Origin of the sequence: Lysinibacillus sp. FSL W7-1291 (genome assembly GCF_038593415.1) — a bacterium.
In the GTDB taxonomy this organism is placed as follows: Bacteria; Bacillota; Bacilli; order Bacillales_A; family Planococcaceae; genus Lysinibacillus; species Lysinibacillus fusiformis_D.
On the sequence record NZ_CP151994.1, the window covers coordinates 1,441,787 to 1,499,457 of the forward strand.

Consider the following 57,671-nt stretch of genomic DNA (forward strand, 5'->3'; position numbering starts at 1 on the left):
ATTATAAAAGAATCAACTTAAAATTTTATGAGAATTGCTGGGGAATTGGTCAAGAAATTATTGAATTAGGAAAAAGGGAAGGTGTGTTTAGCCCAAACATTGATTCCTTAGCCTCTGCAAAAATGATGAGAGCAATGATTGATGGTTCGTTAATACAATGGTTAACTTGTGATTTAGAAGAACAGCATAAATTTTATAAAGAAACCTGTTTGAATAGTATTGTGAAATTATTAAAATAGGGATAATAAAGCCTAATTACTATTGTAGTAAGGCTTTTTTTATGTAGAAAAAAAGGGGTTAATTTGAATAAATTAGAAATTATTTATCAATATATTATCTTTTTTGCTAAAATCACCATCTTAATTTTCAAAAAAAACAACGGAAATAGAATATTTTTAATATTCATTTTGGTAATTTATGTAAAACGATAGCTTAAAATAGGAAAAAATTGTTTTAATATTCACTGAAATAGCGTTTATGCAATCGTTTATACAAGCAAATATCTATGTTTTCAATAATTTAAACTGTATAAAAATTTAAAATAATGTCGAGTTGAGTCAGTATATCATTTTCTTTATACTGTGAAAGTAATTATTGGAGAGGAGAAATGATCATGAATAAAGAAGTGACAATTATTGGGGTACCCATGGATTTAGGCCAAACTAGAAGAGGGGTAGACATGGGACCAAGTGCTATTAGATATGCAGGGGTAACGGAACGACTTGAGGGCCTTGGTTATTCCATACATGACGAAGGGGATTTAACCATTGACATCGAACAGGAAGATAAAGAAATAGAAGGAAAGACAAACTTAAAAAATTTAAAAACGGTCACAGAAAGTAATGAAAAACTAGGTCAGAAAGTAGATCATGAAATTTCTTTAAAACGTTTTCCTTTAGTTTTAGGTGGAGATCATAGTATTGCGATTGGCACATTAGCAGGTGTCTCAAAGAATTATGAGAATTTAGGTGTCATTTGGTATGATGCACACGGTGATCTAAACACAGGTGAGACATCTCCTTCAGGAAATATTCACGGTATGTCTTTAGCTGTAAGTTTAGGTCTTGGCCATCCTGCACTAACGAATATCGGAGGTTATGCGCCAAAAGTTAAGCCTGAAAATGTTGTGATTATTGGTGCTCGTGATTTAGATCCAGGTGAGAAAAAGCTTATTAAAGAAATTGGTATTAAAGTGTATACGATGCATGAAATCGATCGTTTAGGGATGACAACTGTAATGTCACAAACAATTGATTATTTAAAGGAGCGTACAGACGGTGTTCATTTATCTTTGGATTTAGATGGACTTGATCCAAACGATGCGCCAGGTGTAGGAACCCCAGTTGCAGGTGGTATTAGTTACCGTGAGAGCCATTTAGCGATGGAAATGCTGTCAGAAGCAAATATCATTACTTCTGCAGAGTTTGTTGAGACAAATCCAGTATTAGATCAATATAATAAAACGGCAATTGCTGCTGTAGCTTTAATCAGCTCTCTATTTGGTGATACATTACTGTAAACAAAGGATAGTGACATCATTTCTCTCGTAAAGGAAGAACTTTTCTTAGGCTATAAGGTCGCCACAACCAAATATAAGAAATTAGCTCTCCCTAAATAAAGTTTACTATAGAAAAAGCAAATGCTCTAGCACATCAATAGCCTTTATTTTGTCAGAAAATTGACAGTTTATAAAATATATTAACTTGAACATCTATCAATTATTTAAATTTCAAATAGTTATCTGTCGTGCACGAAAAAAAGAAAGTGCTTACAAGATAATTAGTGTAAGGAGTTTTTTATGGCAGCAGAACAATATGAATTGAAAAGAAGTATGAAAGCTAGACACTTATTTATGATTTCTCTCGGAGGATGTATTGGAACTGGTTTTTTTCTTGGCTCAGGGTACACCATTAATCAAGCGGGGCCAACCGGTGCCATTCTAGCTTATTTAGTAGGCGGAGCAGTAATGTATTTAACAATGCTATGCTTGGGTGAATTATCTGTTGCTATGCCAGTATCTGGTTCATTCCAAACATATACGACGAAGTTTATCGGTCCTGCCACTGGTTTTGCTGTTGGCTGGCTGTACTGGCTAGGCTGGGCAGTAACTGTTGCACTCGAATTTTTAGGTGCTGGACAACTTATGCAAAGGTGGTTTCCTGATTCTCCAGTATGGATGTGGTGCCTAATATTTGCTGCACTGCTCTTTGTCTTGAATGGTTTATCTGCAAAAGCCTTTGGCGAAGCAGAATTTGTCTTCTCAAGCATTAAAATTTTGGCCATCCTGATGTTCCTTGCGGTTGGGGGAGCAGCTATGTTTGGGCTGATCGATATGAAAAATGGAACAGATGCCCCATTTCTTACTCATTTTTATGAGGGTGGTCTTTTTCCAAATGGTTTAACAGCACTGCTCATTACCATGATTACCGTGAATTTTTCATTTCAAGGTACAGAATTAATCGGTATTGCTGCTGGAGAGAGTGAAAATCCCGAAAAAACAATCCCTAAATCTATTAAACAAACTGTGTGGCGTACGCTGTTCTTCTTTGTGTTATCTGTCTTTGTATTGGCAGCTATGATTCCTATGGATAAAGCGGGTGTTGTTGAAAGTCCATTTGTTGTTGTATTAGATAGTATAGGGATTCCGTATGCAGCGGATATTATGAATTTTGTTATTCTAACAGCTTTATTATCGGTCGCTAACTCGGGTTTATATGCTGCAACACGTATGCTGTTTTCTCTTTCCGTTGAAAAGATGGCAAGTCCATTGTTAGGGAAGGTGAATAGAAGAGGAATTCCAATGAATGCATTATTGATTACCCTTGCTGTTGCTGGTTTGTCATTATTGTCAAGCGTATTTGCCGCTAATACCGTATTTGTGTGGCTTTTATCCCTAGCAGGTTTAGGTGCACAAATTGGGTGGATTGCAATTACTGCTTCTCAAATTGCATTTAGACGCTCCTATTTACGCCAAGGAGGAAAAGTGGAGGATTTAAAATTCAAAGCACCATTCTATCCGGTTATTCCTATTTTAGGATTATTGGCAAACTGCATCGTTATGGCAAGCTTGGCTTTTGATCCCGCTCAACGATTAGCCCTTTACTGTGGTGGAGCTTTCTTCATTGGCTGTTATATTGTTTATTATTTAAAAGTGAAAAAAGTTACAAATTTAGTAATAAAACAACAAGAAGTCCAGTTAAAATTAGATCAAAAAATGTATCTTTAAGTAATAAGAGTAGCTGTATTATGTGGCTACTCTTTTCTTTATTAATAAAGAACAACAAAGACGAAACTACCAAAGAATAGTTCCAAAATAAAACGAAAAAAATTATCGTTTTTCGATAAAAAAATATTGAAATAGGATAATTTATCGTTTATTCTTCATACAAGAATAAATTTAGTTTTGAGCTAATCTGAGGTGGATTCATGTTAAAAAATTTTGTTAAAGATTTAGGAATCTTTACGTATCAACAATCGTTATCCTGTATTTTTCCTGTTGTAATATTTATTACACTTGCATTTTCTAGAGCTGTTCCAATACCAGGTGTAGCAAGATATGATTTCATTCTAGTCATCTGTCTATTGACGCAATACTTGATGTATAGATTTGGATTAGAAACAAAGGATGAAATAAAAGTCATCTGTCTGTTTCATATTATTGGACTTGTGCTAGAACTGTATAAAGTGAATTTTAATTCTTGGTCTTATCCTGAAGAGGCATGGTCAAAAGTAGGAGGTGTGCCATTATATAGTGGATTTATGTATGCTAGTGTGGCGAGTTATATTTGCCAAGCCTGGCGTAGATTCGATTTGAAAATCGTGAGTTGGCCAAAAAGTTATGTAGCCATTCCACTAGGAGCCATGATTTACTTCAATTTCTTCACCCATCATTTTATTTATGATTTTAGATGGCTGTTAATGGCATTACTTTTTGTGGTGTTTTATCGAACAATGGTCAAATTTAAGGTGCGAAATAAAATCTATCAAATGCCCATCGTTGCGTCTTTCTTTTTAATTGGCTTTTTCATTTGGATTGCTGAAAATATCGCTACTTTCTTTGGGGCATGGTCATATCCTAATCAAGAGGTAGCATGGTCGATTGTGCATTTTGGCAAAATAAGCTCTTGGTTTTTACTTGTAGTCATTAGCATTCTGATTGTTGCACAGCTTAAATTATTTTATCGAGATGCAGGTGAATAAAGATAGTGCATAACTAACTTTCATTTCAATATTTGAAAGTTGTACCCATCCCTTTTCATAAAACTGTCCCTTTTTTAGAGGGCAATCCTGCTGTAGACTCCTCTTTAGTAGAGGATAGGGGGATAAAAAGATGAAAACAGACATTCGAATGCTGCAAAGAGCTTGTACAGATGAAAAACAAATTCAACCATTTTTAAAAGACGCACAAACCGCTTTTCTTGGTTTAGTGGATCAACATACACCATATGTTCTGCCACTAAATTATGTCTTCAAAGATGGGAGTTTTTATTTCCACGGTGCCAATGAAGGCAGGAAAATAGACATCCTAACAGCCAACCCAAATGCATGTATTTCTATATGCGAGAATTATGGAACAATGGTAGATCCCATTCCTGCTAACACGGATACAGCTTATATGAGTGTCATCGCAAATGGTTTGGTGGAAATTGTCACAGATTTAGATGAGGCTACTGTGGCAATGCAGGCAATGCTTGATAAATATGTCCCAGGTTATTATCACGCCCCTTTGTCGAAAACACATATCGAAAAGTATCAATCATCACTCGGGAGTAAGACGCTTGTTCTGAAAGTAAGGCCAACCAATTTAACCGTAAAAGAGCATAAATTAAATGAACAAATGCACTATTATTCAGGCAGAGTGGTAACACAGGATTTGAATCGGAAATCTACTACTGTGGCGACCAATTGAACAAATTAAATATCGAATAACGATAAGGCTTGGGATTCAATATGGAAAGTAGAGTTGGAAAGAGGTTTTTTCCATCTCTACTTTATTATTGCGCTTTAAATAACCTATTCTTATTAATAGATATAGCTATTCGTAAGTGCTATAATGCCTGTGAAAAATCATTGGAAATTGTGTAAGTAGAAGGAGAGGACAATTCATTTGAATATTTTAGTTGTTGACGATGAAAAAGAAATTGCAGATTTAATTGAGTTATATTTAAAAAATGAAAACTACCATGTATTTAAGTACTATACAGCTCAAGAGGCTCTGGCGTGTATTATGCGGGAAAATGTGGATTTAGCTGTTCTCGATATTATGATGCCAGAGATAGATGGCTTTACCATTTTACAAAAAATCCGAGAAACATTTAATTTTCCAGTGATTATGCTTACGGCAAAGGAAGAAGAGATTGATAAAATAAATGGATTTTCTTTAGGAGCAGATGATTATATAACAAAGCCATTTCGTCCATTGGAATTGGTTGCTCGTGTCAAGGCACAAATAAGAAGATTTACATTGTACAACCAAGGTTCGAAGCAAACAGAAGATATCATTGATTTCGCTGGTTTGATGATCAATCAGAACACACGGCAGGTCTTTTTAAATGAAAGACAGGTATCCCTAACCCCTACGGAATTCGCAATTCTATGGTATTTGTGTACAAATCGAGGGAAGGTCATTAGTTCAGAGCAATTATTTCAAGAAATTTGGGGGGACAAGTATTTTAACAGCAATAATACCGTAATGGTTCATATACGACATTTAAGGGAAAAAATGAAAGATTCTGCGGAAAACCCAAAATTTATTAAAACTGTTTGGGGAGTGGGGTATACCATTGAAAAATGAGTTTGGCGGATTGAAGAGGAAGATGATTTTACAAATCGTTTTTATTCTTATTATAGCAATCATAATAGGTTTTATAATCAACTTTGCATTCATTGATGGTGTTTTACAAGCTCCCTTTGCAGATGCTTTTATAGCCTTTTGCGAAAATGTCTTGCAGCTCGATTACTTTGCTGCACAAAATGCCTACAATGTGTTATTTCAACAAAATAAACCTCTTTGGCTTACTATAGGATTTATCCTATTATTGTTGATCATTTTTTATATTGCCCTCTCTCGTTTTACTCGTTATTTTCATCAAATTAGTAACAGTATCATTATGCTTGCAGATGAGTCAGAGAAGGAAATTCATCTTCCGACAGAGCTCGATTTTTTAGAGAAGAAATTAAATGATGTGAAATATAAATTAGAAAAGCGTGCGAGGGATGCACAAGAAGCAGAACAACGTAAAAATGATCTGGTTGTTTATTTAGCCCATGATATAAAAACACCCTTAACATCTATCATTGGTTACTTAAGCCTTTTAGATGAGGCAAGGGATATGCCTGTTGAGCAAAAAGAAAAATATGTAACGATTACATTAGAGAAATCCTATAGACTAGAACAATTAATCAATGAGTTTTTTGAAATCACAAGATTTAATTTACAATCCATCGTTTTAGAGAAAGACCTTATTCCTCTTAACTATATGTTAATGCAAGTAGCCGATGAGTTTTACCCATTGTTAGCACCAAAGGGTCAAAAAGCCATCGTCAATATAGATGGAGAGATGACTATCTATGCAGACAGAAATAAATTAGCAAGGGTATTTAATAATATTTTAAAAAATGCAATTGCCTATAGTGAACCCAATAGTACAATCGAAATTAGTGCACAAAATGAAAACAATCAAACGTTTATTTCATTTAAGAATACAGGGAAGACCATACCGCCTGAAAAATTAAAGATGATATTCGAAAAGTTTTACCGTTTAGATAGTGCAAGGTCTACACAAACGGGTGGTGCTGGACTTGGTTTAGCCATTTCAAATGAAATTGTGCAAGCCCATGGAGGGACAATTACAGCTACTTCTCATCACAATCAAACCGTGTTCATAGTTATGATTCCAGCCAATTCTTAAGAAACCTTAAGAATTCACTAATAGTTAATTAAAAATAAGCTCCTTTTTTTATGGTTCAATAAAAGCATAAAGAGAAGGAGTTGTTTTTATGTTCACAAGAAAAGGTATTGTAAGTATATTGTTCCTGTTCATGATCGTATTTGTTTATTTGATATTGAAAGAAACACCTGTAACATTACGTCAGGAGATGGTTGATTCACCAAAAGTAATATCGACGATGAGTAGCGATATGCTCAATATCGATTTATATAGTTCTAATGCCATTTTAGTGAATTTAGATGAAAATCAAGTACTATTAGATAAAAATAGTGAGGAAGTCATTTATCCTGCATCTTTGACGAAAATGATGACTGTTTTAGTCGCGATTGAGCAAATTCCAAGCTTACAAGATGAAATCGTTTTACCTAAAAACATCTTTAATGATTTATACGAGGAAAATGCTTCAGTGGCAGGTTTTCTTCCGAATGAGAGGTTGACGATAGAGGATTTATTGTATGGTTCCATGCTGCCATCAGGTGCAGAGGCATCCATTGGTTTAGCTGAATATGCTGCTGGTTCAGAACGGAAATTTGTAAAGCTTATGAATGATAAGGCGCAGCAACTGGGAATGAAAAATACTCATTTTATGAATACAACAGGACTGCATCATCCAGATCATTATACAACTGTGAAAGATATGTCACTACTCTTACAATATGCCTTAACAAATGATGAGTTTCGAAATGTTTATACAGCAGAAAGATATTCTATTAAGTCAACGAACCTTCATCCGGAGGGTATTACATTTACTAATCGAATGTTTCAGCATATGACATCAAGTGTATTGCCAGGAGGGAAAATCCTAGGTGGCAAGACGGGTTATACAGAGGATGCAGGATTATGTTTAGCAAGTTTAGCAACTGTTAATGGACAAGAATATGTGTTAGTGACAGTAGGAGCTGAAGGAGGTCCTCGGACGGAGCAATATAACATTACGGATGCATTTTCTGTGTATAGTCAATTGTAAAACTGGTGACTATTTTCTATATGTTTTAATTTTCAATCTTTTTGAAGATGCTATATAGTGAATATATTCACCTTGAAGGAGAGGGTACTATGGGAAGATTAGTTCATTTTGAAATCCACGTAAATGATATGGAGCGGGCAAAGCATTTTTACGGGAAAGTATTTGGCTGGTCATTTCAAGACTGGAGTGACTATGCAGGCATGCCGTACTTTGGAGCAGTGACAGGTGAGGAAGATGAACTTGGTATTAATGGTGCGTTAATGCAACGACAAGGCCCACCACCAGAAGTCAATCAAGCGTTGAATGGCTTTGCTTGTACCATGGGTGTCGAAAGTTACGATGGAACAGAAGCCAAAATTCTTGAAAATGGTGGCAAAGTAGCTATATCGAAACATGCTTTACCTGGGATGGCATGGCAAGGCTATTATATCGATACAGAAGGCAATATTTTTGGCATTCACCAACCTGATAAAAATGCAAAGTAGCATTCGCTCCATAGTTGAGGGGTAATGCTCAAAAATGGGGAAGCCGCTTCAGTTGGAGGCTGCGCTGAGAAAGTGAGGGAGTTGCTTAGAAAAGATTGGTCTCGGCTCATTGGAAGAGAGAACTCCTTATAAACATGAAGAAACCACTCCAAAGCTAGAAGACTGCACCTGATCAAAAATGAACTTTTCTCACAACCATCTACAATAGTAAAGACCTATGTTCATTTTTTCTTGAACATAGGTTTTTTTGATCTCACTATAGAATGGTGATATTTGTAAATATATGATGTTTTGTTTTGTAAAATTTGGTATGGTTAAATTATGGAAATATTAAATATCTACATATGATCAAGGAGTATTTGTGATGAAAAAGAGAAAGTGTTTATTTAGTTTAATCGCATCCATAGGGTTATTAGCATCTTGTAGTAGTGGTGAGGTTGAGCCTGATACGACGAATGAAAAAATGTATATTTCATCTATTCAAAAAAAGGAAGCCTATGAAATTCAACAGCCTGCAAAAAGTAATATTGCGCGAGGCTTAATGGTTAACAATATGAATAATGCGTTAAATATAAATGAAATAGAGAGGGGACTCATGGATTTATCTGTGAATCATTTTGCAACTGAAAAGTATTATTTGCAGGAAGGTCAATATTTGGATGAGCAAATGATTAAGCAATGGTTAGGGAGAAAAACAGAGGAAGGTATTGGCTTGAATCCAGCCATTGAAACTAGAACTGGTGATGTTTTAGAGGATGAGAAAAAGTATCCGCTAATTCTCTCTCATGTAGTAGAACATAATTTTATTCATAAGGAAAGTAACAAGCTAGAGGGAATGTCGATTGCGATATCGTTAAATGAATTTTATGATATACGTGTATCGGATGACAAAGGGTTAATTTACACAGGACAAGTGAAAGTAGATCAAAATGATGATGATAGCAATGATGTGAAAAATTACGGCAAAAAAATAGCTGGCAAGATCATTCAGGATATAAGAAACAATAAAAAGATACCGGAAGTCCCTATTTATTTAACTTTATATCAGGAATCCAATATAAATGATATTATTCCTGGCTTATTTTTAGCTGAAACCTTTATTGCAAAAGGAGAAAATACTATAGCAAAGTGGTCTGAGATTGATAAAAAGTATTACTCATTTCCATCAGAGGCATTATATAGCTTAGATCAAAATATGTATAATAAATTATTAATTTTTAAAGAAGATATTCAAGCAGGGTTTAAGCATTTAAACCCTAAAATTATAGGGAGACTTCGCTATGAAGAGGGCAAATTAACAGATATTAAAATGGAAGTACACGCGCCGCTAATCAATGATGCAGAATTAGTAGGCTTGTTACAACTGATTAGTACAAAATTAAATACGATTTTATTTGAGTATATCCCTATTACCGTTCGGATCATTGATCAGAAGAAGGATGTGGGAATTGTTCTATGGGAACCGACAGAAAAACAAATTTTCGCAAATCCTATCTAACTATCATGTAAAAAGTCGTCGCAACTCAAATGAGAGACTCATGATTTTCCATGGGGCATAGTAAACGAAAAGTAATAAATAGCAATCAAAATAACAGGTCCTTATTCATTAGGTACCTGTCTTTTTTTGTATGTAAAGGATTTGGTTGCAATATTTAAAAAGTAAGCCTATTATGAAAATGATAATCATTTTCAATTAAAGAGAGGAGAATATAACAATGAGAAGACATCTTATTATTGGCATGCATATAGCTGTACATGGTAATCATGGTAAGAAGGGTGCGTTACTTGATGAACATATTGCATTTGCACAGCGTGCTGAGGAAGCTAAATTAGATTTTTTATTTAAGGCTGATTATTTAGTAGCACATCCAGAATTAATGGCTAAAACAAAAGGAACGGTTGGCTTAGATCCTAGCTTTTTAATGGCAACGGTGGCACGAGAAACTAAGCAGATTGGTTTAGTGACTACCATCTCGACATCCTTTATACCACCATATTTGATTGCACGTCAATTGCAATCGTTGAATTGGATTAGTGAGGGACGAGTAGGCTGGAATATCGTCACTTCCATTGATGGGGCCAATAATTTCAGTAATGAACCTATGGCTTCATCAGAGGAGAGGTATGCTAAAGCCTCAGAATGTATAGAGGTCGTGAAACAGCTATGGCATAGTCATCCCTATGAAGTATTAGAAACAAATGGTGATTTAGAGAAAATAAATGAGCTTGTCAAGCCGATTGAGCATGAGGGTGAGTTTTTCCATATTAATGGCCCTTTAAATCTACCTATGCATCCAGCAGGAGATATACCATTCTTCCAAGCAGGTGCATCGGATGTAGGTCGTCAATTTGCGGCTACTGTTTCCAATGCGATTTTTGCAGCGACACCTGCTATGGAGGTGGGTGTTGAAATGCGTAATGACTTGCGTAAACGCGCGGTTGAGGTTGGTCGTTCAGCCGATGATATTCGGTTATTACCAGGGCTCTATTTCTTTATAGGCGATACATATGAGGAAGCACTCGAAATGTACCGTCAAGCACATGCACATTTAACACTTGAGCGTCGCTATAGTGCTCTAGAATCAGTGATAGGCATGGATATTCGTCATTTGGCACTGCAAGATCAGATAACGGCTGATATGCTGCCGCCAAAAGATCAAAAAGTACGTAGTAAAACACATGCCGATTTGGTGCGTCGTTATATTATCGACAATGAACCAACTGTTGAGGTATTGCTTGCACGTCCAGAAGTAATTGGCTCAGCTCACCTTGTGGCAATCGGCACGCCACAGGACATTGTCAATCAAATCATTACTTTTTATGAGGAGGGTGCATTGGATGGCTTTATTGCTGTACCAGGTGGACCTCCGAAATCTTTAGATTTATTCTTTAGTGATGTGATCCCTATGCTAGTAGAGCGGGGGCTATTCCGTGCTGAATATGAAGGGAGCACATTACGTTCCCATTTAGGTCTAGATGTACTATTACCCAATTAATAGATGAAAAAGGTGATGTCAACGGCAGAAACAGTCATTTTGAAAGGCGAGGGGTTGATTTCTGTTCCGCCAGCGTCCTTTCCAGGGGCGTCCGATAAGCCGCTGCTCCAATCCACCATGTGGTAAAAGGATAGACTCTTATTTTCAATGTGGAGAAGTGATGAGTGACAACACCAGTAGTGAATACCTTCACTTTATTTGAAAAACTTTGCTAACAAGAAATATTTTTATAGAGTGGAAGGCTACTTGACTCCCGTGGGATAGCAAGACAGGCGAGCCTCTAAACGGAGCGGCTCGGCGCTCGCCCACAGGAAAGCAAGTAGCCTGCAACGGAAATCCTTTTTCACCTTTCACAAAAATTCTATGGATCGTTTTGTTTTTCAACACTATGAAAGGGCAAAGATATAAACTTTGCCCTTTCATGTTGCTAGAAACTCATTCGAATATTTATGGGGTAAAGATATGGTGATTCAGGCTGTTCAATTGTTACCCAATCATCAATATGAATAACGGGTAGGCTTGCACCCTCATAAGTTGTTTGACCGATTGTACCGATTACCTCAATCCATGTATCCTCTTTGATAGTTGGAACCTCAGGAAATTCTGTCAAAAAGCCTACGATACTTGCATCAGCAACACAATGGGTAATAAGGAATCTGGAAACCACTAGTTGCTTTTCTGTAAAGCTATCTTCTTTCAAAACAAAGCCTTTTAACTGGATTTGCTTCCCTAAATAGTTTGCTAGATGTTGATGCATGTCCTCGTAATAAATCGTATAATCCTCATCTGTCATTTTCAGCATAGTTTGTTGAGATAGCTGTTGCTTTAATTGTTCATATTGCTTTTTTGTCATTTCCTGCTTTTCCTCCATTAGTTTAGGGTCAGGATCATGCTCGTCATAGATATTTTCATCAATCGTTTCATTTGAAGTGAGGTAATCCTCAATTTTGGATGGTTGACTTTGCTGAGTGAGAAAGAAGGCCCCACCCTTTTTATCAGCGATTGCAGCATCTAAAATTTTGGCAGGCACGAAGAAGCCCGTCAAAATTGGTGTCATAATAATAAGATAGGCTAGCCATTTTTTGCGTGTAAAGACTGAATGACCATGGTCATGATGTGAACAGCAAGCATGTCCACTGTCGTCACAATGATGGGTCGTCTGAGTAAATGATATGACTCTTGTTAGCTGAACAAGAAACAGTATAAAAAATAAAATGGCAGCTGTTTGGCTAAGACTTTCATATTTGGGGTTAATGAATTTTGTTAGTTCCCCGGTCCAATGCAAGCTCGCAATCATAGCTGAGAAAGCAAGTAGAATAAGGGCTCTTAGCGCTTGCTGAACGTGAAATTTCATGGTTTTCCCCCTTAGAGATACGGTGAAAGAATCCATATACTAATATAGACAATGATAGCCACTAAGGCGGCTAACCAGAAGACAAATTTGAAGCGAAATACGCTCATTAACATAATGGTATTTTTCAAGTCAATCATAGGACCAAAAACAAGAAATGCAAGAATGGATGGGGTTGAGAAAGTAGCACTAAAGGATGCCCCAATAAAGGCATCTGCCTCCGAGCAAAGTGAAAGAATAAAGGCTAAGCCCATCATGACCAAAATAGAGGAGGATACGCCATCTCCAATTTCTACGAGTGTTTTGGTAGATACATAGGTTTGGACAAAAGCAGCTAAAAATGCCCCAATAATTAAGTATTTGCCCATATCAAAAAATTCATCAATGGCATGTTTGAACATATTGAATAGTTTTGTGACAAAGGATGTTGGTTGGTTAGCTGTTGCCAATGAATGAGGTTGTAAGGAGCTTTTAAATTGTGAACCTTTAAAAAACAAGCTAATGAGTAATGCTACGACAATAGCGATAACAAAACCTAGCAGCATTCGTAAGCTGGCTATTTTCAAATCATTTCCAAATGCCATATAGGTAGAGAGAATAACGATTGGATTAATGAGTGGGCCAGTTAACATAAAGCCTATAGCTGCATGTATCGGTACACCTTTGGCAATCAATCTTCTCACAATAGGCACGATTCCACATTCGCAGGCTGGAAATAATGCGCCTACAAGACAGCTCATGACAACGGCCATTACCGCATTTTGAGGAATCCACCTTTGAATATGTTCCTCTGTGATAAAAATCTGAATAAAGCCCGCAATGATGATACCAATTAACACAAACGGTAATGCCTCAATTAAAATACTTAAAAAAATAGTATGCAGACTGAGTAAAGAGGAACTTAAATCACTTAATGCTGAGATATTGAATAACAGGAATGGTAGCAAGCTTACTAATAGCATGAAGATGAACCAAAAATTCAATACATATCTTGAAAGATGGAGACGTTCCACATGTACCTCCTTAAAGTGTAATGATTACGTTTTAAAATATGCAAGTGGTACTGCAAGTATGACTTTTACTATGTAAAAAGAAAGTAAAAGCTGGTCACGAACATTCTTTTACTTTCTTTATTATTGATGGACATCCTTATTTCTATATTGCTTAGGGGTGATACCTGTAAATTTCTTGAAAACTTTTATAAAATAGCTTTGATCTGTGAAATTAAGTAATGAACCAATGTCTAAAATGGGGTAGCTTGTATAGGTTAACAGCTTTTTTGCCTCTTCAATCCTTTGTTGCTGAATATATTCACTAAAGGAAATCCCTACTTCCTTTTTAAACAAGGAAGAAAGATAATTGGGGCTTAAGTGGCAAATTGCTGAAAGTTGATTGAGTGTTATTTCACTATATAGTTGATTTTCGATCGAATGGATGCAGGTTGTAATGGGTGCTGAATATTTGTTTTGCTTAGCTTGTGACACACGACGTGTAAAATCATAAATAGCTTCCTCCATTAACGAAAGAATGTCGATTAAGCTGCTTTGATCCTCAAGTTTTTGAATGTAAAAATCACTTAATGTAAAGGCTGTTTCTTCATTTAATCCACCTTCAATAGCAGCACGACAAATTAGTGCAATTCCTGTAATCATCAAATATTGTACACTTCTTAAATGATTGTGCTTTGAAAGCACTCCAAGTTGTGCTTGTCCGACAATGGAATAGTTCAAGACTTCGTTTAATTTCTCCATCCGCCCATTTTTCACATTGTCTAACAATATTTTTTCATAGTAAAGATTTGTATGCACACTATCTTTTCTTCTTGCATAGGAAAGTTCAAGCGCAGTATGTCCCTCATGACGAATAAGGGGCTTTAACGCGTGGTTGTGGTGAATCACAGCTGTTTTAGATATTTTTTTTTGGTAGATTGAATAATAAACAAATAAACTGATGGCTAAGCATTGCTGATAATGGAGAGTAGGAAACAAATCAGGCTCATGATAAATAGTTGATTTTATAGTGTCTTCTATTACTGGTGAAAGGGACGGTCCAACAACAAGCGCCCCTAAATATTGATTGTCTACTGTTAAGTTAATATAAAAATAATTGCATTCAGCTATAGAGAAAAAAATAGGATAGCTATTTGAAGTCGTATGATATGGGTATGTTTTTAGCTGTTCCTTTAGAGAAATATAGGATGGGTTACTGGTATATTCTGCTGATGAATATTCAAAAACTACTTCTCCCGCTACATTAATATAAGAGACAGGGAGATGATGTATTTCAGAAATTAGTTGACTTATATATTGAAGATCGATAGTGGATATTTTCACATTTCTGCACCCCCGTTCGTAATAATACTATCAAAATGAAAGCAGTTTCAATTTTTATTGTATAGACAATGAGAAAGTACTATTTTGTGTAAAATAATACAATAAAAAAGAGAGAAGTAGCAATAAAATAGACAATGACTTCAAAATATTAGGGAGGAATAGAAGATGGATCTTTTGAATAAAATTGCAGTTGTAACAGGTGCTGGAAGCGGTATTGGAAGAGCCAGCAGTTTGAAGCTTGCTAGCAATGGTGCAAAAGTAGTAGTCGTTGATTTCAACAAAGCAACAGGGGAAGAGACATTAAGCTTGATTAAAAAGCAAGGTGGAGAAGGTATCTTCGTTCAGGCAGATGTTTCGAGAAACGAAGATGTTCAAAAATATGTAAATGTTGCTGTTGATACTTATGGACGCATTGATATATTTTTCAATAATGCAGGAGTTATTCAAAAAATTTCTCCATTAACAGAGATTGAGGATGTAGAGTATGAACGTATTATGGCTATCAATGTGAAAGGTGTATTCCTTGGCTTAAAATATGTTTTAAAGGTAATGGAAGAACAAGGTAGCGGCTCTATTATTAATACGGCTTCAACAGCTGGAATTCGTAGTGAGCATAGTATGGCTGTTTACTCTGCAAGTAAGCATGCAGTAGTAGGTTTAACAAAAGCAGCTTCTTTAGAGTATGTAAAAAAGGGGATTCGAATCAACGGAATTTGTCCAGGAGGCGTAGAGACAGCATTAACAAACAGTGTAACAACTATGTTTGAAACAGGTGGCTATATTCCAGAAGAAATTCCAAATATGAGAATGGGACGCTATGCAAAACCAGAGGAACTGGCTGAAATGGTTGTTTTCCTAGCATCAGACAAAGCAAGCTATATGACAGGCTCAATCGTGGTAGTTGATGGCGGCTTAACTTTATAATAAAAAGAGGAAATCCAGTGAACATTATTCACTGGATTTCCTGTTGTTGAAAAAAGGTAATGTCAACGGCATAATAAGCAATTTTGTAAGGCGAGGGGTTGATTTCCGTTCCGCCAGCGTCCTTTCCAGGGGGCGTCCGATGAGCCACTTCACTTACTGCGTTCGTTCCAGGGTCTCCTCTGTGACGCTGGATCCACTCCAATCAACCATTCTGCAAAAGTGTCTTTTCCTGAACAAAATAGCCCATTATTTATATTATAAGAGAGGATAGCCTCTCTTACTTTCAATGTGGAGAAGTGATGTGTGACAACACCCCTCCATAAAAGAGTAGTGAATACCTTCACTTTTTTGCTAAAAAGTGAACATTTTTATTTTATGGATTGGAGTGGAAGGCTACTTGACTCCTGTAGGATAGCGAGACAGGCGTGCCCCTGCACGGTAGCAGAGGAAGCGGCTCGGCGCTCGCCCACAGGAAAGCAAGTAGCCTACAACAGAAATCCTTTTTTACCTTTCACATAAATTCTATGGGTGGTTTTGTTTTTCAACACTAAGAAATCCAGTGAACATTCATTCACTGGATTTTGTTTGGCAAAGATATTATAAGGTGAATTTTTTCAGCTCATGCATCAATGTATCTGTCATACCTTGCAGATCGTCAATTTTAGCGCTAATTTTTTGGAAGGCAAGTAACTGATCCTGTGTCGAAGCTGAAATTTCTTCTGTACCTGCTGCTGTTTCTTCTGTAATGGCTGAAATATTTTCTATCGTACTATTCACTTGCTGGCTCATTTCATTCGTTTGAACCATTTCCTTTGTAAGGCTTTGTAAATCATGATGAATGTCTGCGATATGTGTCGCAATGACAGCAAATGATTGTTCCGTTTCTACCATTGAATGGGACTGTTCATTTGAAAGCTGATATCCTCGCTCAGCCGTAGTAAGAATATGTGAGATGCCATCCTGTATATGTGTGACCATAGAAGTGATTAAATTTGTTGCATTCTCCGTTTCAGAAGAAAGCTTTTTCACTTCCTCTGCGACAATGGCAAACCCCTTACCGGCTTCTCCAGCACGGGCAGCCTCAATGGCAGCGTTTAAAGCTAATAGATTTGTTTGGCTAGCAATAGTGTGGACAGCATTGGCCGCTCCTTCAATTTCTGAAGTGAATTGCGAAAATTGCGTAACAGCCTCTTTAATATCAAGTGATGTCGTCGAAATATCTTTTGCAATGGTTGATTGTTTTTCTAATGAATACTGACCATTTTGAACAGCCTCTAATGCCTGTTTACCATTGTTAGCGGATTGCTCACTTGTTTGCATAACCCCCTTAAATTGGTCGGTCATATTATTCATAAGGATGGCCACAGATTGAATATCTTCTGACATCGTATAGCTACCTTTTGCTAATTCGTCAGTAGATGTGGCAATTTGATTACTGCTTTCATGAATATTTCTCATATGGCTTGTCACATCTTGTGTGAATACGTTAACATCCTTACCGATATGATCGATGGATTGTACAGTACTTTTCAAATTATTCATCATCTGTGAAAAGCTTTCCGATAGTTGATCAATCTCGTATCGACTGTTTGGTTGATAGGAGAGTGTAGAGGTATCTATAGTTAAATCTCCTGTAGCTGCCCCCTGTGCACACTCTACAATCTGATTAATCGGTTTGGTAATTCTTTTTGCTGCCACATATGAATAAATAATCGTTGCCAAAATTAATAGCACACTGCCGATGATTGTAGTGGTTGTAATAAAACCAATTTTTTGCTTTGTCACTTGTATCATCTCTTGATACCATTCGTTCGTTTCTTTTTTGAGCAAATGCATATCGTTTAAAATACCTTTAATTCGGATAGATTGCTTTTTTATTTCAGAGCGGTTGTTTTCTTGAAAGCCGCTTTCTGTAGCTTTTTCTAGGTCTTCAAATTTATCAGAAATTTTGTCGATAATCTGTTGATGGTCAGGTATTCTTGTGAGAGTAGCCAATGCTTCTAAATTGCTTTTTGTTTCTTGTAAAATAGCAAGTGCTTCATTTTTATTCGCTTCACTATCTAAATAGGTATAATTATTTAATGATTGGCTGGCCACAACCAAACTTTGCTCCAGCTCTTTCACTGCAAGCAAAAGTTTCGTGTCATCCTGTGCAGTTGTTTGGATATTAAATGTTTGAATGATAATAAAGCCAATCATAGCCATAGCCAGTACGATTGGGATGAGTGTATTCATAAATAATTTTTTACGTAATGTCACTGGCCATTCCCCTTTTCTGCAGTAACTTTTATCTTGCCCGAGATAATGGCTTCTTGTGCCTTTTCAATGGCAGCCTGTTGCTCTGATGTTAGTTGAATGACACGAATATCAGCTAGTCCCACACCTTGATCTGCTAGCCCTAATGCAAACGATTTTTGGGTAATTTTTCCGTCCTCTACTAATGTTTTAGCAAGTTGATAGACAGCAAGATCCACATTTTTTAGCATGGATGTGACAACCGTCTTTTCGGCAACAAAAAATTGATCGATATCAACACCCGCTGCATAAATCCCCATTTCCTCGGCCTTTTTAATGGCGCCGAAACCAGTAAAGCCAGCTGCATGATAAATAAAATCAACGTGATTTTTTATATATTGATCTGCTATTGCTGCACCAGCCTGCGTGTCATCAAAGGTACCCGCATATTCGCTCATAATGTCAATAGTTGGTTGTACATAACGAGCTCCTTCGATAAAGCCATTTTCAAAGTGATGAATAACAGGGGCATCTGCACCACCAATAAAGCCAATTTTCCCTGTCTTGCTTGTCATAGCAGCAACCATACCAACTAAAAAACTGCCTTCTTGTTCTTTAAAGGTAATCGAAATAATGTTGTCAACATCAGATTGCCCATCAATCAATATGAATTGTTGGTCGGGATATTGTTTCGCAGTTTTCTCTAGTGCTTCCTGTACAGAGAAACCAAGACCAATGATGATATCATATTTTTCTGCTACAAGCTCGTTCAGCTTGTCCTCATAATCACCCTCAGGAGCCTCTTTGTAATCAAACAAAATGCCAAGCTCATCTCGAGCCTTTTCGAGCCCTTTAAAAGCTGAATCATTAAATGATTCATCGCCTAGTCCCGCGTCTGATAGTAAAACGCCTATCTTATATCCTTCAGTTGATGTCTCTGTCTGTGCGGATGAACAGCCTGTTAGCAATAGACCCATCAAAAGAAAAGTAATCATCAATTTCTTCAAAATGTTTGTACCTCCTGTTGTTTATAGCCTATATATCGGCAAAATGTGAATTTTTTTAGTCTGATGTCAGACTACAATGAAAATAAATTTTTATGTAGAGCATAAGAATAAATAGTCATTTCTATATACATAATAAGTTAATATTATAAACCTAGATGACTAATTAAGTAATATATTTATGAAGATTTCTACAGCAAGCTCTGTATGCCTAATCAATAATAAAGCCTAACGCAGATAGCGTTAGGCTTTCATGTTGTTGAAAAAAGGTAATGTCAACGGCATAATAAGCAATTTTGCAAGGCGAGGGGTTGATTTCCGTTCCGCCAGCGTCCTTTCCAGGGGGCGTCCGATGAGCCGCTTCTGAACTGACCCCAAAAATTTGAACTTTTAAGAAACTCTTCGAAACTCAACTGGACTTTTTCCGTTGAGTTTTATTTTTATCCGTTCATGATTGTAGTAGTGGATATAGTCTACTAACGCTTTTTTGAATGCTTCGTAGTTCTTAAACGTTATTGCGTATAGAAATTCTGATTTCATAATGCCAAAAAAGCTTTCTATCACGGCATTATCTAAACAATTTCCTTTCCGTGACATACTTTGCTTGATTTCATGTGTTGCCAATAACGCTTTAAAACGTGGTATTTGATATAACCATCCTTGATCAGAATGGACGATTAAGCCACTCTTTTTCGATAACTTTGTATACGTAAACGCCTTCTTAAAAGACTGTTGAACTAACTCAAAATTAGGTGATTTTGATACCTCATACCCAACGATTTCTCGATTGAATAAATCTAATACAGCGGATATATAGATTTTTTGACCGTTTATTTTAAACTCCGTTACATCGGTTACCCATTTCTGATTGGGTGCAGTGGCTTCAAAATCACGTTGGATGATATTCTCTGCGACATAGCCGACTGTCCCTTTATACGAACGGTATTTTTTAGGGCGTACCGTCCCTTTTAAGCCCAATTCTTGCATCAATCGTTGGACCGTTTTATGGTTGATGAAAAACCCTTCATTTCGGAGGGCTAAACAAATACGACGATAGCCATAACGCCCCTTATGGTAATGAAAAAGCGTCTGAATTCGTTCTTTGATCGCCTGATATTTATCTGGTTTTACCCATTTTTGGAGATGGTAATAATACGTACTTTTCTTAAGTTTCGCGACTTTTAATAGAGCTTGAAGAGGAAAATCCAACCTTAGCTCATCAACAGCTCTTACTTTTTCTTGGATTTGAAGGCATCCTTTTCTTGAACTAAGGCTTTCAACTTTTTTAAATAGGCATTTTCCATCCGTAAATACTCAATTTCCGCTTTTAACTCATCCGTTGTTTTTCCATTTAAATCGGACGAAGGTGGTTGTTTTTTTGGCATTGATTGGCGCTCCTTTTCTACTTGATAGAGCACCTCACCAGCCGTTGACATCCATTGTTTTTTCCATCTCCGAATGGTTTCACGGGAAGGAATATTAAACTTCGCAGCAGTCTGAAGGAGCGAATCGCCCGTCTCTATCAGGTGTTGAATTACTTTTATTTTAAAAGAATCTTCGTAATTCGTGAACCCTTGAGGACGAATAATTCCTTCGATGCCATGATAGCGATATAATTCAATCCATAATCGAATGTACTGTCGATCCCTCTGTAATCGATTGGCAATCTGATACGTACTTTCTTTTTCTTCAAAGTAAGCTAGAACTGCGGCTAATTTTTGTTCATCAGAAATCACTAACTGCACCCCCTATAGTAGATTTTTAAGTCCAATATTTTGGGTGCAGCTCATTCACTCACTGCGTTCGCTCCAGGGTCTCCTCTGTGACGCTAAATCCCCTAGGAGTGACGCTGGTTCCACTCCAATCAACCATTCTGCAAAAGTATCTTTTCCTGAACAAAATAGCCCATTATTTATATTATAAGAGAGGATAGCCTCTTACTTTCAATTTGGAGAAGTGATGTGTGACAACACCCCTCCACAAAAGAGTAGTGAATACCTTCACTTTTTTATGGATTGGAGTGGAAGGCTACTTGACTCCCGTGGGATAGCGAGACAGGCGAGCCTCTAAACGGAGTGGTAGCGGTAGAAGCGGCTCGGCGCTCGCCCACAGGAAAGCAAGTAGCCTGCAACGGAAATCCTTTTTCACCTTTCACATAAATTCTATGGATGGTTTTGTTTTTCAACACTATGAAAGCCTAACGCAGATAGCGTTAGGCTTTACTATATGTTCTAAACAGCTCCGAATAATTTTAATAGATTAATAATAATAATGCCGATAACACCGAAATCTGAATCGCCAAAGGTTGTGCCTTCATAGCCTATGTCGCCCATAAAGATTAGGAGTATGGCTGGAATAAAGCTAATTAATAGACCATTAGCAAAGGCCCCAGACATGGCACCGATTCTGCCGCCTGTAGCATTGCCAAAGACGCCAGCTGCAGCTCCCGTGAAGAAATGGGGAACGAGGCCAGGAACAATCACTTTTAAACCAATGAAGGGGAGGATAAACATAGAGACAAGTCCTGCTAAAAAACTAAAGATGAAACCAATGATGACAGCGTTTGGTGCAAAGGGGAAAATAGTTGGGCAATCTAGTGCTGCTTTTGTGTTTGGGACAAGCTTATCAGCAATGCCTTTAAAGGCTGGAATAATTTCAGCAATTAACATACGGACACCCGCCAAAATAATATAGACACCTGCAGCGAATGTGATCGCTTGCATAATAGCGAAAATAATAAAATTAGAGCCAGCTGATAATTGTGCCTCAATATAGGAGGGGCCTGCGAAAAGGGCAACAATGACAAAGAATACGCTCATTGTTAAAGAAATAGCGACAGAGGTATCTCGTAAAAAGCCTAATGATTTTGGAACCTGTATGTCCTCAGTTGATTTCGTTTTATTACCAAAGAGCTTACCAATCTTTGCAGAAACATAGTAGCCAACACTGCCGAAGTGACCTACAGCAAAATCATCACTACCTGTTATTTGCCGAACAGTGGGTTGTAAAATGGCAGGGAACACTACCATACAAAGACCAAGAATGATAGACCCTACGATAATAAGAGGTGTACCACTCATTCCACCAACTGACAATGAAGCCGCGATTAAACAAGCCATAAATAATGTATGATGCCCAGTTAAAAAGATATACTTTAATGGCGTAAATCGCGCAAATAATAGATTCATTATCATACCAAATACCATTATCAATGCTGTAGCTGTACCAAAATTAGTCTGAGCAGCTGCCACGATGGCCTCGTTGTTGGGAATGACTCCCTGTACTTGAAAGGCATGATCAAACATTTTACTAAAATGGTCTAACGAGCCAATCAAGACAGTGGCACCAGCACCAAGAATGACAAAGCCCATAATTGTTTTGAATGTACCTGAAAGAACAGTGGAGCTAGATTTTTTTTGAATGAGTAAACCAATAAAAGCGAATAGGCCGACTAGTATAGCTGGTGTTCCTAAAATGTCATGCATGATAACATCCAACATATCAACACCTCATCCTATCCAAATTTTCCGTACTTAAAGCAAAGGTTCTAGCTTTTCTTTTATTTCCACAATACTCATCATATTGACGATGCTCACAATGGTTCCATTGCCTTTCGCTAATTCATTCACAATATCTGCTGCCCCTAAATAAATATCTGCTTTCTCCGCCTTTGCAGATGCTAAATCTGTATGGGTTACCTCAGCATTTTTACCCAATGCCTCTAATACCTTTTTTACATTCCATTCTAAAATCAAGCTACTACCTAAACCATTTCCACACACGACTAAAATTTTCATCCTGGTGACTCCTTTGTCGTATATTGTTTGATTTTTTCACAAATCATGTCTGCATGCTGACAGGCAATCAGGCCTTCAATCTGGTCAGGGTCTTGTAACACTGCTGCCAAATCAGCTAACGCCTGTAGATGTGACGTATTGTCGATGGCAGCTAGCACAATTAGTAAGTAAACAGGCTGATTAGGGCTAAAAAAAACAGGCTGCTGTAACCGGAGCAAACTCATGGCAAGCTCATAAACACCATCAGATGGCCGTGCATGGGGAATGGCCACTTTTGGTGTAATGACGATGTAGGAGCCATATTGCTCAATAGATTGAATCATGGCTTCGACATAGCGTTGCTCAATTTTATTTTGCTGTACTAATGGTCTTGCAGCTAAATGAATCGCTTCTTGCCACGAATGGACAAAGTTTGCAAGCTGTATACAATCCTTTGTCAGAAGCCTAGTTAGCAAGGACAACCCTCCTTTCTTAAAAATATCCTCCCATTTCATGTTATTACGACTACCTGTGGAATTATGTCATAACAGGGGATATTTTTAATTGCTTTGCTACATCGTAAACCGACGTTTTGACAAATTCATCAAGGGTATGATCTAAACGCGTTTTCAGATAAATCAACTGAATCTTTCTGTGAAGCGTCACATCATCTAAATCCTTCTTCATCAGTACACCCGATGTTAATTCCTCTTCTATTAAGGCAATAGATAGAAAAGCCACGTTTTTTCCAAAGGTCAGCATTTTTTTATGGTGCTCACAGAATCCAGCTCAATCGTATAAGTAGAAGGCTGGAAAGAGTCCATCCACTTCTCAATGAAGTGATTAGTGGAGCTAGAAGAGGTATGCAATAAAAGCTTATTTTTAAGAATATCTTCTTTGGTGCTGTCCTATTTAGTCGCTAGTTTGTGTGAAGGGCTAAATGCCAAAACAAGTGCATCTTCCCCAATTGTTTCGTAATGCAGGAAGGGCTTTTCCTGTTGGGTCTCCATGATAAGCCTGAAATCTAATTCTTGAAGTGCTACTTTTTTTCAATTTCAGGTGCTGTTTTTACGTCTAATGAAATGCGGATATCTGGTAAGCTGTTGAAACTTGATGAATTAAATTTGGCATAAAAATATGAGCAGGTAAGCCACTTGCCCCAAAACGTAATGTCCCGATATGCCCTGCTAAAAGATTTTCTATAAAACGATTCATATCCTTTTGAAGTTGAACGATTTGACGAGTGTAGTGATATACGCCTTCTCCTGCCAACGAAAGGTGTTTTGATTTTATTTGTCCCTTCAGTATGAAGACAGCTATATCGAGAAGAGATCTATTTTTATGTTACTATTTTTGAATAGTGAAGAGTGATTTTATGGTAATTAAGAGGAGGATATAATATGGTGCAAACAGTTATTTTAGAAGGATTTGAAAATCGTCAACTTATTACGACACAATCAAAAGTAGAGCCATATAATATGTATATTATGAGTAGAGATATAAGTGAAAGTTGGAGCTATTTAACTGGTTATTATGAAGGTATTGTTCGCTATAATTATCAACTTAATCAAGTTGATCAATTGCTAATTCCGAATGGATTTCAGTTATCAAGTAATTCTTTTTATAATGAATATTTTTATTGCAGCAGATTGATGTGGGAAGGAAAAACTGCAAATTTAATATTAAACCAAATTGATTGCAAAAACCTAATTTTAAAAGATTCAATAACATTAAAAATAGAGGATAATAGTTCCAATCCTGAGAATTCTTCTTTATCTGAAACAGAGCTGTATGGCTTGGGAGAAAGATATTTAGTTGTATGTGTACCACAGATAGAATCGCAAAAATTTACTAGGCACTCAAATTGTATTCTCGTAGATTTTTTAGAAAATAAGTATTACTCAATACCTGAAAAAATAGGACAGGATGATACCTTTTTAAATGTTAATAACATAAAAGTAATTGATAAAAAAAATAAAAAATTCGTTTATTTTACAACTGGCTCATTATCCTACAGTAATAAAAAAAATGCATGGAATCATAGGGAAAAGGAAAATTCAAATTTTACTGAGAGCATTGTAATCATTGACTATAATTTATTTATAGAACAAATAAAAAATGATTTGCCAATTTCAGAGACTTGTATAGTAGATCAATGTGATAATAGTGAAAGTTTTGTATTGGAAAATAATAAAAACGAATGTGTTTATTGGTATAAACATAATCTAAGAGATGAAACATATATTTTGAAAATGTTTAATCCATTCAGTGAAAATTATCTAGAAAGAATTATTGATGGGAAGTATGATGTCATCTATTTCTTTAATGATGATTTATATGGAGTAAAAGAAAGCGAACATACACAAGTATTATATGATGCCAGTAATAATAAGGAGTTATATACAGTAGGAAATTCAAGTTATTTCTATTATGGAAACAAAGAATGGATTGTTTTCTTTGAAAATCCAACTAATAGTTTTAATATGAAATGGATTGTTTATGATTTAATTCATAACAAAGAAGTTGCTTCAATGGAAAGCCCTCATCCAACAGTAGATTATATTAAAGAAAATAATACGATTATATTTATAAAATAATTGCCTCTCCTCTTTTTGCTTGGGGTATGGTAGCAGGGAGTACGAAGGGAGCCTATCATACTTTTGTCTCTTACGATACGGTTGATGCGAGTGTTGCCCAAAAATTGATTCTCGAAAATTCGGCAAAGAAATTGTAAATTGGCATTCAGAAGCATGGTATAAAAATACGTTAGCTCAGGTAGTAGAATATGGATTTGCTAATGCCATAACTTATAAAGAAGCTTTCTAGAGCAAGAAGCGTACAAAGGAGACATTATGGTGGAGCTTTCTACAAAAGCAGATAATGCCAACCAAGCGGCTGTTATCGAAAAGCAATGGTATGAGCAGCTATTATCTGCAGGCTACTTAAGTATAGATCAGCGTGGAAAAACCGCATTTGTCATGAATAAATAAGTAAGAACATAATAAATTCGCAGCATTTTGAAACAATGAGAAAGATTTTGTATGCTCATTGATAGAAATGAGGCGAATTTTTCTTTTGTGAATTGAGATATTAAAAAAGTAGGTCTATGTTGTTCTAACTTTGATATTTTCGCTTACACTTACTATAGGACGAACTTTGGATGATATGAGGGGGAATTAACATAGCGAAGAAAATGGGCATTGTTACGCTACTATTATTCGGTGTTTATGTGCTTTGTATGTACTGGTATATATTCCATAGCGGCGGAGGAAAAATACCTAGCGCCTTACAAGGAACGGTGGCAGATCCAGTAATGTTTATGTCTGGTAAGGAGCTTTTTTTAAGTGGTGAATATTCAAAAATACGGAATTTTTTATTCTTTGTAGCGACTCCTTTGGAATGGCTTATTTACTTTTTGATTTTATTATTGGGCATCTCCCGTTATTTTGAAAAAGTGACGACCTCCCAAACGAAGTGGAAGCTATTGCAAAGTGCAGGCTACCTATTCCTGCTATCCCTATTGCTCTATATTGTTTTATTCCCGCTTGATTATTATCGCTATTACCTCAGCAAAAGCTATGGCATCAGTACGCAAGCATTTGCGTCTTGGATGAAAGATGGTGTTATTGATTTTTGGGTGAACTTTGGGATGAGCTTCATCATTGTGACGGTTATTTATTGGCTCATTAAAAAGAGCGAGAAAAGGTGGTGGCTTTACGCTTGGCTATTAACCATCCCCTTTACAATCTTTGTGATGTTCATCCAGCCAGTTGTCATTGATCCTTTGTACAATGATTTTTATCCGTTAAAAAATAAAGAGCTGGAAACGAAGATACTCTCAATTGCTGAGCAGGCGAATATACCAGCAGAGCATGTTTATGAGGTCAATATGGCACAAAAGACCAACTCCTTAAATGCTTATGTGACAGGGATTGGTAGCAATTCGAGAATTGTACTGTGGGATACCACATTAAATAGACTGACGGACAATGAAATTTTATTTATCATGGCACATGAGATGGGCCATTATGTAGAAAAGCATATTTATTTTGGCATTGCAGGTTATTTATTGCTTACGTTGGTGGGGTTATGGTTTACAGCGAAGGTTATGCGACGTTTGGTTGGACGCTATGGACAGGTACTGAACATCAATAAAGTTGGCAGCATTAGCTCATATCCATTATTTTTGCTCATTACCTCTATATTGTTATTTGCCTCTAATCCAGTGTCGAACTTCATCTCAAGATATCAGGAGACAAGAGCAGATCAGTATGCAATTAACCTCATGAATGATCGTGAAGCGGCCGTAACAGCTTTTCAAAAACTAACGATTTCAGGATTAAGTGAGGTCAACCCTCCGCTTCTTGTTAAATGGTTCCGCTATACACATCCGCCGATGCTAGAGCGTATTTATAAGGTGGCCGATACAGGTGATCACAAACAGACTGCCCCTTTAAAGGAAGAACAGAAGAAAAATTAGGAATATAGGTTTTTCATCAGCAGAAATTGGGTAATCTATGAGAAAGATATATCAAAATTTGGTCGTTGATTGATAGGGGATATCATTATGCGTAATGTGATTATAATTACTCTTTCTTCCATTTTAGTGGCCTTTGCCTATAATTATTTATTAATTCCCCATGAAATCTTGAGTGGTGGATTGAGTGGTATCGCCATCATGCTTGGCATTATTACCCCTTGGAATACAGGGGTATTAAATTTACTGCTTAATTTGCCTTTACTGATTTTAGGTGTGATGAAGCTTGGTAAGCGATTTATCAGCTATACGATTCTTTCTGTAGCCGTTTTGTCCGTGAGTTTATATGTTATTCCAATTCACAAGGCAACACAAGATCCTATCCTTGCATCCCTATTTGGAGGAGTTATTGTAGGCTTTGCGATGGGTATGATTTTTCGTGCAGCAGGCTCCTCTGGGGGCTTTGATATTATTGCCATGCTACTAAGTCGTAAACGAGATTTTCCACTCGGTACATTAATTGCTGCTATGAATGGTGTTGTAGTGGCAGCTTCTGGCTTTGTCTTTAGCTGGGACGCGGCATTATTAACGCTTGTTTCCATTTATGCAACAGGAAAAGTGGTAGATACGATTCATACAAGCCATATTAAATTAACGTTGATGATTATTACGAGTAAAGGGGAAGAAGTCAAGCAGCAGCTGTTGCAAAAACTTCATCGTGGTGTAACGATTATCGATGCGAAGGGAGCCTACTCTGGTGAAGGACGAAAAGTGTTAATCACTGTCATTACGCGTTATCAACTCGCGGATGTAAAAAGTACGATTAAGGAAACCGATCCAAAGTCGTTTGTGAATATCCTACAGACAACAGAGGTTATGGGCATGTTTGATCGAAGTACGAACTAAATAAGGCTAGTCCCTACACACGTTTTAGGTTATACTAACCATAATCGAACGTGTGTTTTATTTTGTGTCGAAAGGGGAAGAAATAGATGGAAAAAGAAATGATTCATGCTCATTGTCTACAACTACAGGGAACGATTTATGACTATAAGGAGGAATGGCAAGCAGACCGCTATCATATTGGTGGGAAAATGTATGCCATGATTGGGGGAAATGCTACAGGTAAGCCTGTATTAACGTTAAAATGCGAACCTGCACGAGCAGAGGAATTACGAGAATCCTTTGTCAGTATTATACCTGGCTACTATATGAATAAAACGCATTGGAACTCCATTTATATGGATGCTGAAGATGTCCCGATGGATTTGGTAGAAAAGCTTATCCAACATTCCTATGAGCTTGTTTTCAGTAAATTAACGAAAAAAGCACAGCAGGAAATTCAGTTGTTAGAAGTGACAAAATAAACAAAGAAAGTTAAACTGTCTCAATCCAACTGAAAATGCTATAGGGTGGAGAAAATAGATGAGAAAATTCTTGTTATTAGCAATAGTCACTTTAAGCGCTTTATTATTGTTAGGAGGCTATCGTTTAACTGCATTAAGCGCTGCAAAAGCAAATTTTTTTATGACACCTGAGTATAAGAATGTTGAAAAGATTCAAGAAGGACACGATATTTTTTATTTGTTTAAGCGTGATAAAAAAGAAATCTATCAAACTGTTTTGGTACAAAAAAACGCATTTCTATATAAAAGGGTTTATGCTACGGGTATCTCCTCCACGAATGATTCTTTAGAGACAATAGGAGGCATGAGCTATCGTTTGAATCATGAAGGAACTTTGTTTGTTGTATTATCTCATGATGAAAATGTTTCCTATATAACAATTAACTCAAAGCAAGGAATTATCAAAAAATCCATTGAACATAGTAAACTAGTTTCGTTTTATATACCTTATGCGCAGCAAATTGATTTATTAGAAGCTGTTGCTTATGATAAGAACGATCGCCCAATCTATTATTATGGCTATGATGATGCTGATAATTTAAGATGGAATCGTGTGGATGAATAAAAAATAGCTGAGGGAACTGTTAAATTTTCATTTGCTTGATCCCACAGCTATCTATTGGATAAATCCTAAGAATTATACCCACGCTCACCATAAGGATTTAGCGTGTCGAGCCATTTTTGCTCTAGCTTTTCAAGCTCTTTTTTGGCATCGAAATAGCCATCTTCTTTTTTCTTTAAATATTCAACGATTTTCACCTCAAAAGCATCTTGACCAAATGAATTGTAGTCCGCTTGAAGCTCCTTATTCGTATGTGTATTCGTTTTGAGCATAAACTGAAAACCATTTAAACGTTTTAAATTATTAAAGCTCCCCACAAACACTTTCCCAGTTTCTGTATTAGTCATCGTAAAAACGCCCGCTTCAATTTTCATGTCCTTATACATCTCTTTTAACTCTTTTTTATGATCCATTTCAAAAACCTGCCTTCTTATTTTTTAACCCAGTAAGCGCTACCGTCAGCTTTGCGGTCCAGAAAACCGTATTCAATTAAGTAGCGACGTATATGAACGTAGTCTTCATACATCGGTTTGATGATTTCATTTAATTCTTTTTCTGTATATTGTTTTTCTTTGTCAAAAAGCATTGTAATGGCACGAAGTACTATAATTTTTTGTTTTTCACGCTTAGGAAAACGAACTAGCTCCTTGCCAACACCATGTGGAAATAATTTCGCCAATAATTGCTGTTCTTCTGAGAGAGTGACATTATAGCGATCGTCAACCATTGTAGCTGTTTTATGAATAGACACAAATGGTTCCTCCTTTCGATCTTGTTCCTTCAATAATTCCATCATTACCAACAATGTTTTGGCTTGGCGTTCCTTTTCCTTTAAAGCAAAACGATGATGGCGAATGGTCGTGGCACTACCAATCTCTAATTCCTCTTTTATTTCCTGATCTGATCTACCTTCATAAAATAAGCGTAAAATATGGCTTTGATGTTCTGTTAAGCCTGTCATTTTTTTATTGAGACCGTTTAAATAATGAAAAACAGATTGATGTGTCATTGTCATATGCTGCTGCATCATTTTTTCGGCTTCATACAATAAGCCTTCATAAGGATAAATGATTCCTTTCTCTACTTTTTCACCGCACAGAAGGCAGGTGAAATGTGTTCCCTCATTGGTATAACCCTTTTTGAGGTCATCGATAGGAGCTTGCCAAAATAGTTCATTTACATCCATAGGGGAATCCTCCATAAATACAAACAATATTTATTTTTGTTTATTAATTTATATTTAAAATAACAAATTGTTTGTTTAAATGCAATAAAAAACACATCGTTTCCTAAACGATGTGTAAATCTGTTAGCTAAAATTTATTTATATTTTCTTTTAAATAACATCATAGATGCTAGCGCAAGTATGACGATTGTACAAACGATAATGATGAGGCTAGTCGAAGTGCTGAGTATTTTTCCATGAAGCTCGTAGACAATGCCATAATTGATTTTATAGTCTTCCACATAGGAAGCAGGCACACCTTCAAAAACATCGCCAATAGAGCTATCCATAAATGCATTGCGTAACAGTAATGTTGTATGACTAATGGGGAAATACATGATTAAATTTTGAGCAAAGCCTGGTAGAGCACCAAGAGGTACATAGACACCACATAAAAAGCCGAGTACTGTCCCGACGATTGTGCCGAGTGTTGAAAAAGCATTTTGCGTGGACACAAATAATGACAGAAATAAATTAAAGACACTTGCTAGCAGGACAGATAAAAACAAAATGCCGAGTACATGAACAAAATCCCCAAAGCTTAGGAGCTTACCACCTGTTGCTACAAGAAAGATTTCACAGCCGATGAGTGCGATAAAGGAAAAAATACTGCCGATGATAAACGCATTGATGACATAGCTTAGCTGAATCGTTGAACGGGAAAGGGGAGCTGTTAAAAAATCTGCTTGTGCTTTTGACTCCTGATCCTTAACGGCAATGCCATATGCACCGAGTGTAGTAGAAACAGCAATCATGGACAGTAATCCTGCTACAAGCCATTCATTGACCATCGTCATTAATTCTGGTGTTGCTTCTGTTAGTCGTTCAATGGCATCTACCTGCATTTTTTGGAGAAAGACAGCGTACAGCACAATGACAATAATGACTGACAGTAGGGAGAAGAATACCTGCGTTTTATCTCTTCTAAATACTTTATTATTCCGCTGAACTAGACTAATTAATGCTTCCACTACGCGATCTCCTCCTCTGCCATAATATGAAGAAAGACATCATCCATCGATCCTTTAATGACCTCAAAGGAAGCAATGAGTTTCTCTGCTTGTTTTAATAGGGTCAGCGCATGTAGAGTAGAGGATAAACGAATAGTATATATCCCTTGTTTCTCTGTATAAGAGAGCGCATTTTCCTCTAGCCACCTTACACCTTTCAATGGATTGTGAAAAACGAGAGCCATTGAATCATAGGCATATTTTGTTTTCAGCGCATCGGGTGTACCCTGCGCGACAATTGTCCCTTGCTTTAAGACAAGGACTTGATGGGCTACTGCTGCTTCCTCCATATAATGAGTTGTTAAAAAAACGGTCATATTAGTTTCCTGTTGAAGCTGCTTGATAGCCTGCCAAACGAATTGTCGTGTTTGTGGATCTAAACCCGTTGTAGGCTCATCTAGAAATAAAACACTAGGGCGATGAATAAGTGCACGAGCGATATCTGCTCGTCTTTTTTGTCCACCAGATAATGTTCCGTATTTTTGCTTTTCAATATCATCTAAATGCAAATAGGTGGAGACAAATTGATAATTTTCTGTGAGCTGTGTTTTTGATAAACCATATGTTTGACCACGATGCAGGATATTTTCGCGCACAGTTAATCGTTCATCTAATATACTTTGCTGGAAAACGACACCGATGGATTTGCGAATATCCCCATTATCATTGCTTGCGTCAAGAGTGAAACCATTAATGGTTACTTGACCGCTTGATTTTTTTAATAATGTACAAAGTATTTCAATGGTAGTAGATTTACCAGCACCATTTGCCCCTAAAAAAGCAAATAGAGTGCCTTGTTCAACTGTAAAAGAAATGCCTTTGACAGCTTGCTGTTCGCCATAGTGTTTACATAAATTCTCAACTTCTATTGCAATGGTCATCTTTGTTAATCCTTTCTTTTTTGAATTTCTCGATTCATTTTTTCAATATCCCTTATTTGAAAAACATATATAATACACCAAACAATGGAATAAATGATGGCTTCCGATAGTAACACATATTTCACACCTGAATGCTCAAACCAATTCCCGAAGTAGCCTGCCGTTAATACACATGCTGTGACAGCGATTAAATGTAAAAGTAGCTGAATCGTAAAAGGTATTGGCTCGATATCAAAAATGGCGGAAAATAGTCCAATCGCAATACCAAGAAGGGTAGCAATGATAATCTCCTCCAGTAATTCTGCTCCTGACATAACCGCATTGTTTGAAAGGACGCTTAATGTGACTAAGATGTAAGAAGAGCTAAGGGAAATGAGTAGTCCAATAATCATCATGCGTAAATACTTCATGCTATAGATCCCTCCCAATACCTAAATGTCGCTTTAATTCTTTTAAGTATTTTCGACTGACATGAATGGCTACTTCATTTTCGAGTAATAGTTGTGTAGTGCCGATTTTGCCCATTTGAATAGAGGCGATTTTATGGATATTGACAAGTGTAGATTTGCTCACGCGTACAAAATCTTTGGCTAGCTGTGCCTCTAGCTCATATAATTTTCGCTTTGACTCAAACTCTTGCTCATCCGTTTGTAAAAATACTTTGGCACCCTCCGCGTAAATGGAATAAATATCAGAAATTTTTAATAGATGAATTTCTTGTTGGAAATACCCGTCTAGCATCGTCGTTTGGGATGCTTGAAGCTGTTTCATCAATCTTTCAATTTGCTCATTATATTCGTTGGCATGAATATGAACCTCTGTTTCTTCAAGTTCATGATTGATGGTTAAATGAATTTTCATAGGAGGCCTCCTTTTAAAACACTGAATCAGGTATTACTAATGTAGCATAGAAAATTTTAACAAGGATAAAATCTACGATAAGAGGTTTTATTTTATAGATAACGGGTTCTTTTTAAGCGATACAGTTCACAAGTCGGCCCGGTAGAAAAAAAGATGCTTAAACGTCATAATAGGCTTATCGAGTTGAAGGGGTTGCTACCATGTTTGTTTTTGATAAGCATATGTTCATCACATTATGCATTGGTTTAATAGGTGCTGTGATTTTTCAATTTTTACATATACCGATGCCTTGGTTGCTAGGTGCGATTACAGCGGTGCTCATCGTGCAGCTGTCAACCAACGTACAATTGAAATGGCATCATTCTTTTCGTAATATTGGTTTAATCGTAGCGGGGTATTCCATTGGCTATGCTTTTACACCAGAGGCTGTTCAGGATATTAAGCTTTTTTTAGGGAGCATGGTCATTTTAAATATATTATTTATTTTGCTATTTTTCGCTGTTAGTTTTCTTGTAGCAAAGCGCACCGATTTGGATTTTGCGACTGCCTTGACGTGCTGTGTCCCTGGTGGCATGTCACAGGTTGTGGCATTTGCTGAAGAACAAGAGGAGATGGATATGGTAGTTATTACGTTCTTTCAAATCCTTCGTGTCCTTTTAATCGTCGGCTTTGTTCCTTTAATGGTAGCAGGCGCTGGTAGTAGCAGTTCTATGATCGATGGAATGTATACATGGAATCTTGTTGGTATACTTGTGGTATGTGGTGTAGCAGGGTGGCTAGCTCAAAAGTTAAAAATTCCAACAGGCTATATGCTTGGACCAGTGTTTTTACTAATGGGTATTAATATGGCAGGGGTAGAGGTACCCAAGCTACCATTATCATTACTGCATATTGCTCAACTCATGCTAGGAATTTATATCGGCTTATTGTTGAAAAAAGAGGATCTCCATTTATCGAAGAAGCATATTTTTTATGCATTTGTCTCAGCAGGTATTTTTATCGGAGCAGCTTATGGTCTAACATTTGTGATGACAGTGTTGTACAGTCTCGACTTTAGGACAGGCTTTTTAAGCATTGTACCTGGGGGACTTGATCAAATGGGAATTATCGCCGCTTCTGTACATGCAAACGTGGCAATCGTGACGGCTTTTCAGCTATTCCGTGTACTAGTGGTCTCGATCTTCCTTGTGCCCGTGGTAAAAGTGTTTGTGAAAAAAGTGAAAACATGAGGGGATAGTAGTACACTAAACCCTCATGTTTTTCTTTTATTTAATATTTAAATTGATGAATCAAATCCTGTAATGTTTCAGCGTTTCTCGTTAGCTGTGACGCAGCATCATTAATATCATCCATTGATAATAGATTGGTTTCCGCAATCTGAGTAACGACTTTTGATTGCTCACGAGCATCTATGGCAATTTCGGCCATAATTTGTGTGGAAGCATTGGCTTGTTCAATTCTTGCATATAACTCCTCTGCAATTCCTGAAACCTCTTGAATCTTATTCGTTACAAGCGAAACTTTGGTTGTAATTTCTTCAAAGGCTTTACTTGTCGTGTGAACCACCTCGGCACTTGTTGTGGCTTCTTGCTTACTTTGCTGCATGTGCACACGGGCTTCCTTAGAAAGCTGTTGCATAGTATGGATTGTTTCTGTAATTTCTGCTGCAGAAGTTTTGGATTGTTCCGCAAGTTTACGAACCTCCTCTGCAACGACAGCAAAGCCTTTGCCATGTTCACCAGCGCGTGCTGCTTCAATGGATGCATTGAGTGCTAGTAAATTCGTTTGCTCAGCAATCGCATGAATGACTTCCACAATTTCATCAATTTTATTAGCATGTGTGTCAAGGGCTGCAATGGAATTAGCACTTTCTTGAACAGCCTCTGACATCCTGCGCATTTGAAGCTGCATATCTTGTGCCGCTTCTTCTCCATGTTTAGCTGTATCCCAAGCATCGGATGCATAGGAGGATACTTCACCATTTGTTTCCGTAACGAGCTGAATCCCTCCAGCAATATCTTGCATTGCTTCAGCATTCTCATGAGCACTATGCTTTTGTGTACTCGCACCACTCGCTAATTCTTGCATATTAGCTGTTAATTTTTCTGTCGTTGCCGTAGTTGATCCCGCAGTGGCAGACAATTCCAAAGAGGATGCGGATACCTGATTGGCCGTTTCATCTACTTGTTGCATCATACTTCGTAAGGTGGTAAGCATGGCATTAAAGGATTTTGCGACTTGGCCAATTTCATCTTGCGAGTTCACCACAATTTGCTGAGTTAAATCGCCTTTCCCAGCTGAAATTGTTTCTAGCTGGTGATTTAATTGTTTCAAAGGTTTGACAATACCTCGTACGAAGAGCATGCCCGCAAGCACAGCAATGATAGCAGAAATCACAGCTATAATGCCCGTTTTTAGCAACATTTTTTGAGCTACTACATCAATGTCAGAAGAAGGTACGCCAGCGAAAATCATGCCAATAATTTCTCCATTTTTAGTTTTTATGGGTTTATATTTTGTAAAGTAGGGTTTGCCCACAACTTCAGCTGTACCAGAATATATTTTCCCTGTTGTTAAAACTGTGTCCGCTACTTTTGGATCGACAGTTGTGCCAATAGCACGTTGACCGTCAATGACAATATTTGTGTTAATACGTGTTTCTCCAGAAAAAATCGTAATCGCAGCCTGTGATAATTCTCCTAATGTATCAATAAGTGCTGTTTCCTTTGCGATGTTGACGTTTCCTTTGTACAGTTCCCCGTTTTTTATTTGCCAATCACCTGGGTGTGTTTGATCAAGATTATGTATACTTACATCTAAAATTTGATTGAGCCTTGTTTGGTACTCATTTTCTAAAGTTTTTTTCATTTCGCTTGTATTCATGAGACCGATGGCAATTAGCACAAACCCAATGATAACTACAATTAATAAGCTCATTTTACTTTGCATTCCTAGCTTTTTCATTAAATGTCCCTCCACATTTTTAGCTACATCATAAAACATGCATGAAAAACCATTACCAATAACCTAAATATTGAAATTAATTGGTAAATAATTTCTATTTTATATTAGTATATAACTAGAATGTCTATTTGTATATTTATAAAATTTAATGATTAGTGAATTTTTTCCTTTCCAAATAATCTGACTAATGTTATGATACCTATAACTATTATGAACGGAGGTGAAAAGGAATGAATAAAAACGCTACGAAAACATGTGTAAAAGTGGATACAGCTATGTATTTTGCACGTGTGATTACTTTCGATTTTGCGAACAACGGGATAGGTCTGTCCATTTTTAAGCAAAATCAAATAACAAACGTAGCGAATTAACCATTCTTTTTCACACATTTATATGAGAAGAAGACTGCTTGTTAAGGAGCAGTCTTTTTTGTGTTCTAAAGATGTTTTCGCACGTTTCATTGGAGGAAAAAACGATGCAAATGAAAGCTGAACAACTACAAAAAATTATGGGTGGCAATATAGTATTCGAAAATTTACAGCTAGAGGTAAATAGTGGCGAACATGTGGCGATTGTCGGTGTGAACGGCAGTGGTAAAACGACTCTCCTACAGCTACTTGCAGGTGTAGAAATACCTGAAAAGGGGCGAATTATTAAAAGTAAGGAAGCAACGATTGGCTATTTACATCAAATTCCCCACTATCCACAACATGCTGTGAAAGAAGTGCTGGAGGAGGCACTTTCGGATATTTATGCAATGAAAGCAAGAATGACAGCACTTGAGCAAGAAATGCAGTCAACGGTAACGGATAAAATATTATTGCAATACGGGCAAGTGCAGGAGCAGTTTATGTTGCTGGGGGGCTATGAAGTAGACACCCAGTTAGCCATGATCGCAAATGGACTAGGTATTACGGATATGCTAGAACAGCCATTTCACAGTTTAAGTGGCGGAGAAAAAACAAAGGTAATGCTTGGGCAAATTTTATTGAAAAAGCCTTCTATTTTGTTATTAGATGAACCAACGAACCATCTTGATATGCAGGCAATTGAGTGGCTTGAAAACTATGTACGAAACTTTGAGGGCATTGTCATTGTCGTCTCTCATGACCGGCATTTTATGAATCAAGTAGCGCAAAAGATTATCGAAATTGAGGATGGAGAGGCTTTTACGTATAACGGCGATTATGATGCTTTTATAGCACAAAAAGAAGCAAAGGTTGAACAACAGTTTGCAAATTATGAGGAGCAACAAAAGAAAATTAAAAAAATGCAAGAAACGATTAAACGTTTAAAGCAGTGGGCGAATGAAGCGAACCCGCCAAATGCGTCTATGCATAGACGTGCTAAGAGTATGGAAAAAGCACTGGCACGTATCGAGCGAGTAAAGAAGCCAATCACCAAAAAGAAAATGAATTTAGCGCTAACAATGGCTGAGCGTAGTGGCAAAGAGGTAGTGCTATTAGAAGGGGTTCATCATGGATATGATAAACCTTTATTGAAGGACAGCAACCTCGCTGTTTATTTTGGGGAAAGGTTGGCGATTGTTGGGAACAACGGTAGTGGAAAGTCAACGTTATTAAAAATGTTGCTAGGGGAAATCATTCCGAAGCGTGGAATCTGTTATGTTGGTAGCAATGTGAAATTTGGCTATCTCTCACAGCAATTTGAACATCAAAATCCTTCTATCCGATTAATTGATGCCTTTCGTGAAAATGTTGCAGTGTCAGAGGCTGAAGCCCGGCATATTCTCGCACGATTTTTATTCTATGGCTATGATGTCTTTAAAAAAGTGAAGGACTTAAGTGGTGGAGAAAAAATGCGTCTACGTTTGGCACAACTAATGCATGAGGATATTAATGTACTAATCCTAGATGAACCGACCAACCATTTAGATATTGAAGCAAGAGAAGTTTTGGAAGAGACACTAGAATCCTTTGAAGGCACAATCATCGGTGTGTCCCATGACCGCTATTTCTTACAGAAAATTTTCGCGAAAACAGCATGGATAGATAATCAAACAATTCAGGTTTTTGAGGGAGATTATGAGTGGGCTAAACAAAAAAGACAGGAATTCACAAAGAAAACGATTGAAAAACAACCAGCAAATAAAACACAGCCACCTAAAAAAGAACTACTGATTGAACAACAAATTGAAAAATTAGAGATAAAACTACAACAACCATCGCTTGCTAAAGAACAACGGCAGAAGCTTGAAATACAATTAGAACATTTATATGAAAGATGGTTAGAGGGGGGCGCAGAGCATGTTTAATTTAGAACGCATTATGCAGCTAGATATAGAGTATGTGAAGAGTTTCAGTGAAGTGGAGATTTGTAAGGAGGGGGTCTTATTTTACAATCAGTCTATTCCAACCTATTATGATGCAAATCATGCACAGATTTGGAGAAAGATTGAACAGCCAGATGCGTTTTTACAAGCTATCAAAGCGTTTTATCAATCAAAATCTCTGATTCCACGGATTTATTTATATAATCTTGAAGAAAATCAGTTATGTATGAAAGCATTAGAATCACATGGCTTTCAATATGAGCATTTTGTCAACGAAATTCAGTACTGGAACGGTGAATATGCGATACTTCCACCTAATCCTGCCATTCAAATTGAGCGTGTAACGGATGCAAATATGGAGGAAGCATTAGCAGTAGAAATGAGCATTGCTGCATTTGGAGAGCCTTCATTAATAAAAAAGGCATTTGAGCAAACCTATCATTCGTCACATTTTACGTATTATCTATTAAGGCTAGATGGGGTGGCGTGCTGCTCGGCAAATATTTTTGTGTCAGGAAATCAAGGAAGGATCGAAAGTGTTGCAACAACTGAAAACTATCGTGGTCGAGGTTTAATCGGTTATATGCTGCAACATATCCAACAGCAGTCAGTGAAACAGGCATTAGAGGATCTTTGGATATTACCGATTAGTGAACAGGTTGCCAACGTCTATGACAAGGCAAATTTTAAATCGGTGGGCTCCATTGCATCAATTCATGCGTTTACTGAGGGGAAGAGCATTCAAGACATTCGCCAACAGGCTTAAATAGATACACATAAAGATTGCCAAATTCCTGTAGTGCTTACAAGGAATTTGGCATTTTTATTTAGAACTGTACTTGCCAATTTTGATTACAAGTTACTTTGATGAAGGGATGCTTTAAAATATAATCAGCCATTATTTCGGTCATATCAATTTGTATTTCTTTTACAACGGGGCAATTTCTTAAAAAGTCAAAATTCCCTGCTCCTGTAGCACGATAGCTGCTCATTACGACATCAAATTCCGCATCCATTTGGATAGCCTTGCCATTGTACAAAAGTTTCGTCACACGTTCACCAATCGGTTTGGATATGTCAAAGATGTATTCGATACCCTCCCACATATCGTAATTATAGGGCTGTGCCTTAGGATAAAGAAATGGCTCTGCCACTTTTAATTGTCCTGCCTCGACCGTAAAATAACTAGCAGATTGTTCAAGTGCGAGTAAGATGTCCTGTCCTGATAGACGAAGTACCTTTAATGTATTGGCATAGATGTAGTTTGTAACAATATCACGCATGGTGACAGCTTGCTTTAAGCCACCTCGTTCATCATGGAAAAGAGCCGTACAAGAAATAGAAGTTCCGGATGTCGCCATTTGAATGCGATTGATAAACTCTATATAAGGATGCTCTTGAATGCGTGCTAGAAACGGATCTTCGATTTGTAAATCTCCTTGGATCACACCAATCGTTTCATCTAACCAGGCTTCGGTTTTTTCAAATATAGGAGCGATAAGCTGACAAACAGCTGCATTAGATATTGTACTTTCAGCGCTATAAATAAGAGATGGTGTATGAGAAATCGTTTGGATCGTATGCTGGTCATCCATCTCGATTTCGAGTTGAATGCTACCGAGACAAACTCCTTTAGTACCAGGTTGAACAACGGATTTTCCCATAATAGTTGTGCAAATCTCACGATGTTGATGACCAGAAATAATAATGTCGACTTCATCAATTTCTGCGCACATGCGGTACCCTTGATTTTCACCATCCTCTGCTTCAAGCAATTCTCCCGTTTCAAGATTTCGCTCAAATCCCCCGTGATAGCAAAGAATGAGAATATCAATTTGTTCATTAGCACGAATCCATTTTGCCCAGTAGCTAGCACTCGAAAAGGCATCCTCAAAGTGAAGACCTTGGATATGGAGCGGTTCTTCCCATTTTGTTACAAAATGCGTGGTCACACCTAAAATAGCCAATCGAACACCATCTACTTCTTTTAGTATATAAGGCTTCGTAAATGGCTTGCCATCCTCTGTCACGATATTTGCTCCTAGCCATGGAAAATTGGATTGGCTCCTAATAGATTGTAACGTCTCTTGACCATAATTAAATTCATGATTGCCGAATACCATGGCATCATATTGAAGCTCATTGGCAACTTGAATCAATGGATTCGGTTCTTGTGCTTGGAATTTCTGGTGATAAAAAGTCATGGGACTTCCCTGAATAAAGTCACCATTATCAATTAAGAGGGTAGGCATTTCAAGCCGTTTTTCCTCGATGATGGTTGCTAGCTTTGCTAAGCCAATTGCTTCATTATGATTGTTTCGGAAAGTAGTTGGCATAATATAGCCGTGGATATCGCTAGTTGCAAGTATTTGTATGGTTTTTATCGTCATAAGTGATCCTCCGATTAGTAGTATATCCACAGTATATAAAGTAATAGCCAGGAAAATAGCGTATTTACAATATCAAAATACTATTTTACGAATTAGATACATAGATTTACTCTCTTTTAACACTAGGAAAATATTAACTGTATATACTGAGGAAGCATTTCAAAAATGGGGAGGATAACACTTTGAAGAAATTACTACTTTTGACGTTAATGTGCATACTTTCTGTGTTCTTGATGGCATGTGGAAATGAAGTTACTAGTACATCAAGTGCTGATAAAACTGTAGAGACGTCTACTGGGGCAAGTGGCAATGAATCAGTAGACAAATTAACGATTGGCTTTGTGCCTTCACGTAATCCAGATGAAATTATTACGGCAACAGAACCTTTAAAGGGGTTGCTGAAGGACGAGCTCGCAAAATTAGGCTTTGATGTAGGTGAGATCGATATTACAGTAGGAACAAATTTTGAAGCAGTGGGTGAAGCCTTATCTGCAGGTACGACCGATATTGGCTTAATTCCTGGGGGAACTTATGTGCTCTATGATGATGGCGCAGAAGTCATTTTAACAGCTACACGTGCAGGCTTAAATAATGACTCTGATCATCCAATTGATTGGAATAAAAACAAGCCAACTGCTCCGACAACAACACAGACCACTTCTTATAGAGCCATTTTGGTGGCAGGGCCATCTGGAAAAGGGAAAGCATTAGCAGCGAAAGTCAATAACGGTGAAAAATTAACGTTTGAAGATTTAAATGATGCTACTTGGAACGTCATGTCCTCTTCTTCACCAGCGGGCTATATTTATCCAACATTATGGTTACATGAGAATTTTGATAAAACAATTCCTGACTTAACGAAGGTTGTTCAGGCGGATTCTTATGGGAGTGCCTTTGCCCGTTTAGCAGCAGGTCAAACGGATGTTTTGGTCACATATGCAGATGCACGTCGCGATTATGAAGAAAGCTGGCAAGGCGAATTTGCCCGCTCTGCTTCCATTTGGGAGGAGACAGATTTGATTGGTGTTATGCCCTCTATTTATAATGACACGATTAGTGTGAGTAAAAACTCAAAGGTTATGACAGCAGAGTTGAAAGAGGCAGTTCAACAGGCATTCATGAATATTGGCAACACTGACAAAGGGAAAGAAGTGATTGCTATCTATAGCCATGAAGGCTATCAGGCTGCAAAGGATAGTGACTATGACAATGAGCGTAAAGCACAGAAATTAGTGCAAAATCTAGGTTCGAACTAAAGTCAGTCTTGAAGGTGAAGAATCTGTGGCTTGCGGTTATCCCGCAGAAAGCAGATTCTTCTTTCATTCATTCGGTGAGATTCTTTTTTAGAAATGGAGCGGTACAATGATTGAGTTTAAGGAAGTAGAAAAACGTTATCCAAATGGTTATCTTGCCTTACAGCAAATTAATCTTCAAATTGAGCAAGGTGAATTTGTGGCTATCATCGGTTTATCGGGTGCAGGAAAATCAACACTGTTGCGCTGTATTAATAAAATGCATGATATTACGGGGGGAACATTGCATGTTAATGATGTGAATGTGCATCGACTCAAGGGCAAGGGTATTCGCCATCTACGCCGTAATATTGGCATGATTTTTCAATCTTTTAACCTTGTTACTCGTGTATCAGTTTTGCAAAATGTGTTGGTTTCCTTTGTACCGACTATGCCTGCCTGGCGAAAAATTTTAGGCATTTTTACGAAAGAGGAAAAGCGTAAAGCATTAATGGCACTTGATCAGGTTGGTATTTTAGATAAGGCCTATGTACGTGTCGATCAGTTATCGGGTGGACAGCAACAGCGTGTTGCTTTAGCTCGTACGCTTGCTCAAAATCCTCAAATCATTTTAGCTGACGAGCCTGTTGCATCGTTAGACCCTGTAACAGCAAAGCAAGTTATGGAGGACTTTAAACGGATTAACCAAGAGCTAAGCATGACCATTTTGATTAACATTCATCATGTTGATTTGGCATTAGCTTACGCAACACGTGTTATGGGTGTACGTGGTGGTGAAATTGTCTTTGATGGACAAGCCGATGAAATCAACGAGGAAACGCTTGCGTTCATCTATCACAATACGAATCAGGAAAGAGGCGTAACGAACCATGCGATGGAAGCTGCTATCACCGAAAAAAATAGTATTGCCTAATGGCAAAGAAGTGCTGGAAAAACGGTCATTCAAGCCAATCGTGTGGCTTATTCTATTCGTATTAGCTGTGCTTGCCATTCGTATTACAGGCTTTAGCTTAGAAATTTTAGTGAACCGAATTCAACAATTTTTTGTCATCCTACAACAGATGATTCCACCGAATTGGGCCTACTTATCAAAGCTATGGCAGCCGCTCTTCGATACGATTAAAATGTCGTTATTTGGCTCTATTGCGGGGGCTATATGTGCCTTACCAATAGCCGTTCTTTCAGCGACCAATATAACCAAGCATAGAGGAATTGCGCTGGTAAGTAAGTTTATTTTAAGCCTACTTCGAACTTTACCGACACTGATTATTGCACTTATTGCGACATTTATTTTTGGGCTTGGAACGATGGCTGGCACAGTAGCCATTTTCCTATTTACCATTGCATATGTTGGAAAGCTATTATATGAGCAAATAGAAAACGCTAATATGGAAGCCTACGAGGCCATGCAGTCGATGGGGCTAACGACCATTCAAGCCTTTCGTTTTGCCATCCTGCCACAAATCCTTCCTAACTACTTGTCGACATCATTGTTTTGCTTTGAAGGGAATGTTCGTTATGCGTCTATTTTAGGGTACGTCGGTGCAGGGGGAATCGGCCTGTTGCTCAATGAAAGTTTAGGCTGGAGAAGCTACGAGAATGTGGGCATGATTCTTTTAATGCTTGTTGGTACTGTTTTTATCATTGAGACAACGAGCGAATATTTCCGTAAAAAATTAATGTAGAGGTGATGTTATGAATGCAATCGAAAAACAATTACAGTTACAACCAAATCGACGCATGTCATACATCATGATAATTGTGATCGTTTGTCTTTTATTTATTTGGTCTATAACAACGATTCATTTTGAGAATATATCAGTAAATGGGATAAAAATCGCTAAAAATATATTTGTAGGATTGCTGAATCCCGATTGGTCATTATTAGTCAATACGACAACAGCAGGTGTACCTTATTTATTAATCGAAACGATGGCCATAGCATTTCTTGGAACCATTGCCGGCGCATTGCTAGCCATCCCTTTAGCCTTTTTGTCGGCTTCTAACATTGTGCCAAAGCCTATTGCTTTTGTTGTCCGTTTACTGTTAATAATCATTCGTACGATTCCTGCCATTGTCTATGGTCTTATGTTCATCAGAGTAACAGGCCCTGGTCCATTTGCTGGTGTACTGACGATGTCATTAACTTCTATCGGAATGCTGTCAAAGCTCTATGTTGATGTTATTGAGGACTTAGATAAAAGTATTCTAGAGTCAATGGAGGCAATTGGTTGTACGTTGCTGGAAAAAATACGTTACGGTATTTGGCCACAGCTAACAGCATTATTTTTATCCATTGTGATCTATCGTTTTGATATGAATTTACGAGATGCAACCGTACTCGGCTTAGTTGGAGCAGGTGGAATCGGTGCGCCATTAATTTTTGCGATGAACGCATATAAATGGTCTGAGGTAGGGTCCATTTTATTGGGACTTGTCCTGCTTATTTTACTCGTGGAGTATGTTTCGAATCGCATACGTACGAAGCTTGTCAAAGGGTAAGTATGAATTGATGAAAACTAGTAAAATCCTGAATAGTATCGACTATTCAGGGTTTTTCATTTATTGTTAAAAAGAAGGATTTTCAATTATTAAAAGTTTTTTACTTGAAAAAATGTCGTATTCGATTTATTGTCTTTAGAGATACTTGTTTAATGGACTTGGAGGATATAAAATGCACGGAATTTATATACGCTATAATGTCTCAGAAGAAACCCAAGCAGCACAATGGCCCAAAAAAATGGATGCATTTGCGTATGTTCAACGAGGAAAACCACAACAAGACAATGTTAGCTTGCTGTCAAAAGAAGAGCTGAAAAACCATGCCATACGCTATATTAAAAGCTTAAAAGACAATGCAAGTGTACATTTAGTAGAGCAACGCAACGGCGAAATTGAACATTTTGATCGACGTTATATGGAATCATTAAAGTTAAAAGAAAGCATCGATTCACAACTTATTAATCTAGAAGAAATTCGTTTATTATTACAATTAATGAATGTCTTGAATTTATCGCATGCATTTGGAGAAAATGCTGGAAAGCTATTGCGTCAAATTACCCCTTATGCAAAAGATGTGGAGCATCCAACATTCCAAACAACACGTGTTGAGCGCCATTTCTATTCGGAATTAATTGAACAAATTGAAATGGTCTATGCCCGAATTATGCGTCAACACAACCCATCAACGACTGAAATGCAGCAATCAGAAAAGCTCTGGACAACAGTCTGTGAGCAAGCAATAGAAAAGGTAGAAGCCCGCATTGAACGTTTATCTTCTATCAAATTAAAGCATGAGAAAAATTTACTAGAGTTTAATCACTTAAAACAGCAAAATATCGAGGCGAAGGAACGCTTAGATCTAGCTGTGAATGAACTGGATGAAATTTTAAATGTCCTAGAATCATAAGAAAAGCATGTCTACCGATTGGAGTGCCAGTCGATAGACATGCTTTTTATGCTGTAGACGGATAGAAACGCCAAAGTGACGGATAGAACCTTTGATATGAAGGATAGAAATGAGAAAATGATGGATTAAGCCATAGAAGTGACGGATAGCACCACTCTTGCTTTACTTTTCCTCATTTTGATCGCGTTTGGTTTGGCGTGAAATACGCAGTAAATCAAGTACAAGCAATACGACAATGATATAGAAAAGAGGGCTAGTAAACGATAAACCGATTTGCGACTGGCCACCAAGCAATGTTAAAACAATCCATAAACCAACTGTATACAGCGTCAAACCAATATAGGCTTTTTTGGACAATTTTTTATATCTACCTTTATCGATAGCTAGCTGTATGATAACTAACACGACTAATAGAAGAAGAATGATTTTTTTAGTTAAGACTGCTGCAATCGTTGTGTCAGGGAAAAAATCATTCACGAATAATAATGTGAAAAATACTAGAATTAAAAAATTTAAGATCGTTGAAAGTTTCATGCCATATCTCCTTAGTTGCCAAAATTCTTTTCTATTGTAACATGGTTCAGTTAGAGAGAAATGAAATTATGATATATTGAAGCGAAAATTATGTATGGGGTAGGAAATATTAATTTTTATTGAAAGAATCATGATATCTTTTTAGCATTGTCGCAAATTGCTCACGTGTTAAGAAATTTTGAGGATGAGTGCCATCTGTAATACCTTTATTTCTTAACCACTCCCACGCAGCATTATGCATGTTTGAGGCTTTTCGAGCAGGGACAATAGCTTGCTTTGTTTTTAAAGCCTCCTCAAGCTCTTTTATTTTACTGAGTAATTCTGTATATTGTGACATTGTTAGTTCCCCTTTATTAGCTAAGATAGTATTTTGGACAACTTTAAGAGCTCTTAAAAAATTGTCCATGCAGGCGATTCTTTTTACTGCCCTAAATTTAAAGAAACTGGTGGCTTGCTCCATTTTTGTTTGAAAAATGCGAAAAATTTCGAAACTTTTCCAGGGGTATATCCGTATAGTAGGTAATATGATGAAAGGGGTGAGCAACTTGACGCTATTTGGCTATTCACTCGAACAGATCTTTTTGGTTGTTTTGATTTTTGCTGGTCTTGCCACAATACTCGTTATGTTTTTTGGTGATGCTGTCGAAGGTATTGGTGAAGGACTGCCCATTTTTAATCCGAGTGTCATTCTATCTTTCATTACGTTGATGTCAGCAGCAGGATTTATTTTAGAAAAACTAGCCTGGTTCTCTAGCGTTTGGAACATTATTGCTGCATGTATCATCGGCGTTATTTTAAGTACTTTGTTTTATTTATTCGTCCTTGTTCCGCTGCGATCAGCTGATGTTTCATTGGCGTATACGGAGGAATCACTAGGGGGGCAATTGGGAAAAGTCATTGTACCAATTCCTGTAAATGGTTTTGGTGAGGTTGTTATCGAAACGACAAGTGGTATGATTTCGAAACGGGCAACAGGCTATGATAATGAAGCCATTGACTATGATGAGACCGTGCTTGTTGTAGATGTGAAGGATGGTACACTTTTTGTCAGAACGTATGAGAAAAAATTTGTATAAAGGAGAGATCTATCTATGTCAACCGATATTTTAATTGTTTTAGGAATTGTAGCATTTGTATTAATCGCCCTAGTCGGCTTATATGTGACAAAGTATCGTACGGCGGGTCCTGATGAAGCACTGATTGTGACAGGTAGCTATCTCGGCTCAAAAAATGTACATAAAGATGAGTCGGGGAATCGCATTAAAATAATTCGTGGGGGCGGTACATTTGTATTCCCTATTTTCCAGCAAGCACAGCCATTAAGTTTACTATCTAGTAAACTAGAGGTAACAACGCCTGAAGTTTATACAGAACAAGGTGTACCTGTTATGGCTGATGGTACAGCCATTATTAAAATTGGCGGCTCCATTTCTGAAATTGCAACAGCAGCAGAGCAGTTTTTAGGAAAGCAAAAAACGGAGCGTGAAGCGGAAGCACGCGAAGTTTTAGAAGGCCATTTACGTTCGATTTTAGGCTCCATGACGGTGGAGGAGATTTACAAAAACCGTGATAAATTCTCACAGGAAGTTCAACGTGTTGCTTCTCAGGATTTAGCTAAGATGGGTCTTGTGATTGTATCCTTCACGATCAAAGATGTACGAGATAAAAATGGTTACTTAGATTCACTTGGTAAACCAAGAATTGCACAGGTAAAACGAGATGCAGATATTGCGACGGCAGATGCAGAGAAAGAAACGCGTATCAAACGTGCAGAAGCCTCTAAGGAAGCACAAAAGGCAGAGCTAGAACGTGCGACAGAAATTGCGGAAGCGGAAAAGGAAAATCAATTAAAGGTAGCTGAGTTCCGTCGTGAGCAGGATATTGCAAAAGCCCGTGCTGACCAAGCCTATGAGCTTGAAACAGCTCGTGCTAAGCAGGAAGTGACTGAGCAAGAAATGCAAATTCGCATTATTGAGCGTCAAAAGCAAATTGAATTAGAAGAAAAAGAGATTTTACGTCGTGAGAAGCAATATGACTCTGAAGTGAAGAAAAAGGCTGATGCGGATCGTTATGCAGTGGAACAAAATGCCGCTGCCGAAAAAATGCGAGAGCTAGCGCAGGCAGATGCGGAAAAATATCGTATTGAATCGTTAGCGAAAGCAGAGGCGGAGAAAATTCGTTTGGATGGTCTTGCCAAAGCAGATGCCGAAAGAGCGCAAGGTGAGACAGAAGCAGATATTATTCGCCTACGAGGTCTTGCAGAAGCTGAGGCTAAACGTAAAATTGCCGAAGCCTTTGAATACTATGGTCAAGCAGCTGTGCTGGATATGGTAGTGCGTATGATGCCAGAATATGCAAAAGAGCTTGCGAGTCCTCTTGGTAATATCGATAAAATTACAGTGGTCGATACTGGTGGTGGCGAAGGCAGTGGAGCAAATAAGGTTACGTCTTATGCAACTAATTTAATGTCTACACTACAAGAAACATTAAAAGAAACTTCTGGTATCGATGTGAAGGAACTGATCGAAAGCTATGCTGGTAAGCACACTTTGCGTCCAGAATTAGAGCAAATTGCCCTAGGTTTAGAAAAAAAGCAAGCACCTGTTGAAGCAGTAGAAACAAAAGAAACTGTAGAACAATCCTAATAAAAATATATTTACCCAAAGAAAAATGGCATTTCCAATTGTGATAGGTTCCCTATTAGGTAGACAGATTAAAAAATAAAATCTGTTTATCTAATGGGATTTTTTTATGACAAAATATTCTTTCACTGAAGAAACAGTTAGCCATTATATCATTCTAGCAGGAGGAGCATTACACATTAAATGAAGTAGCAAAAAATTTAGATGTACACCAAGATACAAAAAAGATTGGCAAAATAATGATCTTTATTTTGAAGAAGGGGTCTGAGCAATTAAACCAATAGAAACCTACTCTAAAGAAATAACATTGAGACAAATATTTCGTTTTACAACAATGAATGCTACCAAGAAAATTTAATAGAATTTAAGGATCAACACTCATAAAGAATTTTTTATTTTCACTGTCTACTTGACTGGGAGCACCACACCCACATTTTTATGCAAAAAAGCCCAATCCTTTCAAATTGCGCTAATTACGTTTCATATTTAGTTTTACATAGTTGTCACATTATTTTTTTCTGAGGAAACCCGTAATTTTTTTGCCAGTTCGGGATGATTTTCAGCTTTGCCAACTGCTTTTGTTTCGTTTCGGCACTGGTTTTCAAATAACGTCTTGTGGTGTCAATGCTTTTATGTCCTAAAATATCCGCTAAATCCGACAGTGGATTGCCACAGTCTAAAAAGCTTCGGGCGAAGTAGTGCCGCAGATTGTGGGGGAAAACCATTGCTGGATCAACTCCGCATTTCTCTGCTACTTCTTTCATTGCACGTGCAATATAGGAACGGCTTATAGGGCTGCCTTTACTGCCCGTAAAAACAATACCGCTTTTCACATTTTTTTCCTTGCAATATAAGGATAAATGACCTTGTAAATCCTTATGTATGACAATCGTGCGTACAGTTCCTTTATTGTTAATAAGAACCTTACCGCTCTTGATAGCCTCAACGGTGATAAACTGCAGTTCCCCTATGCGTATTCCTGTGTAGGCAAGCGTTAGCATAATCATCGCAGTTTTCGTCTTTTTATTCGTGAAGGCGCTTTCAATCAACTTGTCAAATTCCTTTTGGGTAAGCTCATGTTGAGCGGTGGTCTGTTCTTGAATTCTCAGAGCCTTCAGGGTGAAATCATCCATCTCCATAAATTTTAAAAATTTATTGACCGCCGCAATGCTACGGTTGACGCTTGAAGGTTTCAGCCTTATTTCCATTGATTTTTTATACTCTATTAAATATTCCTTTTGCAGTTTCCCATCTTTTCCCTCTAAAAAATCAATCAATTTCAAAATATCTTTTTGATAGCTTCTGATACTATTTTTTGCGTATTCATTGTATGTTAAATGTTTAATGAATTTAGGCAAACCACCCTTTAGCTTGTTTAATAACATAAAAATAATATACTCCTTTTTGACTTTGACAAGAGTATATCAGCAAGTATTACAATTTACAACATAGTTGCGATAAATATAATTATCGCAACTACTAGTTTTATAATAAACTATAATGGGCATAGTAAACCCTACAATTATTTCATTATTTGAACAAATCGTCAAAAAAACTTCAAAGCTTGCAAAGCTCCTTCTTAGAAGGGTTTTGCAAGCTTTTTAAGTTGCGATAATTATATTTATCGCAACTCAAATAAAAAGATATGTAGGCAAAAGAACTGGTGCGGCTGGGGGGAGAAGCATATTAACACATACTTATGCGATCTTTTTGTTAACAGAATACATCACAAAAGTAATACTAATCCAAATTTAAAGTTGTCCAGAAGGAAGTTAGTAATAAATTGGAGGTAATGAAAAATGAATTATTTTAAAAGAATAACGGGTACTGTAAAAGGAATAGGCAATAAGTGGATGGTTTCACTGCTGTTATTTCTGACAATGTTTTTTTCACTCATGCCACAGTTTATGTTGTCGGCAAATGCGGATAGCGAAGTTACCCTGTTTGTATCACCCAGTACAGTTTCCAACGATACTGCTCCTAGAGTGGATGGCGCAACCTATGCCACGCTGCAGGGAGCGATAAATGCAGCCCAGAACAATGATACGATTGCTGTAACAGAAGATATAACGATGTCAACGACAATTTCAATTATGAAAGATATTACGCTAATAGCTAGTGGAGGAAATTACAAAATTACATTGGGTATTAATGCTAGTTTTTGGGTCCAGAATGGCTTTGATTTGACTTTGGGTGGAGGCTCGGATACTGAAGTACTTACGCTTACGGGTTCTCAGAGAACACTTATATCTATTGCAAATGGCAATATTGTAGTAAACAACGGAGCAAAGCTTTTAGCAACTGGCACTGGGAATATGGTACTGGATTTATACGATCCGAAGGCGTCCGGAAAAATAACTGGCGGACATTTGGAATCTTCCGGATCAATCGCCATTTCGATGACGAATGGTGCTACACTGGAGGAAATCAGTGGCGGAACTATCATTGGTAAAATGCACTCGTTATATATGTATGACGAAGGTACAAAAGTCAATCTAATTTCGGGTGGCACTTTCAAAAATTTGGCTGCTGCTCCAGATAGGTGGGCAAATGTTCAGGTGGACGGTAAGGCACAAATTGGTGAGATTTCCAACGGTGATTTTTTTGCGGAACATGAGATTTCCGCTCTTCGCCTGATTCGAGGTGGAAAAATTGGGGAAATCAGCGGTGGGAGATTTATTTGTGCGTATACTGGACTTACTACTAATAAAGAAGGAAGAGGAGTTGACATTGTAGCATTGGACTATCCGTCAGGTATCGATGAAATATCAGGCGGAACTTTCGACGGAGAGATAGGTGTTCTGCTGATCGAGGCCGGCGCTTATATTAACACGATAAGCGGAGGAACTTTTTCAGGTGGACAATCTGGCCTCCAAAATGATATTGGCGGTACTATTGGTACCATTAACAATGCCGTTATCACTTCAACGAACATTGGTCTTCTGAATGTTGGCACGATTAATGAAATCGGCAGTGGCACAGAAATCACTGGAGATTCTATTGCCCTTTGGAACTATGCGTCGAATAATCCAAATGCTATTATCAAGCTCATCAGTGGGGGCAAATTTACCACCGTTAGCGCATCTGGGGAAGCTTTTCTAAACGAAACCACAGTAAACTTGATTTCAGGCGGCATTTTCACTGGTGGGTTCTATGCAATCAATTCAACTACATCAAGCAGCACTTCTCCTGCAAAAATCGGCACTATATCGGGAGGCGTTTTTTACGCCCAAACAACAGGTGGTGCAAGCCTTGTAGCTATCAAACTAGCCAATCCGTTAATTTTGGAGCCTGCTTTAATTACTAATAAGGGGGTAGCGCGTTTTTGGGGAAACGGAGGCAGTATTTTTAATGATGAATCCCTTGTAATTTATCCAGCAGGTTATCATATGAGTACTGCTACTGAAGCGGTAAGCAGTATTGCAGGTGTAGAATTTAAATATTTGACAAAGTCACTTTATACGGTAACCTTTAATTCCAACGGTGGTTCTGTAGTGGCAGAAAAAACGGATATACCCCTAGGTAGCCTTATAACCGAGCCAACGTTACCGACCAAAAGTGGCTATACATTCAGCGGTTGGTATAAAGAAGATTCCCTAACCAATGCATGGGACTTTGCTATAGATACTGTTACCGACAACATTACGTTATACGCAAAATGGATAAGTAAAGGTGGTAGTGGTAGCGGTAATGGTAGTGGCAGTGGCGATGGCAGTGGTACACCTACGGCAACATTACTAGTTCAAGGCATAGACAAGCAAACCGGGGAAATTATTTATAGTAAAAGTTCAAGTATTACAGTTGGCAGCACAGAAACTATAAACGCCCCGGCTATTGAGAGTTATCAATTGGATGCAGGCAGTAAAAGGACGGAAACGATAACGATCAAATCAGGTGAAAACAAGGTTGTATTCTACTATAACAAGAACACAGTCGCTATCCCTGAGCTTGAAACCGGTGAGCATATCAAGTATATCAATGGCTACCCTGACGGCAGCGTAAAGCCAGAAAGCTCAATCACAAGAGCGGAAGCAGCAGTAATATTTTTCAGACTGATAAAAGACGAAAATAAGAATACGGCTGTAAGTGGAAAGTTCAGCGATGTCGGTGGCGGCACATGGTATGAACAGTCGGTCAATTACCTAGCAAGTCAAGGTATACTGAAAGGGTATGGGGATGGCACGTTCAAACCTAGACAGACAATCACAAGAGCGGAATTTGCAGCCATAGCCTCAAGATTTGATAACCTGTTAACAAGCGAAAACACTTCGTTCAATGATGTGCCAATCAATCATTGGGCGGCAGAGTATATTGACAGCGCGTATACTAAGGGTTGGATTAATGGCTATCCTGACGGCAGCTTTAGACCAGCAAGTTCAATCACCCGCGCGGAAGTTGTGAAAATTGTAAACACCATGTTAAACCGCAAAATCGAACTTAACGATATTCCATCGGACGCGCCGCAATACAAGGATTTAAATAAAACACATTGGGCATATTGCCACATCATAGAAGCGTCTACAGAGCATACCTACACACGTAAGGAAAACGGCTATGAGCTGTGGAAATAGTAAAGTAATTATTTTCTATTATTTTACTCTGCATGTTTCGATCTATGTGCCGAAAGAAAAAACAAAATCAGCGGAGGAGACCTTAAATTTGATATAATGATCGTTCTTCCGTTGAATTGTTAAAAGCATAGATAAATAAACTGGTGATAGGTATGCAACAAGAGTTCGATTAGGGGAAATTGATCTGGCTGATTCTCATATTCGAAAGTGAACTGCGCCGAATTGTTAGATCTACTCTAACAATTAGAGGTGCAGTTTTTCTATGGATAAATTTACTGCTGAGGAAAAATTAGGAGCCGTTTTACGCTATTTAAACGGCAAAGAAGGTTATAGAGAAATGGGGGAAATTATCATCTGCTGATAATACCCTATTGAATCGTTTCTTCTACATTAAAATCTGAAACGTTCTATTTAGACAATTGAAAGCGTACTATGACGGCAATCGTCAAACAAACTGTCAAAGACTATATAAATTTTGATAATGATATCCGAATACAAGCGACACTAAACAACCAGTCGCCGATTTAGTACCGACAACTGATTGGATAATGCTTTTTGATCCCTGTCTTATATTGGGGCAGTCTCAAATTGATTCATCAGGACGCTACTTTTATTTTTGTTGCTGCCATTCACTTACAAGCATGCCGTATACAACATGATCCACATAATGGTCATAGAGCCATTCTGCTGAGCGAATCGTACCTTCTTTTATTAGGCCAAGTCGTTCGGGTATTGCACGGCTTTTGTGATTGGTTTCAGCAACACGAATTTCCACTTTATGCAGCTGCAATGTTTCAAAGGCATATTGTAAGAGAGCTTTTACCGTTTTTGTCATAATGCCATGTCCCTGAGCACCTTCACTTAGCCAATAGCCGATCGTACCAATGTTATTATTCGGATTAATGGCATTAAAGCCAGCTATGCCGACGATTTCATGGTTAAAAAGAATAACGAGGGAGAGACTACTTTTTGATTCATGTCCTTTAATACAGCCCTCAATATAAGCTTTCGTGTCTGCCACTTCCTTCGTGTAATCCAACCATGGTAGCCATTCTTTTAGATACTCTCTAGAGGCATCTGTTAAGGCAAAAACCTTTTCTGCATCCTCCAAGGTGATTGTACGTAAAGATAGATCTTGGTCAATGGTTATTTGCATCTTGTGCACCTCCCAATTATTTTAATGCATCGTGCATAAAGCCCTTCATTTCGCGGCTTAGTACAGTCAGCTCTTCAATGATTTCGCTAAAATCCTGTACAAGCTGTGCTTGCTCATTCGTTGCATCATTGATTTGTCCCATATTTTGCTTTAAGTTTTCAAGATTTCTATTAATATTACGTAAGGAAGATTCTATATTTTCGGTAGCACTAGATGTCTCAAAGGACAATTTTCGAACTTCCTGTGCCACAATATTAAAGCCAGCACCATGCTGTCCAGCGCGAGCAGCCTCTATGGATGCATTTAAACCAAGTAAATTGGTTTGGCGGGAAATGCTTTTGATTAAATCCGTTACGGCATTGGTTTTTTCTGAATCTTCTAGGGCATGCTGTGCCTGCTTATTTATTTCCTCACTAGTAGCCGCTAATTCCTCTGAATGGGAAGCGATTGTGTGGACTTTATCTTGTAGGCTATTGACGATATTATCCATAGTACTCATATAATCTTCGAGTTTAAGCTCATTATCTATTGGTAGGCCAAATGCTAAGGCACCTACTACTTGACCATTTTCACGAATGGGGAATGAAAAAGCATTGATTGCTACGCCGTAAACATCCTTTGGTATAACCACATCTGCATTTTGTCCGTTAAAGGCAATGTAAACATTTTGGTCATTAGCATTTACTTTTTGTCCATCATGATAGCCTGAATCTACACGTTTCCCCGCTAAATACTTGATGACTGTTTCACTATCCTTTTCAATAACAGCTACAATGGCTTCTTGCTTTAATGCAAGGTGAATATAAGGTGCTGCAAGGGCTAAAGCTTCAATAATTTTCATAAAAATTCCTCCAAGTCTAGTCAATGAAAAATGGTTGTGTCATCTGTATTCATTGTGACAATGGTTCTAGATGATTACCTTTACTGTAGCATAATATTTGCCAAGTCAAAATAGTAAATTCCTTTTTATAAATAGCTTTTAAAAAGAGAGTTGGCGTGTTTTGAATGTCAATTAAAATTTGCTTTTTCCTGGTGAAAATGGTGATGAATTTGTCTATTATTTGACGGAGGGATCGTGTGTTTTACGAAATATTGTATTAGAATAATAGTAGTATGTTGAAGAGCTGAAGGAGAGAGAGTCATGGAATATATACAAAAAGGCACGAGAGCGTTTCATAAAGCAAACTGGGCCTTATTTTTGGCAGGCTTTATTACTTTTGCAAATCTCTATATAACGCAGCCATTACTACCGACATTTGCAGATGTGTTTCACGTCTCGCCAGCTGTAGCAAGTTTATCTCTTTCTGTCACTACCTTTGCCTTAGCAGTGAGTTTAATTATTGTTAGTTCTTTATCAGAGGCATGGGGAAGAAAATCATTGATGACGATTTCTATTTTTGCAGCCTCTGTATTGACAGTGGCACTAGCGTTTTCACCTAACTTTGAAATAATTTTAGGATTGCGTGTGCTACAAGGCATCGTTTTTGCAGGTTTACCGGCAATTGCCATGGCTTATTTGGGGGAGGAAATGGAACCAGCAAGCTTAGGTGTTGCCATGGGCTTATACATTAGTGGTAATTCTGTGGGAGGGCTTAGTGGACGAGTCATTATCGGGACATTAACGGACCATTATAACTGGCATATAGGGATGATGGTGCTAGGAGGAATTAGCCTTTTTGTCAGTGTGTTGTTTGTCTGGATGCTGCCAAGCTCCAAGCATTTTAGCCCACGTCCTTTACAATTAAAAGCATTAACTAAAACGCTGTTGCAACATCTGAAGGACCCTTCTATGTTGTGTCTATATGGTATAGGATTTGTTCTAATGGGAAGCTTTGTCACACTTTATAACTATATTGGCTTTCAATTAATGGCCCCTCCCTATAATTTGAGCGCGACCATTGTAGGCTGGATATTTGTCATATACCTAGTAGGGACATTTAGTTCAGCATGGTTTGGTAGCCTAGCCGATCGTTACGGACGCCAACAAATGTTATTACTAGCCATTGCCATTATGTTGGCAGGAGCCATAGTAACACTCAATGGGCTCCTTACTTTAAAAATTATCGGCATTACGGTGTTTACCTTTGGCTTTTTTGCAGCTCATTCTATCGCGAGTGGCTGGGTGAGTAGACGGGCAACACATGATAAAGCGCAAGCATCATCCCTTTATTTATTTTTTTATTATGTTGGTTCGAGTGTTGGCGGGACAGTAGGTGGTGTTTTTTGGATGAAGTATGGCTGGGTAGGTGTGATCGCCATGATTGCTCTATTTTTACTAATTGCTTGCGTGTTATCTTTCTTATTGAAGGAATTAATTGCTAAGCAACATGCTATAACCACTCTATAGTACTAAATGATGTGAGGTGTCGTTTTGCAGGAATTACTTTTGTACTTTTTTATTATACTAACAGCTTCCATTTTGCAAACAAGTACGGGGTTTGGTTTTTCTATCATGGCCACCCCTTTTTTACTGTTGCTTTTTTCTCCGCAAGAGGCAATGCAAATAAATATCGTACTGTCCCTTGTTATTTCATGTTCTCTCATTTGGAAGGTGAGGCATGATATTGATGTCGCTTTGCTGAAGAAGATAATAATTGGTAGTGTTGTGGGCGCTCCTTTTGGTAGTATTTTATTTGCCTTAGTCGATGTCACGACATTTAAACTTATTATCGCCATCCTCTTAATAGGTCTTACGTTTCTCTTGATGAAAAATCTCTCCATTCAACAAACAAGTGGTAGAGATTATGGCGTTGGTTTAATCTCAGGAATGTTTACAACAAGTATTGGTATGGCAGGGCCGCCATTGTTGCTGTATTTTGCGAGCACCCATCGAAATAAGGAAACCATTAGAGCTATTTCACTAGCCTATTATATTTTTATCTATCTTATTAGTTTACTATCTCAAGTCACTGTTGAGGGCACAAGTAAACTGGTTTGGATTTATAGTTTGTATGCCTTGCCTATTGTTTTCATCGGCCTTATTTTAGGACAAATCTTGTTTACTAGGCTCAATCAA

General features: G+C 37.6%; 57 protein-coding genes and 1 pseudogene (2 of these 58 running past the window's edge). 33 read left to right on the forward strand and 25 right to left on the reverse strand.

Features of this window, described 5'->3' with window-relative positions; genetic code table 11:
- The 11 genes from NST76_RS06850 to NST76_RS06900 all read left to right on the forward strand — a co-directional run.
- On the forward strand, positions 1-239 hold the end of the coding sequence (locus NST76_RS06850) for a TetR/AcrR family transcriptional regulator (protein ID WP_036127086.1). It extends 349 nt beyond the left edge of the window; only the last 239 of its 588 coding nucleotides appear in the window; its start codon lies beyond the left edge, outside the window; the stop codon is at positions 237-239.
- A 374-nt stretch (positions 240-613) separates the two neighbouring features.
- Positions 614-1,519 carry an arginase gene (rocF, locus tag NST76_RS06855; protein ID WP_271912690.1) on the forward strand — a complete coding sequence of 302 codons (906 nt, stop codon included), beginning with the start codon at positions 614-616 and terminating at the stop codon, positions 1,517-1,519.
- A gap of 279 nt (positions 1,520-1,798) precedes the next feature.
- Complete coding sequence (locus NST76_RS06860) at positions 1,799-3,226, forward strand: amino acid permease (RefSeq protein ID WP_058843354.1); 1,428 nt, start codon at positions 1,799-1,801, stop codon at positions 3,224-3,226.
- 200 nt (positions 3,227-3,426) lie between these two features.
- Entirely contained in the window at positions 3,427-4,200 is a 774-nt protein-coding gene (locus NST76_RS06865) for a DUF817 domain-containing protein (RefSeq protein ID WP_058843355.1), read from the forward strand.
- Between the two features lie 130 nt (positions 4,201-4,330).
- Positions 4,331-4,909 carry a pyridoxamine 5'-phosphate oxidase family protein gene (locus NST76_RS06870; RefSeq protein WP_058843356.1) on the forward strand — a complete coding sequence of 193 codons (579 nt, stop codon included), beginning with the start codon at positions 4,331-4,333 and terminating at the stop codon, positions 4,907-4,909.
- Positions 4,910-5,101: 192 nt separating this feature from the next.
- On the forward strand, positions 5,102-5,794 hold the full coding sequence (gene vanR / locus NST76_RS06875; protein WP_197412989.1) for a VanR-ABDEGLN family response regulator transcription factor: 693 nt from the start codon (positions 5,102-5,104) through the stop codon (positions 5,792-5,794).
- 22 nt (positions 5,795-5,816) lie between these two features.
- Positions 5,817-6,911 (forward strand): HAMP domain-containing sensor histidine kinase, encoded by a 1,095-nt coding sequence (locus tag NST76_RS06880; RefSeq protein ID WP_197412990.1) that lies wholly within the window; start codon positions 5,817-5,819, stop codon positions 6,909-6,911.
- An 88-nt stretch (positions 6,912-6,999) separates the two neighbouring features.
- Positions 7,000-7,917 (forward strand): serine hydrolase, encoded by a 918-nt coding sequence (locus tag NST76_RS06885; RefSeq protein ID WP_058843359.1) that lies wholly within the window; start codon positions 7,000-7,002, stop codon positions 7,915-7,917.
- An 89-nt stretch (positions 7,918-8,006) separates the two neighbouring features.
- Entirely contained in the window at positions 8,007-8,402 is a 396-nt protein-coding gene (locus NST76_RS06890; protein WP_036127069.1) for a VOC family protein, read from the forward strand.
- A 364-nt stretch (positions 8,403-8,766) separates the two neighbouring features.
- On the forward strand, positions 8,767-9,900 hold the full coding sequence (locus NST76_RS06895; protein ID WP_342535437.1) for a CamS family sex pheromone protein: 1,134 nt from the start codon (positions 8,767-8,769) through the stop codon (positions 9,898-9,900).
- 241 nt (positions 9,901-10,141) lie between these two features.
- The gene (locus NST76_RS06900) at positions 10,142-11,398 is read left to right on the forward strand and encodes an NtaA/DmoA family FMN-dependent monooxygenase (protein WP_231744974.1); all 1,257 of its coding nucleotides are present in this window, start codon (positions 10,142-10,144) and stop codon (positions 11,396-11,398) included.
- Positions 11,399-11,825: 427 nt separating this feature from the next.
- On the opposite strand, the gene NST76_RS06905 is transcribed toward NST76_RS06900, so the two are convergent.
- The 3 genes from NST76_RS06905 to NST76_RS06915 form a co-directional block, all read right to left on the reverse strand.
- Positions 11,826-12,752: a TIGR03943 family protein gene (locus tag NST76_RS06905; protein WP_036127048.1), complete on the reverse strand. Its 927-nt coding sequence runs from the start codon at positions 12,750-12,752 to the stop codon at positions 11,826-11,828.
- An 11-nt stretch (positions 12,753-12,763) separates the two neighbouring features.
- Positions 12,764-13,762, reverse strand: coding sequence for a permease (locus NST76_RS06910; RefSeq protein WP_082673685.1), 999 nt, complete (start codon positions 13,760-13,762; stop codon positions 12,764-12,766).
- A gap of 120 nt (positions 13,763-13,882) precedes the next feature.
- Positions 13,883-15,082 (reverse strand): helix-turn-helix domain-containing protein, encoded by a 1,200-nt coding sequence (locus NST76_RS06915; protein WP_340812682.1) that lies wholly within the window; start codon positions 15,080-15,082, stop codon positions 13,883-13,885.
- Positions 15,083-15,247: 165 nt separating this feature from the next.
- Here NST76_RS06915 and NST76_RS06920 point away from each other — a divergent pair, with 165 nt between their 5' ends.
- Positions 15,248-16,006 carry a glucose 1-dehydrogenase gene (locus NST76_RS06920; RefSeq protein ID WP_036127043.1) on the forward strand — a complete coding sequence of 253 codons (759 nt, stop codon included), beginning with the start codon at positions 15,248-15,250 and terminating at the stop codon, positions 16,004-16,006.
- A 597-nt stretch (positions 16,007-16,603) separates the two neighbouring features.
- Here NST76_RS06920 and NST76_RS06925 read toward each other — a convergent pair.
- The 9 genes from NST76_RS06925 to NST76_RS06965 form a co-directional block, all read right to left on the reverse strand.
- Positions 16,604-18,265 (reverse strand): methyl-accepting chemotaxis protein, encoded by a 1,662-nt coding sequence (locus NST76_RS06925; RefSeq protein WP_342544839.1) that lies wholly within the window; start codon positions 18,263-18,265, stop codon positions 16,604-16,606.
- The gene (locus NST76_RS06930) at positions 18,262-19,248 is read right to left on the reverse strand and encodes a BMP family ABC transporter substrate-binding protein (RefSeq protein ID WP_342544840.1); all 987 of its coding nucleotides are present in this window, start codon (positions 19,246-19,248) and stop codon (positions 18,262-18,264) included. The genes NST76_RS06925 and NST76_RS06930 overlap by 4 nt, the downstream gene beginning before the upstream one ends.
- A 387-nt stretch (positions 19,249-19,635) precedes the next feature.
- Positions 19,636-20,490 carry an IS3 family transposase gene (locus NST76_RS06935; RefSeq protein WP_342545249.1) on the reverse strand — a complete coding sequence of 285 codons (855 nt, stop codon included), beginning with the start codon at positions 20,488-20,490 and terminating at the stop codon, positions 19,636-19,638.
- The gene (locus tag NST76_RS06940; RefSeq protein ID WP_180957841.1) at positions 20,475-20,981 is read right to left on the reverse strand and encodes a helix-turn-helix domain-containing protein; all 507 of its coding nucleotides are present in this window, start codon (positions 20,979-20,981) and stop codon (positions 20,475-20,477) included. The genes NST76_RS06935 and NST76_RS06940 overlap by 16 nt, the downstream gene beginning before the upstream one ends.
- 495 nt (positions 20,982-21,476) lie before the next feature.
- Positions 21,477-22,745, reverse strand: a complete 1,269-nt coding sequence (locus NST76_RS06945; protein WP_342544842.1) for a PTS ascorbate transporter subunit IIC — start codon at positions 22,743-22,745, stop codon at positions 21,477-21,479.
- 33 nt (positions 22,746-22,778) lie between these two features.
- Entirely contained in the window at positions 22,779-23,042 is a 264-nt protein-coding gene (locus NST76_RS06950; protein ID WP_342544844.1) for a PTS sugar transporter subunit IIB, read from the reverse strand.
- Positions 23,039-23,497, reverse strand: coding sequence for a PTS sugar transporter subunit IIA (locus NST76_RS06955; protein ID WP_036127023.1), 459 nt, complete (start codon positions 23,495-23,497; stop codon positions 23,039-23,041). The genes NST76_RS06950 and NST76_RS06955 overlap by 4 nt, the downstream gene beginning before the upstream one ends.
- A gap of 61 nt (positions 23,498-23,558) precedes the next feature.
- Positions 23,559-23,783, reverse strand: coding sequence for a hypothetical protein (locus NST76_RS06960; protein ID WP_342544845.1), 225 nt, complete (start codon positions 23,781-23,783; stop codon positions 23,559-23,561).
- Between the two features lie 312 nt (positions 23,784-24,095).
- Positions 24,096-24,293, reverse strand: coding sequence for a hypothetical protein (locus NST76_RS06965; RefSeq protein WP_231745049.1), 198 nt, complete (start codon positions 24,291-24,293; stop codon positions 24,096-24,098).
- A gap of 128 nt (positions 24,294-24,421) precedes the next feature.
- On the opposite strand from NST76_RS06965, the gene NST76_RS06970 reads away from it, so the two are divergent.
- The 6 genes from NST76_RS06970 (at position 24,422) to NST76_RS06995 (ending at position 29,469) form a co-directional block, all read left to right on the forward strand.
- The gene (locus tag NST76_RS06970) at positions 24,422-25,618 is read left to right on the forward strand and encodes a hypothetical protein (protein WP_271912700.1); all 1,197 of its coding nucleotides are present in this window, start codon (positions 24,422-24,424) and stop codon (positions 25,616-25,618) included.
- Positions 25,619-25,873: 255 nt separating this feature from the next.
- Positions 25,874-26,011, forward strand: coding sequence for a hypothetical protein (locus NST76_RS06975; protein WP_342544846.1), 138 nt, complete (start codon positions 25,874-25,876; stop codon positions 26,009-26,011).
- 191 nt (positions 26,012-26,202) lie between these two features.
- Entirely contained in the window at positions 26,203-27,501 is a 1,299-nt protein-coding gene (locus NST76_RS06980) for a M48 family metallopeptidase (RefSeq protein WP_051891739.1), read from the forward strand.
- Positions 27,502-27,588: 87 nt separating this feature from the next.
- Positions 27,589-28,404: a YitT family protein gene (locus NST76_RS06985; protein ID WP_036127018.1), complete on the forward strand. Its 816-nt coding sequence runs from the start codon at positions 27,589-27,591 to the stop codon at positions 28,402-28,404.
- 86 nt (positions 28,405-28,490) lie between these two features.
- Positions 28,491-28,865, forward strand: a complete 375-nt coding sequence (locus tag NST76_RS06990; RefSeq protein WP_101966343.1) for an MmcQ/YjbR family DNA-binding protein — start codon at positions 28,491-28,493, stop codon at positions 28,863-28,865.
- A 58-nt stretch (positions 28,866-28,923) separates the two neighbouring features.
- Positions 28,924-29,469 carry a hypothetical protein gene (locus NST76_RS06995; RefSeq protein WP_342544849.1) on the forward strand — a complete coding sequence of 182 codons (546 nt, stop codon included), beginning with the start codon at positions 28,924-28,926 and terminating at the stop codon, positions 29,467-29,469.
- Positions 29,470-29,534: 65 nt separating this feature from the next.
- Here NST76_RS06995 and NST76_RS07000 read toward each other — a convergent pair whose 3' ends face one another.
- The 6 genes from NST76_RS07000 to NST76_RS07025 all read right to left on the reverse strand — a co-directional run bounded on the left by NST76_RS07000 (position 29,535) and on the right by NST76_RS07025 (position 33,443).
- On the reverse strand, positions 29,535-29,879 hold the full coding sequence (locus NST76_RS07000) for a GIY-YIG nuclease family protein (protein WP_058844272.1): 345 nt from the start codon (positions 29,877-29,879) through the stop codon (positions 29,535-29,537).
- Between the two features lie 17 nt (positions 29,880-29,896).
- Positions 29,897-30,652 (reverse strand): DUF2087 domain-containing protein, encoded by a 756-nt coding sequence (locus NST76_RS07005; RefSeq protein ID WP_036127011.1) that lies wholly within the window; start codon positions 30,650-30,652, stop codon positions 29,897-29,899.
- Between the two features lie 134 nt (positions 30,653-30,786).
- Positions 30,787-31,662, reverse strand: coding sequence for an ABC transporter permease (locus tag NST76_RS07010; protein WP_036127009.1), 876 nt, complete (start codon positions 31,660-31,662; stop codon positions 30,787-30,789).
- The gene (locus NST76_RS07015) at positions 31,662-32,582 is read right to left on the reverse strand and encodes an ABC transporter ATP-binding protein (protein WP_036127007.1); all 921 of its coding nucleotides are present in this window, start codon (positions 32,580-32,582) and stop codon (positions 31,662-31,664) included. The genes NST76_RS07010 and NST76_RS07015 overlap by 1 nt, the downstream gene beginning before the upstream one ends.
- A 5-nt stretch (positions 32,583-32,587) precedes the next feature.
- Positions 32,588-32,992 carry a DUF3021 domain-containing protein gene (locus NST76_RS07020; protein WP_036127006.1) on the reverse strand — a complete coding sequence of 135 codons (405 nt, stop codon included), beginning with the start codon at positions 32,990-32,992 and terminating at the stop codon, positions 32,588-32,590.
- A 1-nt stretch (position 32,993) separates the two neighbouring features.
- Positions 32,994-33,443, reverse strand: a complete 450-nt coding sequence (locus NST76_RS07025) for a LytTR family DNA-binding domain-containing protein (protein WP_058844274.1) — start codon at positions 33,441-33,443, stop codon at positions 32,994-32,996.
- 200 nt (positions 33,444-33,643) lie between these two features.
- On the opposite strand from NST76_RS07025, the gene NST76_RS07030 reads away from it, so the two are divergent.
- Positions 33,644-34,672: an AbrB family transcriptional regulator gene (locus NST76_RS07030; protein ID WP_089933301.1), complete on the forward strand. Its 1,029-nt coding sequence runs from the start codon at positions 33,644-33,646 to the stop codon at positions 34,670-34,672.
- Positions 34,673-34,712: 40 nt separating this feature from the next.
- Here the strand turns inward: NST76_RS07030 and NST76_RS07035 are convergent, their stop codons facing one another.
- On the reverse strand, positions 34,713-36,407 hold the full coding sequence (locus tag NST76_RS07035; protein WP_170829850.1) for a methyl-accepting chemotaxis protein: 1,695 nt from the start codon (positions 36,405-36,407) through the stop codon (positions 34,713-34,715).
- A 230-nt stretch (positions 36,408-36,637) separates the two neighbouring features.
- On the opposite strand from NST76_RS07035, the gene NST76_RS07040 reads away from it, so the two are divergent.
- The 3 genes from NST76_RS07040 to NST76_RS07050 all read left to right on the forward strand — a co-directional run bounded on the left by NST76_RS07040 (position 36,638) and on the right by NST76_RS07050 (position 39,466).
- Positions 36,638-36,778 (forward strand): RAxF-45 family protein, encoded by a 141-nt coding sequence (locus tag NST76_RS07040; RefSeq protein WP_004232534.1) that lies wholly within the window; start codon positions 36,638-36,640, stop codon positions 36,776-36,778.
- Between the two features lie 104 nt (positions 36,779-36,882).
- Positions 36,883-38,682 (forward strand): ABC-F type ribosomal protection protein, encoded by a 1,800-nt coding sequence (gene abc-f / locus NST76_RS07045; RefSeq protein WP_058844277.1) that lies wholly within the window; start codon positions 36,883-36,885, stop codon positions 38,680-38,682.
- On the forward strand, positions 38,675-39,466 hold the full coding sequence (locus NST76_RS07050; RefSeq protein WP_342544852.1) for a GNAT family N-acetyltransferase: 792 nt from the start codon (positions 38,675-38,677) through the stop codon (positions 39,464-39,466). The genes abc-f and NST76_RS07050 overlap by 8 nt, the downstream gene beginning before the upstream one ends.
- 61 nt (positions 39,467-39,527) lie before the next feature.
- Here NST76_RS07050 and NST76_RS07055 read toward each other — a convergent pair whose 3' ends face one another.
- Positions 39,528-41,090 carry a bifunctional UDP-sugar hydrolase/5'-nucleotidase gene (locus NST76_RS07055; protein ID WP_342544853.1) on the reverse strand — a complete coding sequence of 521 codons (1,563 nt, stop codon included), beginning with the start codon at positions 41,088-41,090 and terminating at the stop codon, positions 39,528-39,530.
- A gap of 182 nt (positions 41,091-41,272) precedes the next feature.
- On the opposite strand from NST76_RS07055, the gene NST76_RS07060 reads away from it, so the two are divergent.
- The 5 genes from NST76_RS07060 to NST76_RS07080 all read left to right on the forward strand — a co-directional run bounded on the left by NST76_RS07060 (position 41,273) and on the right by NST76_RS07080 (position 45,752).
- On the forward strand, positions 41,273-42,346 hold the full coding sequence (locus tag NST76_RS07060; protein ID WP_342544855.1) for a PhnD/SsuA/transferrin family substrate-binding protein: 1,074 nt from the start codon (positions 41,273-41,275) through the stop codon (positions 42,344-42,346).
- 106 nt (positions 42,347-42,452) lie between these two features.
- The gene (phnC, locus tag NST76_RS07065; protein WP_342544856.1) at positions 42,453-43,256 is read left to right on the forward strand and encodes a phosphonate ABC transporter ATP-binding protein; all 804 of its coding nucleotides are present in this window, start codon (positions 42,453-42,455) and stop codon (positions 43,254-43,256) included.
- Entirely contained in the window at positions 43,213-44,028 is an 816-nt protein-coding gene (gene phnE / locus NST76_RS07070; protein WP_342544859.1) for a phosphonate ABC transporter, permease protein PhnE, read from the forward strand. Before phnC ends, phnE (NST76_RS07070) begins: the two co-directional genes overlap by 44 nt.
- Positions 44,029-44,038: 10 nt before the next feature.
- Positions 44,039-44,845 (forward strand): phosphonate ABC transporter, permease protein PhnE, encoded by an 807-nt coding sequence (phnE, locus tag NST76_RS07075; RefSeq protein ID WP_342544861.1) that lies wholly within the window; start codon positions 44,039-44,041, stop codon positions 44,843-44,845.
- A gap of 172 nt (positions 44,846-45,017) precedes the next feature.
- Positions 45,018-45,752 carry a hypothetical protein gene (locus NST76_RS07080; RefSeq protein ID WP_036126981.1) on the forward strand — a complete coding sequence of 245 codons (735 nt, stop codon included), beginning with the start codon at positions 45,018-45,020 and terminating at the stop codon, positions 45,750-45,752.
- 162 nt (positions 45,753-45,914) lie between these two features.
- On the opposite strand, the gene NST76_RS07085 is transcribed toward NST76_RS07080, so the two are convergent.
- Both NST76_RS07085 and NST76_RS07090 read right to left on the reverse strand, forming a co-directional pair.
- A complete protein-coding gene (locus tag NST76_RS07085) occupies positions 45,915-46,286 on the reverse strand; it encodes a hypothetical protein (RefSeq protein ID WP_036126979.1) in 372 nt (123 codons plus the stop codon).
- A gap of 109 nt (positions 46,287-46,395) precedes the next feature.
- Positions 46,396-46,623 (reverse strand): hypothetical protein, encoded by a 228-nt coding sequence (locus NST76_RS07090; protein ID WP_058844283.1) that lies wholly within the window; start codon positions 46,621-46,623, stop codon positions 46,396-46,398.
- Positions 46,624-46,831: 208 nt separating this feature from the next.
- Here NST76_RS07090 and NST76_RS07095 point away from each other — a divergent pair, with 208 nt between their 5' ends.
- Positions 46,832-47,362, forward strand: a complete 531-nt coding sequence (locus NST76_RS07095; RefSeq protein ID WP_082673732.1) for a hypothetical protein — start codon at positions 46,832-46,834, stop codon at positions 47,360-47,362.
- A gap of 15 nt (positions 47,363-47,377) precedes the next feature.
- Positions 47,378-48,931: a flotillin family protein gene (locus NST76_RS07100; protein WP_058844285.1), complete on the forward strand. Its 1,554-nt coding sequence runs from the start codon at positions 47,378-47,380 to the stop codon at positions 48,929-48,931.
- 500 nt (positions 48,932-49,431) lie between these two features.
- Here the strand turns inward: NST76_RS07100 and NST76_RS07105 are convergent, their stop codons facing one another.
- Positions 49,432-50,313: a tyrosine-type recombinase/integrase gene (locus tag NST76_RS07105; RefSeq protein ID WP_342504005.1), complete on the reverse strand. Its 882-nt coding sequence runs from the start codon at positions 50,311-50,313 to the stop codon at positions 49,432-49,434.
- A 414-nt stretch (positions 50,314-50,727) separates the two neighbouring features.
- Here NST76_RS07105 and NST76_RS07110 point away from each other — a divergent pair, with 414 nt between their 5' ends.
- Positions 50,728-53,499, forward strand: a complete 2,772-nt coding sequence (locus NST76_RS07110) for an S-layer homology domain-containing protein (RefSeq protein WP_342544864.1) — start codon at positions 50,728-50,730, stop codon at positions 53,497-53,499.
- A 344-nt stretch (positions 53,500-53,843) separates the two neighbouring features.
- Positions 53,844-54,027: pseudogene (locus NST76_RS07115) on the forward strand (IS3 family transposase); the annotation flags it as partial.
- 82 nt (positions 54,028-54,109) lie between these two features.
- Here NST76_RS07115 and NST76_RS07120 read toward each other — a convergent pair.
- Together NST76_RS07120 and NST76_RS07125 are read right to left on the reverse strand one after the other, a co-directional pair.
- Complete coding sequence (locus tag NST76_RS07120) at positions 54,110-54,655, reverse strand: GNAT family protein (RefSeq protein ID WP_058844231.1); 546 nt, start codon at positions 54,653-54,655, stop codon at positions 54,110-54,112.
- A 16-nt stretch (positions 54,656-54,671) separates the two neighbouring features.
- Positions 54,672-55,496, reverse strand: a complete 825-nt coding sequence (locus NST76_RS07125; protein ID WP_036126881.1) for a methyl-accepting chemotaxis protein — start codon at positions 55,494-55,496, stop codon at positions 54,672-54,674.
- Positions 55,497-55,796: 300 nt separating this feature from the next.
- On the opposite strand from NST76_RS07125, the gene NST76_RS07130 reads away from it, so the two are divergent.
- Positions 55,797-57,002, forward strand: a complete 1,206-nt coding sequence (locus NST76_RS07130) for an MFS transporter (RefSeq protein ID WP_058844232.1) — start codon at positions 55,797-55,799, stop codon at positions 57,000-57,002.
- 24 nt (positions 57,003-57,026) lie between these two features.
- On the forward strand, positions 57,027-57,671 hold the 5' portion of the coding sequence (locus tag NST76_RS07135) for a sulfite exporter TauE/SafE family protein (protein ID WP_058844233.1). The gene runs 84 nt beyond the window's last position; the window shows 645 of its 729 coding nt (coding positions 1-645); its start codon is at positions 57,027-57,029; its stop codon lies beyond the right edge, outside the window.

Excerpts from the sequence above, each read along its gene's own strand:
- NST76_RS07090 (WP_058844283.1), bottom strand. The coding sequence starts at position 46,623 with ATGTCACAATATACAGAATTACTCAGTAAAATAAAAGAGCTTGAGGAG.
- NST76_RS06985 (WP_036127018.1), top strand. The coding sequence starts at position 27,589 with ATGCGTAATGTGATTATAATTACTCTTTCTTCCATTTTAGTGGCCTTT.
- NST76_RS07050 (WP_342544852.1), top strand. The coding sequence starts at position 38,675 with ATGTTTAATTTAGAACGCATTATGCAGCTAGATATAGAGTATGTGAAG.
- NST76_RS06890 (WP_036127069.1), top strand. The coding sequence starts at position 8,007 with ATGGGAAGATTAGTTCATTTTGAAATCCACGTAAATGATATGGAGCGG.
- NST76_RS07100 (WP_058844285.1), top strand. The coding sequence starts at position 47,378 with ATGTCAACCGATATTTTAATTGTTTTAGGAATTGTAGCATTTGTATTA.
- rocF (WP_271912690.1), top strand. The coding sequence starts at position 614 with ATGAATAAAGAAGTGACAATTATTGGGGTACCCATGGATTTAGGCCAA.
- NST76_RS07030 (WP_089933301.1), top strand. The coding sequence starts at position 33,644 with ATGTTTGTTTTTGATAAGCATATGTTCATCACATTATGCATTGGTTTA.
- NST76_RS07025 (WP_058844274.1), bottom strand. The coding sequence starts at position 33,443 with ATGAAAATTCATTTAACCATCAATCATGAACTTGAAGAAACAGAGGTT.
- NST76_RS07020 (WP_036127006.1), bottom strand. The coding sequence starts at position 32,992 with ATGAAGTATTTACGCATGATGATTATTGGACTACTCATTTCCCTTAGC.
- NST76_RS07130 (WP_058844232.1), top strand. The coding sequence starts at position 55,797 with ATGGAATATATACAAAAAGGCACGAGAGCGTTTCATAAAGCAAACTGG.
- NST76_RS07085 (WP_036126979.1), bottom strand. The coding sequence starts at position 46,286 with ATGAAACTTTCAACGATCTTAAATTTTTTAATTCTAGTATTTTTCACA.
- abc-f (WP_058844277.1), top strand. The coding sequence starts at position 36,883 with ATGCAAATGAAAGCTGAACAACTACAAAAAATTATGGGTGGCAATATA.
- NST76_RS06975 (WP_342544846.1), top strand. The coding sequence starts at position 25,874 with ATGGTGGAGCTTTCTACAAAAGCAGATAATGCCAACCAAGCGGCTGTT.
- phnE (WP_342544859.1), top strand. The coding sequence starts at position 43,213 with ATGCGATGGAAGCTGCTATCACCGAAAAAAATAGTATTGCCTAATGGC.
- NST76_RS07080 (WP_036126981.1), top strand. The coding sequence starts at position 45,018 with ATGCACGGAATTTATATACGCTATAATGTCTCAGAAGAAACCCAAGCA.
- NST76_RS07125 (WP_036126881.1), bottom strand. The coding sequence starts at position 55,496 with ATGAAAATTATTGAAGCTTTAGCCCTTGCAGCACCTTATATTCACCTT.
- NST76_RS07120 (WP_058844231.1), bottom strand. The coding sequence starts at position 54,655 with ATGCAAATAACCATTGACCAAGATCTATCTTTACGTACAATCACCTTG.
- NST76_RS06920 (WP_036127043.1), top strand. The coding sequence starts at position 15,248 with ATGGATCTTTTGAATAAAATTGCAGTTGTAACAGGTGCTGGAAGCGGT.
- NST76_RS06885 (WP_058843359.1), top strand. The coding sequence starts at position 7,000 with ATGTTCACAAGAAAAGGTATTGTAAGTATATTGTTCCTGTTCATGATC.
- NST76_RS07035 (WP_170829850.1), bottom strand. The coding sequence starts at position 36,407 with ATGAAAAAGCTAGGAATGCAAAGTAAAATGAGCTTATTAATTGTAGTT.
- NST76_RS07040 (WP_004232534.1), top strand. The coding sequence starts at position 36,638 with ATGAATAAAAACGCTACGAAAACATGTGTAAAAGTGGATACAGCTATG.
- NST76_RS06880 (WP_197412990.1), top strand. The coding sequence starts at position 5,817 with ATGATTTTACAAATCGTTTTTATTCTTATTATAGCAATCATAATAGGT.
- NST76_RS07105 (WP_342504005.1), bottom strand. The coding sequence starts at position 50,313 with ATGTTATTAAACAAGCTAAAGGGTGGTTTGCCTAAATTCATTAAACAT.
- NST76_RS06905 (WP_036127048.1), bottom strand. The coding sequence starts at position 12,752 with ATGAAATTTCACGTTCAGCAAGCGCTAAGAGCCCTTATTCTACTTGCT.
- NST76_RS06870 (WP_058843356.1), top strand. The coding sequence starts at position 4,331 with ATGAAAACAGACATTCGAATGCTGCAAAGAGCTTGTACAGATGAAAAA.
- NST76_RS06945 (WP_342544842.1), bottom strand. The coding sequence starts at position 22,745 with ATGTTGGATGTTATCATGCATGACATTTTAGGAACACCAGCTATACTA.
- NST76_RS06865 (WP_058843355.1), top strand. The coding sequence starts at position 3,427 with ATGTTAAAAAATTTTGTTAAAGATTTAGGAATCTTTACGTATCAACAA.
- NST76_RS06900 (WP_231744974.1), top strand. The coding sequence starts at position 10,142 with ATGCATATAGCTGTACATGGTAATCATGGTAAGAAGGGTGCGTTACTT.
- NST76_RS06860 (WP_058843354.1), top strand. The coding sequence starts at position 1,799 with ATGGCAGCAGAACAATATGAATTGAAAAGAAGTATGAAAGCTAGACAC.
- NST76_RS06995 (WP_342544849.1), top strand. The coding sequence starts at position 28,924 with ATGAGAAAATTCTTGTTATTAGCAATAGTCACTTTAAGCGCTTTATTA.
- NST76_RS07015 (WP_036127007.1), bottom strand. The coding sequence starts at position 32,582 with ATGACCATTGCAATAGAAGTTGAGAATTTATGTAAACACTATGGCGAA.
- NST76_RS07000 (WP_058844272.1), bottom strand. The coding sequence starts at position 29,879 with ATGGATCATAAAAAAGAGTTAAAAGAGATGTATAAGGACATGAAAATT.
- NST76_RS06950 (WP_342544844.1), bottom strand. The coding sequence starts at position 23,042 with ATGAAAATTTTAGTCGTGTGTGGAAATGGTTTAGGTAGTAGCTTGATT.
- NST76_RS06990 (WP_101966343.1), top strand. The coding sequence starts at position 28,491 with ATGGAAAAAGAAATGATTCATGCTCATTGTCTACAACTACAGGGAACG.
- NST76_RS06960 (WP_342544845.1), bottom strand. The coding sequence starts at position 23,783 with ATGCTGACCTTTGGAAAAAACGTGGCTTTTCTATCTATTGCCTTAATA.
- phnE (WP_342544861.1), top strand. The coding sequence starts at position 44,039 with ATGAATGCAATCGAAAAACAATTACAGTTACAACCAAATCGACGCATG.
- NST76_RS06895 (WP_342535437.1), top strand. The coding sequence starts at position 8,767 with ATGAAAAAGAGAAAGTGTTTATTTAGTTTAATCGCATCCATAGGGTTA.
- NST76_RS06970 (WP_271912700.1), top strand. The coding sequence starts at position 24,422 with ATGGTGCAAACAGTTATTTTAGAAGGATTTGAAAATCGTCAACTTATT.
- NST76_RS07110 (WP_342544864.1), top strand. The coding sequence starts at position 50,728 with ATGAATTATTTTAAAAGAATAACGGGTACTGTAAAAGGAATAGGCAAT.
- NST76_RS07005 (WP_036127011.1), bottom strand. The coding sequence starts at position 30,652 with ATGGATGTAAATGAACTATTTTGGCAAGCTCCTATCGATGACCTCAAA.
- NST76_RS07055 (WP_342544853.1), bottom strand. The coding sequence starts at position 41,090 with ATGACGATAAAAACCATACAAATACTTGCAACTAGCGATATCCACGGC.
- phnC (WP_342544856.1), top strand. The coding sequence starts at position 42,453 with ATGATTGAGTTTAAGGAAGTAGAAAAACGTTATCCAAATGGTTATCTT.